The organism is Pseudomonas sp. TYF_14 (assembly GCF_043105275.1).
GTDB classification, from domain to species: domain Bacteria; phylum Pseudomonadota; class Gammaproteobacteria; order Pseudomonadales; family Pseudomonadaceae; genus Aquipseudomonas; species Aquipseudomonas alloputida.
On sequence record NZ_JBICLK010000081.1, the window covers coordinates 55,907 to 112,501 of the forward strand.

At 63.0% G+C, this 56,595-nt stretch carries 48 protein-coding genes and 1 tRNA gene (2 of these 49 only partly in view); 27 read left to right on the forward strand and 22 right to left on the reverse strand.

The window, feature by feature from the left end; genetic code table 11:
- Positions 1–751, forward strand: partial view of a L,D-transpeptidase family protein gene (locus tag ACF8O8_RS20735; RefSeq protein ID WP_019438671.1) — the 3' portion only. The gene continues 227 nt to the left of window position 1, outside the view; only the last 751 of its 978 coding nucleotides appear in the window; its start codon lies beyond the left edge, outside the window; the stop codon is at positions 749–751.
- A 132-nt stretch (positions 752–883) separates the two neighbouring features.
- Here ACF8O8_RS20735 and ACF8O8_RS20740 read toward each other — a convergent pair whose 3' ends face one another.
- On the reverse strand, positions 884–1,135 hold the full coding sequence (locus tag ACF8O8_RS20740) for an Lpp/OprI family alanine-zipper lipoprotein (RefSeq protein WP_003250288.1): 252 nt from the start codon (positions 1,133–1,135) through the stop codon (positions 884–886).
- Between the two features lie 507 nt (positions 1,136–1,642).
- Between ACF8O8_RS20740 and ACF8O8_RS20745 the strand changes: the two genes are divergently transcribed.
- Positions 1,643–1,924 (forward strand): GNAT family N-acetyltransferase, encoded by a 282-nt coding sequence (locus ACF8O8_RS20745; RefSeq protein ID WP_003250290.1) that lies wholly within the window; start codon positions 1,643–1,645, stop codon positions 1,922–1,924.
- Positions 1,925–1,993: 69 nt separating this feature from the next.
- On the opposite strand, the gene ACF8O8_RS20750 is transcribed toward ACF8O8_RS20745, so the two are convergent.
- On the reverse strand, positions 1,994–3,070 hold the full coding sequence (locus tag ACF8O8_RS20750) for a 3-deoxy-7-phosphoheptulonate synthase (protein ID WP_014591663.1): 1,077 nt from the start codon (positions 3,068–3,070) through the stop codon (positions 1,994–1,996).
- A 232-nt stretch (positions 3,071–3,302) separates the two neighbouring features.
- On the opposite strand from ACF8O8_RS20750, the gene ACF8O8_RS20755 reads away from it, so the two are divergent.
- The 3 genes from ACF8O8_RS20755 to cysB all read left to right on the forward strand — a co-directional run bounded on the left by ACF8O8_RS20755 (position 3,303) and on the right by cysB (position 5,975).
- Positions 3,303–4,250, forward strand: coding sequence for a putative 2-dehydropantoate 2-reductase (locus tag ACF8O8_RS20755; protein ID WP_350297629.1), 948 nt, complete (start codon positions 3,303–3,305; stop codon positions 4,248–4,250).
- 124 nt (positions 4,251–4,374) lie between these two features.
- Complete coding sequence (locus ACF8O8_RS20760) at positions 4,375–4,872, forward strand: universal stress protein (protein WP_003250295.1); 498 nt, start codon at positions 4,375–4,377, stop codon at positions 4,870–4,872.
- 128 nt (positions 4,873–5,000) lie between these two features.
- Entirely contained in the window at positions 5,001–5,975 is a 975-nt protein-coding gene (gene cysB / locus ACF8O8_RS20765; RefSeq protein ID WP_392510360.1) for an HTH-type transcriptional regulator CysB, read from the forward strand.
- Between the two features lie 169 nt (positions 5,976–6,144).
- On the opposite strand, the gene ACF8O8_RS20770 is transcribed toward cysB, so the two are convergent.
- The 5 genes from ACF8O8_RS20770 to ACF8O8_RS20790 form a co-directional block, all read right to left on the reverse strand.
- Positions 6,145–6,879, reverse strand: a complete 735-nt coding sequence (locus ACF8O8_RS20770) for a phosphoadenylyl-sulfate reductase (RefSeq protein ID WP_003250299.1) — start codon at positions 6,877–6,879, stop codon at positions 6,145–6,147.
- A gap of 80 nt (positions 6,880–6,959) precedes the next feature.
- Complete coding sequence (gene pabB / locus ACF8O8_RS20775; protein WP_010953294.1) at positions 6,960–8,300, reverse strand: aminodeoxychorismate synthase component I; 1,341 nt, start codon at positions 8,298–8,300, stop codon at positions 6,960–6,962.
- A gap of 208 nt (positions 8,301–8,508) precedes the next feature.
- Positions 8,509–9,489, reverse strand: a complete 981-nt coding sequence (locus ACF8O8_RS20780) for an alpha-L-glutamate ligase-like protein (RefSeq protein ID WP_010953295.1) — start codon at positions 9,487–9,489, stop codon at positions 8,509–8,511.
- Positions 9,489–11,024, reverse strand: a complete 1,536-nt coding sequence (locus ACF8O8_RS20785; protein WP_180689594.1) for an inactive transglutaminase family protein — start codon at positions 11,022–11,024, stop codon at positions 9,489–9,491. Before ACF8O8_RS20785 ends, ACF8O8_RS20780 begins: the two co-directional genes overlap by 1 nt.
- A 5-nt stretch (positions 11,025–11,029) precedes the next feature.
- Positions 11,030–11,566, reverse strand: coding sequence for an ATP-dependent zinc protease (locus ACF8O8_RS20790; protein WP_010953297.1), 537 nt, complete (start codon positions 11,564–11,566; stop codon positions 11,030–11,032).
- Between the two features lie 306 nt (positions 11,567–11,872).
- Here ACF8O8_RS20790 and ACF8O8_RS20795 point away from each other — a divergent pair, with 306 nt between their 5' ends.
- The 6 genes from ACF8O8_RS20795 to prpD all read left to right on the forward strand — a co-directional run bounded on the left by ACF8O8_RS20795 (position 11,873) and on the right by prpD (position 20,322).
- A complete protein-coding gene (locus ACF8O8_RS20795; RefSeq protein WP_003250308.1) occupies positions 11,873–12,589 on the forward strand; it encodes a GntR family transcriptional regulator in 717 nt (238 codons plus the stop codon).
- Positions 12,586–13,476 carry a methylisocitrate lyase gene (prpB, locus tag ACF8O8_RS20800; protein ID WP_392510361.1) on the forward strand — a complete coding sequence of 297 codons (891 nt, stop codon included), beginning with the start codon at positions 12,586–12,588 and terminating at the stop codon, positions 13,474–13,476. The genes ACF8O8_RS20795 and prpB overlap by 4 nt, the downstream gene beginning before the upstream one ends.
- A 60-nt stretch (positions 13,477–13,536) precedes the next feature.
- Positions 13,537–14,664 (forward strand): 2-methylcitrate synthase, encoded by a 1,128-nt coding sequence (gene prpC, locus ACF8O8_RS20805; RefSeq protein WP_003250313.1) that lies wholly within the window; start codon positions 13,537–13,539, stop codon positions 14,662–14,664.
- A 162-nt stretch (positions 14,665–14,826) separates the two neighbouring features.
- On the forward strand, positions 14,827–17,415 hold the full coding sequence (gene acnD / locus ACF8O8_RS20810) for a Fe/S-dependent 2-methylisocitrate dehydratase AcnD (RefSeq protein ID WP_010953299.1): 2,589 nt from the start codon (positions 14,827–14,829) through the stop codon (positions 17,413–17,415).
- A gap of 65 nt (positions 17,416–17,480) precedes the next feature.
- On the forward strand, positions 17,481–18,671 hold the full coding sequence (gene prpF, locus ACF8O8_RS20815) for a 2-methylaconitate cis-trans isomerase PrpF (RefSeq protein ID WP_104962135.1): 1,191 nt from the start codon (positions 17,481–17,483) through the stop codon (positions 18,669–18,671).
- A gap of 166 nt (positions 18,672–18,837) precedes the next feature.
- Positions 18,838–20,322 carry a 2-methylcitrate dehydratase gene (gene prpD, locus ACF8O8_RS20820; RefSeq protein ID WP_392510362.1) on the forward strand — a complete coding sequence of 495 codons (1,485 nt, stop codon included), beginning with the start codon at positions 18,838–18,840 and terminating at the stop codon, positions 20,320–20,322.
- A 74-nt stretch (positions 20,323–20,396) separates the two neighbouring features.
- Here the strand turns inward: prpD and acnB are convergent, their stop codons facing one another.
- Entirely contained in the window at positions 20,397–23,006 is a 2,610-nt protein-coding gene (acnB, locus tag ACF8O8_RS20825) for a bifunctional aconitate hydratase 2/2-methylisocitrate dehydratase (RefSeq protein ID WP_012053050.1), read from the reverse strand.
- 405 nt (positions 23,007–23,411) lie between these two features.
- On the opposite strand from acnB, the gene ACF8O8_RS20830 reads away from it, so the two are divergent.
- Complete coding sequence (locus tag ACF8O8_RS20830) at positions 23,412–23,894, forward strand: DUF1289 domain-containing protein (RefSeq protein WP_162490568.1); 483 nt, start codon at positions 23,412–23,414, stop codon at positions 23,892–23,894.
- 10 nt (positions 23,895–23,904) lie between these two features.
- Here the strand turns inward: ACF8O8_RS20830 and queD are convergent, their stop codons facing one another.
- Positions 23,905–24,261 carry a 6-carboxytetrahydropterin synthase QueD gene (queD, locus tag ACF8O8_RS20835; RefSeq protein WP_003250327.1) on the reverse strand — a complete coding sequence of 119 codons (357 nt, stop codon included), beginning with the start codon at positions 24,259–24,261 and terminating at the stop codon, positions 23,905–23,907.
- A gap of 53 nt (positions 24,262–24,314) precedes the next feature.
- Positions 24,315–25,394 carry a patatin-like phospholipase family protein gene (locus tag ACF8O8_RS20840; RefSeq protein WP_004573881.1) on the reverse strand — a complete coding sequence of 360 codons (1,080 nt, stop codon included), beginning with the start codon at positions 25,392–25,394 and terminating at the stop codon, positions 24,315–24,317.
- A gap of 237 nt (positions 25,395–25,631) precedes the next feature.
- Here ACF8O8_RS20840 and ACF8O8_RS20845 point away from each other — a divergent pair, with 237 nt between their 5' ends.
- The 5 genes from ACF8O8_RS20845 (at position 25,632) to ACF8O8_RS20865 (ending at position 29,674) form a co-directional block, all read left to right on the forward strand.
- Positions 25,632–25,940, forward strand: coding sequence for a PepSY domain-containing protein (locus tag ACF8O8_RS20845; protein ID WP_010953306.1), 309 nt, complete (start codon positions 25,632–25,634; stop codon positions 25,938–25,940).
- A complete protein-coding gene (locus ACF8O8_RS20850; RefSeq protein WP_003250344.1) occupies positions 25,940–26,254 on the forward strand; it encodes a PepSY domain-containing protein in 315 nt (104 codons plus the stop codon). Before ACF8O8_RS20845 ends, ACF8O8_RS20850 begins: the two co-directional genes overlap by 1 nt.
- A complete protein-coding gene (locus tag ACF8O8_RS20855; protein WP_010953307.1) occupies positions 26,255–26,923 on the forward strand; it encodes a response regulator transcription factor in 669 nt (222 codons plus the stop codon).
- A complete protein-coding gene (locus ACF8O8_RS20860; RefSeq protein ID WP_010953308.1) occupies positions 26,920–28,239 on the forward strand; it encodes a sensor histidine kinase in 1,320 nt (439 codons plus the stop codon). The genes ACF8O8_RS20855 and ACF8O8_RS20860 overlap by 4 nt, the downstream gene beginning before the upstream one ends.
- 280 nt (positions 28,240–28,519) lie before the next feature.
- Complete coding sequence (locus tag ACF8O8_RS20865; protein WP_010953309.1) at positions 28,520–29,674, forward strand: HPP family protein; 1,155 nt, start codon at positions 28,520–28,522, stop codon at positions 29,672–29,674.
- Here the strand turns inward: ACF8O8_RS20865 and ACF8O8_RS20870 are convergent.
- Entirely contained in the window at positions 29,648–30,514 is an 867-nt protein-coding gene (locus ACF8O8_RS20870) for a LysR family transcriptional regulator (RefSeq protein WP_010953310.1), read from the reverse strand. The two genes, ACF8O8_RS20865 and ACF8O8_RS20870, sit on opposite strands and share 27 nt — an antisense overlap.
- Positions 30,515–30,694: 180 nt before the next feature.
- Here ACF8O8_RS20870 and ACF8O8_RS20875 point away from each other — a divergent pair, with 180 nt between their 5' ends.
- Entirely contained in the window at positions 30,695–32,584 is a 1,890-nt protein-coding gene (locus ACF8O8_RS20875; protein WP_010953311.1) for a propionyl-CoA synthetase, read from the forward strand.
- Between the two features lie 112 nt (positions 32,585–32,696).
- On the opposite strand, the gene zapE is transcribed toward ACF8O8_RS20875, so the two are convergent.
- Together zapE and ACF8O8_RS20885 are read right to left on the reverse strand one after the other, a co-directional pair.
- Complete coding sequence (gene zapE / locus ACF8O8_RS20880; RefSeq protein ID WP_049587571.1) at positions 32,697–33,767, reverse strand: cell division protein ZapE; 1,071 nt, start codon at positions 33,765–33,767, stop codon at positions 32,697–32,699.
- A gap of 132 nt (positions 33,768–33,899) precedes the next feature.
- On the reverse strand, positions 33,900–34,142 hold the full coding sequence (locus tag ACF8O8_RS20885; protein ID WP_020193386.1) for a hypothetical protein: 243 nt from the start codon (positions 34,140–34,142) through the stop codon (positions 33,900–33,902).
- A gap of 259 nt (positions 34,143–34,401) precedes the next feature.
- Between ACF8O8_RS20885 and ACF8O8_RS20890 the strand changes: the two genes are divergently transcribed.
- Positions 34,402–34,476 (forward strand) — tRNA-Gln (locus ACF8O8_RS20890).
- A gap of 117 nt (positions 34,477–34,593) precedes the next feature.
- On the opposite strand, the gene ACF8O8_RS20895 is transcribed toward ACF8O8_RS20890, so the two are convergent.
- Genes ACF8O8_RS20895 through ACF8O8_RS20905 form a run of 3 tightly spaced genes read right to left on the reverse strand, consistent with a single transcriptional unit; the run spans position 34,594 to position 39,718 of the window.
- Positions 34,594–36,981 (reverse strand): response regulator, encoded by a 2,388-nt coding sequence (locus ACF8O8_RS20895; protein ID WP_392510363.1) that lies wholly within the window; start codon positions 36,979–36,981, stop codon positions 34,594–34,596.
- Positions 36,982–36,994: 13 nt separating this feature from the next.
- Positions 36,995–37,456: a response regulator gene (locus tag ACF8O8_RS20900; protein ID WP_003250360.1), complete on the reverse strand. Its 462-nt coding sequence runs from the start codon at positions 37,454–37,456 to the stop codon at positions 36,995–36,997.
- Positions 37,457–37,471: 15 nt separating this feature from the next.
- Positions 37,472–39,718 (reverse strand): ATP-binding protein, encoded by a 2,247-nt coding sequence (locus ACF8O8_RS20905; RefSeq protein ID WP_392510364.1) that lies wholly within the window; start codon positions 39,716–39,718, stop codon positions 37,472–37,474.
- A gap of 268 nt (positions 39,719–39,986) precedes the next feature.
- On the opposite strand from ACF8O8_RS20905, the gene ACF8O8_RS20910 reads away from it, so the two are divergent.
- From ACF8O8_RS20910 to ACF8O8_RS20940, 7 genes are all read left to right on the forward strand, one after another.
- Complete coding sequence (locus ACF8O8_RS20910; protein ID WP_350297632.1) at positions 39,987–40,514, forward strand: spore coat U domain-containing protein; 528 nt, start codon at positions 39,987–39,989, stop codon at positions 40,512–40,514.
- A 30-nt stretch (positions 40,515–40,544) separates the two neighbouring features.
- Positions 40,545–41,081: a spore coat U domain-containing protein gene (locus ACF8O8_RS20915; protein WP_010953317.1), complete on the forward strand. Its 537-nt coding sequence runs from the start codon at positions 40,545–40,547 to the stop codon at positions 41,079–41,081.
- Positions 41,082–41,099: 18 nt separating this feature from the next.
- A complete protein-coding gene (locus tag ACF8O8_RS20920; RefSeq protein ID WP_010953318.1) occupies positions 41,100–41,633 on the forward strand; it encodes a spore coat U domain-containing protein in 534 nt (177 codons plus the stop codon).
- Positions 41,634–41,636: 3 nt separating this feature from the next.
- Entirely contained in the window at positions 41,637–42,140 is a 504-nt protein-coding gene (locus ACF8O8_RS20925) for a spore coat U domain-containing protein (RefSeq protein WP_010953319.1), read from the forward strand.
- Positions 42,141–42,180: 40 nt separating this feature from the next.
- Complete coding sequence (locus tag ACF8O8_RS20930; protein ID WP_049587580.1) at positions 42,181–42,957, forward strand: molecular chaperone; 777 nt, start codon at positions 42,181–42,183, stop codon at positions 42,955–42,957.
- A 108-nt stretch (positions 42,958–43,065) separates the two neighbouring features.
- The gene (locus tag ACF8O8_RS20935) at positions 43,066–45,363 is read left to right on the forward strand and encodes a fimbria/pilus outer membrane usher protein (RefSeq protein WP_392510449.1); all 2,298 of its coding nucleotides are present in this window, start codon (positions 43,066–43,068) and stop codon (positions 45,361–45,363) included.
- Complete coding sequence (locus tag ACF8O8_RS20940; RefSeq protein WP_392510365.1) at positions 45,360–46,331, forward strand: spore coat protein U domain-containing protein; 972 nt, start codon at positions 45,360–45,362, stop codon at positions 46,329–46,331. The genes ACF8O8_RS20935 and ACF8O8_RS20940 overlap by 4 nt, the downstream gene beginning before the upstream one ends.
- 76 nt (positions 46,332–46,407) lie before the next feature.
- On the opposite strand, the gene ACF8O8_RS20945 is transcribed toward ACF8O8_RS20940, so the two are convergent.
- The 5 genes from ACF8O8_RS20945 to dkgB form a co-directional block, all read right to left on the reverse strand.
- Entirely contained in the window at positions 46,408–47,556 is a 1,149-nt protein-coding gene (locus tag ACF8O8_RS20945; RefSeq protein WP_010953323.1) for a M14-type cytosolic carboxypeptidase, read from the reverse strand.
- A gap of 141 nt (positions 47,557–47,697) precedes the next feature.
- Positions 47,698–48,471 carry a helix-turn-helix domain-containing protein gene (locus ACF8O8_RS20950; protein WP_010953324.1) on the reverse strand — a complete coding sequence of 258 codons (774 nt, stop codon included), beginning with the start codon at positions 48,469–48,471 and terminating at the stop codon, positions 47,698–47,700.
- 36 nt (positions 48,472–48,507) lie between these two features.
- Complete coding sequence (locus ACF8O8_RS20955) at positions 48,508–49,740, reverse strand: MFS transporter (RefSeq protein WP_392510366.1); 1,233 nt, start codon at positions 49,738–49,740, stop codon at positions 48,508–48,510.
- A gap of 162 nt (positions 49,741–49,902) precedes the next feature.
- The gene (locus tag ACF8O8_RS20960; protein WP_049587587.1) at positions 49,903–51,075 is read right to left on the reverse strand and encodes an MFS transporter; all 1,173 of its coding nucleotides are present in this window, start codon (positions 51,073–51,075) and stop codon (positions 49,903–49,905) included.
- A 20-nt stretch (positions 51,076–51,095) separates the two neighbouring features.
- The gene (dkgB, locus tag ACF8O8_RS20965; protein ID WP_010953327.1) at positions 51,096–51,899 is read right to left on the reverse strand and encodes a 2,5-didehydrogluconate reductase DkgB; all 804 of its coding nucleotides are present in this window, start codon (positions 51,897–51,899) and stop codon (positions 51,096–51,098) included.
- 204 nt (positions 51,900–52,103) lie between these two features.
- On the opposite strand from dkgB, the gene ACF8O8_RS20970 reads away from it, so the two are divergent.
- Positions 52,104–56,291: an NEL-type E3 ubiquitin ligase domain-containing protein gene (locus ACF8O8_RS20970; protein ID WP_392510367.1), complete on the forward strand. Its 4,188-nt coding sequence runs from the start codon at positions 52,104–52,106 to the stop codon at positions 56,289–56,291.
- Positions 56,292–56,337: 46 nt separating this feature from the next.
- Here ACF8O8_RS20970 and ACF8O8_RS20975 read toward each other — a convergent pair whose 3' ends face one another.
- On the reverse strand, positions 56,338–56,595 hold the 3' portion of the coding sequence (locus ACF8O8_RS20975) for a DUF934 domain-containing protein (protein ID WP_003250391.1). 237 nt of this gene lie beyond the right edge of the window; only the last 258 of its 495 coding nucleotides appear in the window; its start codon lies off the right edge, out of view; it ends in the stop codon at positions 56,338–56,340.

Sequence of the window (56,595 nt, forward strand, 5' to 3'; positions counted from 1 at the left end):
GCTGCCGGGCGCCGGCACCGAGATCATCCTGCCGACCCGTTTCGTCCTGCCGCCGGGCCCGCGCGAAGGCATCGTCATCAACCTGGCCGAGTACCGCATGTACTACTTCCCCAAGGGGGAGAGCGTGGTGTACACCTTCCCGCTGGGCATTGGTCGCGAGGGGTGGGGGTCGCCGATCGCCAACACCAGGATCACCGCCAAGACGCCCAACCCGACCTGGACGCCGCCCGCTTCGATTCGCAAAGAGCACGCCGAGGACGGTGACATCCTGCCGACTGTGGTGCCGGCTGGCCCGGACAACCCGCTGGGGCCGTTCAAGTTCACCTTGGGCGTACCGGGCTACCTGATCCATGGTTCGAACAAGAAGTTCGGCATTGGCATGCGCACCAGTCACGGTTGCTTCCGCATGTTCAACAACAACGTGCTTGAACTGTCGAAGATGGTGCCGGTGGGGACTCCGGTGCGCATCATCAACGAGCCTTACAAGTTCGGTATCAGCGCTGGCAAGGTCTATCTTGAGGCACACACGCCACTGGATGACCAGGGTAACCCGTCGGTTGTCGACAAACACACCGCAGTTATCAATGCCTTGCTCAAGCGTGAAGACCTGGCCAATAACCTACGCATGAACTGGGACATGGTACGTGACGTGGTGGCTGCAGAAGATGGCATGCCGGTAGAAATTGCCGTGCCGGTGGAAAACCAAGGGGCCGCACCGATGGTGTCGAGCATTCCGCCCGAACTGCAGTAAGGTGATTTCGACACACCCAGGCCTGCCTTAGTGCAGGCCTTTTTGTACCTGCTGGCCGCGTTTGTCGGATTCAAAGGCAATAAAAAAGCCGACCCACAAGTGGGTCGGCTTCTTAACAATCCGTGAGGATTATTACTTGCGGCTGGCTTTGTCCAGCATACGCAGAGCGCGCTCGTTGGCTTCGTCAGCGGTCTGCTGAGCCTTCTGAGCGGCTGCCATTGCGTCGTCAGCCTTACGGTAGGCTTCGTCAGCACGAGCTTGAGCGCGAGCTGCTGCGTCTTCAGTCGCAGTCAGACGAGCTTCGGTTTCTTTGGATACGCTGCTGCAACCGGTAGCCAGAACTGCGGCCAGAGCCAGAGCAGAGAATTTCAGAACGTTGTTCATCGTGTTCCCCTTCAAGGACTTTCTATTAAATAGCCATCTCTCAGGAAAGAGAAACTGGCCGGCGTACATAGTACCCATTACTTGTAGTAAGTAAACTGACAGAGCGCAAGAACTGCAAAAAAAATGTTGCTTGACTCCGCGCCGACAAGATTTGCGACGTGTCTGTGAAAAAAATCTGCAGGGTTCGCAAGCGGTTGTGGTACAGGAACTTTTTTGTTGAACTAAGGGTGACTTTAACTGTCGATCAGCGTCTTAAGCCCTAGTACATCCGGTGGCTGTTGGGCGGGCTTGGGAAAGTCGCCTAGGCGGCGGTTTAGCCTTTTTTAACCGCCAGCACCTTGAGCAATCCCGCTTGCGGTGCCTACTATCTTGTCAGTGCCAGACGATCCGAACGATTACAATCGTCCAATGGTCGAAGCGGCAACAGGTGGCGTAGAGGATTCTGTGCCGGATAAACCACCATCGGTTAAGGTAAGGGTCTGCCGAGAAGACCTGCGAGGAGTAGTGATGAGCGAAGCGCTGACCATCCACCATGACCAGGCCGGTCATCAGTTCGAGACCAACGTGGACGGTCATCGTGCCTACTTGACGTACATGGATCTGGGCAAGCAGACGCTGGACATCTATCGCACCTTCGTGCCCAACGCCCTGCGCGGCCGTGGGATCGCTGCCGCCCTGACCGAGCGGGCTCTGGAGTACGCCGAGCAGATGGGGTACACGGTGATCCCGTCTTGCTCATATGTGGAGCGTTACATGGAGCGCCAGCAGCGGCATTCGAGCAAGGCCTGAGCTGACGACAGGCACCAGACACAACAAAAAACGCCGGGCAGTGCCCGGCGTTTTTCATTCCCGCAATGTTCAGCCGCGCTTACGCTGCGGCAGCACATCCTTGAGCTTGGCATGCATGCTGCGCAGGGTTTTCTCGGTAGCCGACCAGTCGATGCAGGCGTCCGTGATCGACACGCCATACTGCAAATCGTCCAGGTTTTTCGGAATGGACTGACAGCCCCAGTTCAGGTGGCTTTCGACCATCAGGCCGATGATCGACTGGTTGCCTTCGAGGATCTGGTTGGCGACGTTCTCCATCACCAGCGGTTGCAGGGCCGGGTCCTTGTTGGAGTTGGCATGGCTGCAGTCGACCATGATGTTGGCCTTGATCTTGGCCTTGGCCAGGTCCTGTTCGCACAGGGCGACGCTGACCGAGTCGTAGTTCGGCTTGCCATTGCCGCCGCGCAGTACCACGTGGCCGTATGGGTTGCCCTTGGTGGTGACGATCGACACGCCGCCTTCCTGGTTGATGCCCAGGAAGCGGTGCGGCTTGGACACCGACTGCAGGGCATTGATGGCAACGGTCAGGCCGCCGTCGGTACCGTTCTTGAAACCCACCGCCGAGGACAGGCCCGAGGCCATCTCGCGGTGTGTTTGCGATTCGGTGGTGCGGGCACCGATGGCCGACCAGCTGATCAGGTCTTGCAGGTACTGCGGCGAAATCGGGTCGAGCGCTTCGGTGGCGGTCGGCAGGCCCATTTCGGCCAGGTCCAGCAGCAACTTGCGGCCGATGTGCAGGCCGTCCTGGATCTTGAACGAGTCATCCAGGTACGGATCGTTGATCAGGCCTTTCCAGCCGACGGTGGTGCGCGGCTTTTCGAAGTACACGCGCATGACCAGGTACAGCGTATCGGACACTTCTTCGGCCAGCACTTTCAGGCGCTCGGCGTATTCGTGGGCTGCCTTGATGTCGTGGATGGAGCAAGGGCCGACCACGACGAACAGGCGATGGTCCTTGCCGTCGAGAATATTGCGCACCACTTCACGGCCGGCAGTCACGGTCTGCAGGGCCTTGGCGCTGAGGGGGATTTCCTTCTTGAGCTGATCAGGGGTGATCAGGGTCTCGTTGGAGGCAACGTTCAAGTCATCGATCGGTAAATCAGCCATCGTGTTACTCGTCAGGTCACGGGTGCCGGCCGCCAACTATCCCCGTGCGGCCCAGCAGCAAGAATAATCGCAGCGGGGAGCCGAACCTTAGCGCGTTACAGATGGCACGACAATGGGCTGAACCCAGTCATTGTGGGGTTTTTACCTGAGCGAGGGTGTTGCGCGCTAATGGGCTGCCCAGCGCGACGTAACCTGTGTAAAAAGAGTGCTGACCCTTTACCTGGAGATTGGCATGCATTCGCACCCCCCTCGCATCGGCATCATCGGCAGTGGCGCCATCGGCGGCTTTTATGGGTTGATGCTGGCCCGGGCCGGTTTCGATGTGCATTTTCTGTTGCGCAGCGAGTACCAGGCCGTTTGTGAGCGCGGGCTGAGCCTGGACAGTGCCGTGCATGGCGCACTGCACATGCGGGTGCAGGCTTACGTCAGTGCCGCTGACATGCCGCCCTGTGACTGGCTCCTGATCGGGGCCAAGGCCACCAGCAACGAGCAGTTGGCACCGTTGATCGTCCAGGCTGCTGCGCCCGGCGCCAAGGTGGTGCTGTTGCAGAACGGCCTGGGTGTCGAGGAGCAGTTGCGTCCGGCCTTGCGCAGCGACATGCACCTGCTCGGCGGCCTGTGCTTCATCTGTGTCAACCGCCAGGCTCCAGGTGTAATCCGCCACCAGGCGCTGGGGGCGGTCAACCTGGGGTATCACAGTGGGCCGGCCTCCGATTGCGGTGTCGCGCTGGTGAATGAAGGCGCCGGGTTGTTCCAGGCTGCGGGGATCGACTCGCAGGCCATGCCGAACCTGGCCTTGGCGCGCTGGCAGAAGCTGGTGTGGAACGTGCCTTACAACGGGCTGTCGGTGCTGCTGGGGGCCAGCACTTCGCCACTGATGGCCGACAGCAATAGTCGCGAGCTGATACAGGCCTTGATGGCCGAGGTGGTGCAGGGGGCGGCAGCCTGTGGCCATGTACTGCCCGCGGGCTATGCCGAGCACTTGTTCCAGGTGACCGAGCGCATGCCCGACTACTGGCCGAGCATGTATCACGACCATGTCCACAAACGCCCGTTGGAGCTGGAGGCCATTTACGCCGAGCCGCTGGCACGCGCACGGGCGGCAGGCTGCAGCATGCCGCGCACTGAAATGCTGTACCAAGCGCTGAGTTTCATCGACTGCAGCGACCGGCCGGCCTGAGGGTGGCCGAGGCTTCGGCGGGGCCCTCCAGCCCACGGCAGCAGCGCGCCGGACGGCAAAGCGAGCGTCCGGCGCGCTGCTAAGCTGAAGCTTGCTCTGCCGCTGCGGCAGTCGAGGAGGTCGAATGATCCGCTCCATGCTGTACGCCACCGACCTCGGTGTCTACGCCCCTTTCGTGATGCAACATGCGCTGGCCCTGGCGCGCACGTTCGGTGCCGAGTTGTATGTGATCCACGCGGTCGAGCCGATGGGCCAGTTCGCCGAATCCCTCCTGCAAAGCTACCTCGATGAGCAGACGCTCGATCAATTGCACAGCCAGGGGGTGAACACGGTGATGGCGAACATAGAGCAGCGTGTACTGGAAAACTTTCGCGACGAGTTGGGCGAAGAGGCTGACCTGGCGGTGATCAAGGCCGTGCGTGTGCGGCAGGGCGACCCGGCGCAGGTGATTCTCGACCAGGCCCAGCGGCTAAGCGTCGACCTGTTGATATTTGGTAGCCACAGTGCCGGTGCCGGGGTGGATGTACCGCTGGGGCGCACGGCGGTGCGGCTGCTGCAGCTGTCGCCGGTGCCGGTGTACATGGTGCCCTTGGCGCAGCATCTGGGGCGTAGGAAAACGTGAAGATAGGTGCAGTCCATTTCCGCGGGCATGTAACAAAATAGTTCTAGATTTATTTCCAGAACCACTAATATAGTTATATATCGTCGCTGCCTGCTGCCGCGGACTCACCGCTGAACCGAGGGAAACCTATGAAGCTTCAACAACTGCGCTACATCTGGGAAGTGGCGCACCATGACCTCAACGTCTCCGCGACGGCGCAGAGCCTGTATACCTCCCAGCCAGGTATCAGCAAGCAGATCCGCCTGCTCGAAGACGAATTGGGTGTTGAAGTCTTTGCCCGCAGCGGCAAGCATCTGACCCGCGTTACCCCGGCCGGTGAGCGCATCATCAATACCGCAGGCGAAATCCTGCGCAAGGTCGAGAGCATCAAGCAGATTGCCCAGGAGTTCTCCAACGAGAAGAAGGGCACGCTGTCCATCGCCACCACCCACACCCAGGCGCGCTATGCGTTGCCGCCGGTTATCAGCAGCTTCATCAAGCAGTATCCGGAGGTGTCCCTGCACATGCATCAGGGTTCGCCCATGCAGATTGCCGAGATGGCTGCGGACGGTACGGTCGATTTCGCCATCGCCACCGAGGCGCTGGAGCTGTTCGGCGACCTGATCATGATGCCGTGCTACAAGTGGAACCGTTGCGTTGTGGTGCCGCAGGGGCACCCGCTGGCCAAGCTGCCGAAACTGACCCTGGAAGCCGTCGCCGAGTACCCGATCGTCACCTACGTGTTCGGTTTCACCGGGCGCTCAAAGCTGGATGAAGCTTTCAATCACCGTGGCCTCACGCCAAAAGTGGTCTTCACCGCGGCTGACGCCGACGTGATCAAGACGTATGTGCGCCTGGGGTTGGGCGTGGGTATCGTTGCCGGCATGGCTGTGGACGCCAAGCTCGACAGTGACTTGGTGGCGCTGGATGCCAGTGAGCTGTTTGAAGCCAGCATCACCAAGATCGGCTTCCGTCGTGGCACCTTCCTGCGCGGCTTCATGTGCGACTTCATCGAGAAGTTTGCCCCGCACCTGAGCCGTGAAGTGATGGCCAAGGCCATTCAGTGCCATAACAAGCAAGAGCTGGAAGAATTGTTCGAAGGCGTCGAACTGCCGGTGCACTGATTCGGGGGTGATGGGGCCGCTGTGGGAGTAACGGCCCTTGCTCAATGTCTAAAAGCTGGCGCGATCCCTGTGGGAGCGGGCTTGCCCGCGAACACGGGCGAAGCCCGTGCCATCCACCGCGGTGTCTTCTTCGCGGGTAAACCCGCTCCTACAGGCCGCCCTAGCTATCTCAAGCCTTGCTGATCAGGTTGCCCGCATGCAACCCGCATTCCTTCTGCGTCGACTCTTCCCACCACCAGCGCCCTTCACGCTCATGCTGGTTTGGCAGCACCGGGCGGGTGCATGGCTCGCAGCCAATGCTGATGAAGCCACGCTCGTGCAGGCTGTTGTACGGCAGCTCGAGCATGCGGATATAACCCCATACCTCTTCACTGCTCATCTGCGCCAGTGGGTTGAACTTGTACAGCGTGCGCTCAGGCGTGGAAAAGGCGCTGTCGATTTCCAGTGCCGCCACCTGGCTGCGGGTGCCCGGGCTTTGGTCGCGGCGCTGGCCGGTGGCCCAGGCGCTGACGGTGGCCAGCTTGCGTCGCAGCGGCTCGATCTTGCGAATGCCGCAGCACTCGCCATGGCCGTCCTTGTAGAAGCTGAACAGGCCCTTTTCCTTGACGAACGGGTCGAGCTTGGCGCGGTCGGGGCTGAGGATCTCGATGGGCAGGTTGTACTGTTCGCGTACCTGGTCGATGAACCGGTAGGTCTCCGGGTGCAGGCGCCCAGTGTCGAGGCTGAATACCTTTACCTGCTTGTTCAGCTTCCAGGCCATGTCGACCAGCACCACATCCTCGGCGCCGCTGAAGGAGATCCACAGGTCATCACCGAAGTGCTCGAAGGCAAGCTTGAGGATGTCCTGCGGGGACTTGTTGGCATAGGTCGCGGCCAGGGCGGCGACGTCGAAGGGTTGGCTCATCAGGCGGTTTCCATCTTGGCTGTGGCGCTGTGCGCTCGTAGTAGGGGGATGGTAACAAAAAAATCGTGGTCTAGATGGGCTCACAAGCCCTGCAGGGTCTGCATCAGCACCCGCACTTTGGCGATCGACTCTTCATACTCGGCCTGCCACTGCGAGTCGGCTACCACCGCGCCGCCGCCCCAGCAACTGACCTGGCCATCTTTGATCAGCAAGCTGCGAATGGCGATCGAACTGTCCATTTCGCCGCGCACATCCACATACAGCAGCGAGCCGCAGTACAGCGCGCGGCGCGCGGGCTCCAGTTCGTCGATGATCTGCATGGCGCGGATCTTCGGTGCGCCGGTGATCGAGCCGCCAGGGAAGCTGTCGCCGATCAGGTCCAGCGCATCCTTGTCGCTGGCCAGCTGGCCGGTGATGCTGCTGACCAGATGGTGCACGTTGGGGTAACTCTCCAGGCTGAACAGTTCCGGTACCTTCACTGAGCCAATCTCGCACGTGCGCCCCAGGTCGTTGCGCAGCAGGTCGACGATCATCAGGTTTTCCGAGCGGTCCTTCGGGCTGTGCAGCAGCTCCTGGGCATTACGCTGGTCTTGCGCCGGGTCACTGGCGCGTGGGCGGGTGCCCTTGATCGGCCGGGTTTCCACCTGGCCCTGGCTGACGCGGATGAAGCGCTCGGGCGAAAAGCTCAGCAGGGTACTGCCGTCGGCCAGTTGCTGGTAGCCGGAGAAGGGGGTCGGGCAGGCCTGGCGCAGGGCCTGGTAGGCCCGCCATGGATCGCCTTGGCAGGGTGCGCGAAAGCGTTGGGTGAGGTTGATCTGGTAGCAGTCACCGGCCTGGATGTAGCGTTGTACCTGGTCGAAAGCGGTTTTGTATTGCTCCGGCTCCAGGTCGCCGGCCATCGGCGCGAGCAGCCGGAAGTCGCCGGTGGTGGCGCTGGTGTCCTGGAACAGGCTGATCAGGCGTTCGCGCTCGTCGCCGGCCAGGCTAGGGTGGAACACCAGCTGGCTGGTGCCGAGCAAGTGATCGCTGACCAGTGCCCAGGCATACAGGCCCAGTTGTGCGTCTGGCAGGCCCAGGTCGTCCACGGCCAGGCTTGGCAGGTGTTCCAGGCGGCGGCCGAAGTCGTAGCTCAGGTAGCCGATCAGGCCCCCGGCGAAGGGCAACTCTACACCGTTGGGCAAGTCGGCGTGGCCCAGTTGTGCCAGGCCAGCGCGCAGGCGCTGGAGGAAGACGCGGCCATCTTCATCGGGCTGCGCCTGCAGTTGTTGCAGCGGCCAGGCGCTGAGCAGGTCGAAACGCCCGCGTTCGGCGCCGGGGCGAGCGCTGTCGAGCAGGATCGCACCGGGGGCCTGGCGCAGGTGGGCGAAATAGGCGGCAGGGTCGGGCTGGTAGGGCAGGGGGTGTAGCGTGCAGGTCGGCATCAGTATGGACGGCGATGTAAAAGCGAGGAGGGCGATTGTAGACCTGTGCAGGAAAAGCGCCTAGCGCTGGGTACGACATTCAACATTGTGTTTGGCCAATACGCAGCACAAGGCAGTTCCTGCAGGTCGAGCGAAGCGCTTGAATCAACTGCAGTGCTTGCAAGAGCAACCTTGTGCTGCGAATGGGCTGCAAGGCAGCCCCTGTATTTCAGCGGTTGGGCACATGCCCGAACAGACCCTGTGCTACCCGTACCCGCTGCTCGGCGTCTTCGGTCACACCCTCCTTGGCCAGTGCTTCGATGTGCGCCTCGATGGCATGGGTGCGCTGAGTCAGGCCGCAGTCGTTGGCAATCTGGATGTTCAGCCCCGGGCGGGCGTTGAGCTCCAGAATCAGCGGGCCCTTGTCCTGGTCAAGCACCATGTCCACGCCGATATAGCCCAGGCCGCACAGTTCATAGCAGCCAGCGGCCAGCTTCATGAAACCGTCCCAGTTCGGCAGTTGTACGCCGTCCACCGCGTTGGTGGTGTCCGGGTGCTTGCTGATGATGTTGTTCAGCCAGGTGCCGCGCAGGGTCACGCCGGTGGCCAGGTCGACACCCACACCGATGGCGCCCTGGTGCAGGTTGGCCTTGCCGCCGGACTGGCGAGTCGGCAGGCGCAGCATGGCCATCACCGGGTAGCCCATCAGCACGATGATGCGGATGTCCGGTACACCTTCGTAGCTGATGCTCTTGAATATCTGGTCCGGGGTCACGCGGTACTCGATCAGCGCGCGGTCGCGGTGCCCGCCGAGGGAGTACAGCCCAGTGAGGATGCTGGAAATCTGGTGCTCGATTTCCTCATGGCTGATGATCTTGCCCGACACTGTGCGGTAGCGATCCTCGAAGCGGTCGGCGATTACCAGGATGCCGTCACCGCCGGCGCCTTGCGCCGGCTTGATGACGAAATCGCTGCGACCGCCGATGATCTGGTCGAGCTTCTCGATCTCTTTTTCGGTCTCGATGATGCCGTACATTTCCGGCACATGGATGCCGGCCGCCAGTGCGCGCTCCTTGGTGATGATCTTGTCGTCGACGATCGGGTACAGGTTGCGCTTGTTGTACTTCAGCACATAGTCCGCGTTACGCCGGTTGATCCCCATGATGCCCCGGGCCTCCAGGGCTTTCCACGTCTTGATGAGGCCAAACATCAGGTGTCTGCCTTGTTCAGGAAGGCTTTGAAGCGCACGAGCTCGGTCAGGCGGTAGCCGCGATAACGGCCCATCGCCAGCATGAAGCCCACCAGGATCAGCAGCACCGCCGGGAAGGTGAACACGAAGTACACCAGCTCCGGCACCATCATCAGCAGGTGTGCCAGGGAGGCGGCGAACAGGGTGCCGATGGCCACTTTCATGGCATGGCCGCCACCACGCTCCTCCCAGGTGATCGACAGGCGTTCGATGGTCATGGTCAGGATCACCATCGGGAACAGCGCTACCGACAGCCCGCGTTCAAGGCCCAGCTTGTGGCTGAACAGGCTGATGGCGGCAATCAGCACCACGACGAAGGTCAATACCACCGACAGGCGTGGCAGCATCTGCAGCTTGAGGTGTTCCAGGTACGAGCGCAGCGACAGGCCCAGTGCTGTGATCACCGTGAACAGCATGATACCGAAGCCCAGCTGGGTTTCGCGGAACGCCAGGGCGATCAGCACCGGGGTGAATGTGCCCAGGGTCTGGATGCCGATCAGGTTGCGCAGCACCAGGATCACCAGCACGCCGATCGGGATCATGACCATGATCATGAAGGTTTGCTGGGTTTGCAGTGGCAGGCCGTACAGCGAGTATTCGAGGAAGTCGGCGTCGGTGTTCTCGTCGGTCAGCTTGGCCAGGCGGATGGCGTTCATCTCGCTGTTGTTCATGCTGAAGGTGACGGTGGCCTTCTTGCCGCCATCGACGGTGATCAGGTTGTCGTCACCGGTCCACCACAGCAGGCGGTCGCTCGGCAGGCCTTGCTCACCGGTGTCCGGGTTGAAGTACAGCCAGTCGTCGCCGTTGAAGCTGCGCAGCCACAGCTCCGGGGTTTGCGGGGTGTCGGCCAGCAGGCGGATGGTGTGCACCTTTTCCATCGGCACGTGGGCGATCGACAGCAGCAGGTCGATGACCTGGGCCTTCTTCATCGCCGAAGTGTCGCCAGCCAGCAGCAGCTTGACGTTGTCGTCGTTGAGGTTGTTGACCCGCTTGATGGTCTCGCTGACAAAGGTCTCGACGTCGGCCGAGTGCTGGCGTATAGGCGCCATCAGCGCTTCAGCGGCGATCTTCTCGGGGCCTTCGACGGCCAGGCTGTCACGGAAGGTCGGGCCTTTGATCTTGGTCTTCTCGTTGCTGTAGCGCTTGGTCAGTACCAGGCGGTAGTAGAGGGTCTGGTTGCCACTGGCGCGACGTGCCGACCAGGTAACCTTGCGGTTGCCGTCGGCACGGTTGATGCTGACCCCGTAGTTGTTGGAGATGAAGCTCTCGTTGAGGCTGACGTAGTCGCGGTTCAGCGGTGGCACGAACATCTGCACCTTGACCGGGTCCTTGCTGCTGGCCACGAACTCGACCTTGGCGTCGATGTTCCACAGGTCGTCGGTTTCATCCTCGGTCACCGGGATGCCGAGCACGAAGATCTGATAAGCCGTGACCGCCACGCCCAATAGCACCAGCACGGTGATCAGGACTTTCAGATGGAGGGTGAGAGAGCGCATCGGGATTACTCTGCTTTGGGAGCGTCGGTGGCACAGGCAGGTTTGCCGGCCGCATATTTAAGGCTTGGGTCAACCAGTGCGTCGAAGTGTTTGAGTGCCTCGGAACCGATCAGCAGCGGGAACTGGAACGCGCTGCGGTCGGTGAGGTTGACTTCGATGGTGCGCCTGGTCTGGCCCATGCAGATTTCGAGTTCGATGACCGGGCGGGCCGTGTAGGCCTTGCCCGATTCGGCATCATAGTCGCCGGCCCGGCGCTTGATCTTGCTGACGCGTGCCAGTGGGCGTTCGATCGGGTGCGAATGGGCCGCATCGATGGCGAGGTAGAAGCGTACCCAGCTTTCGCCATTGCGCTTGAACCTCTTGATGTCGCGGGCGCTGAGCGACGCGGTCTTGGCACCGGTGTCGAGCTTGGCGGCCACTTCCAGGTCCAGGTCGCCCAGATGTGCGTATTCGTTGAGACCATACACGGTCTTGCCCGCAGCCTGGCCAAGGGCCGGCAGCAGGGTGAGGCATAGCAGCAATAAAACGGGTGTAAGTCTCATATTCCTGGCGCGGTGCATTGCAAGGTTCTAGGCAAGGTTCAGGTCAAGGTGACTGGCAATTACTGCGCAAGCTTCCTCGTTTATCTGTCAACAGGCACGAATGCATGACAGACAGGCTATCCATACCCCATCGGAGGCGCGGCATTCTATCACGCCGACGTCTTGACGCCAGCGGTGCGCGATCTGACAGCATTGAAGTGGTGATAGTTCGCGATTAGACGATTGTCGACAATGTTCATTTTGTCTTTGACTTGCAGGTCTCATTTCGCTAGTTTCTGACGAAGAGTTTTAAAAGGTGTCGACAATATGCAGGACCTTTCCACCCCCGGCCCGGTGCTGACAGACGAAACGGAAACCCTCTCCGAAAACGTCTTCCGACGCATCCAGGCGGCCATTGTCAAGGGTGATATCGCCCCCGGCAGCAAGATTTCCGAGCCGGAGTTGGCGCGCACCTATGGCATCAGCCGCGGGCCGCTACGCGAGGCTATCCACCGCCTTGAAGGCCAGCGCCTGCTGGTGCGCGTGCCGCATGTGGGCGCGCGGGTGGTATCGCTCAACCACGCCGAGCTGATCGAGCTGTACGAAATCCGCGAGTCGCTGGAAGGCATGGCCTGTCGCCTGGCCGCCGAACGCATGAGCCAGGCCGACATCGACGAACTGCGCCGGGTGCTCGACACCCATGAGCGCGATGCCGCGTTCCAGGCCGGCCTGGGCTACTACCAGCAGGAAGGCGACTACGACTTCCATTACCGGATTATTCAGGGTAGCGGCAACCAGACCCTGGTCAAGATGCTCTGCGGCGAGCTGTACCAGCTGGTGCGCATGTACCGTATCCAGTTCTCTGCCACGCCTAACCGGCCACGCCAGGCCTTTGCCGAACACCATCGCATTCTTGATGCCATCGCCGACCGTGACGGCGAACTGGCCGAACTCCTGATGCGCCGCCACATCGGCGCGTCCAAGCGCAATATCGAGCGTCACTACCTGGACGCCCACAACAACAGCACACGAGGTGAGAAATGACAGTCAAGAGCACCCCCGGTCAGCGTTTCCGTGACGCCGTTGCCGCTGAGCATCCGCTGCAGGTGGTTGGCGCCATCAACGCCAACCATGCCCTGCTGGCCAAGCGCGCCGGCTTCAAGGCCATCTACCTGTCAGGTGGCGGCGTGGCTGCCGGCTCCCTGGGCCTGCCAGACCTGGGCATCACTGGCCTGGACGACGTGCTCACCGACGTGCGTCGCATCACCGACGTGTGCGACCTGCCGCTGCTGGTGGATGTCGACACCGGCTTCGGCGCTTCGGCTTTCAACGTTGCCCGTACCGTGCGCTCGATGAGCAAGTTCGGCGCTGCCGCCATCCATATCGAGGACCAGGTTGGCGCCAAGCGTTGTGGCCACCGCCCCAACAAGGAAATTGTCAGCCAGCAGGAAATGGTCGACCGTATCAAAGCTGCCGTCGACGCCCGCAGCGATGACGGCTTCGTGATCATGGCGCGTACCGATGCGCTGGCCGTCGAAGGCCTGAACGCCGCCCTGGACCGTGCCCAGGCGTGTGTCGAAGCTGGCGCCGACATGATCTTCCCGGAAGCCATCACCGAACTGCAGATGTACAAGACTTTCGCTGATCGGGTGAAGGCACCGATCCTGGCCAACATCACCGAGTTCGGTGCCACGCCGCTGTACACAACCGAAGAGCTGGCCTCGGTCGACGTGTCGTTGGTGCTGTACCCGCTGTCGGCGTTCCGCGCCATGAACAAAGCAGCCGAGAACGTGTATACCGCGCTGCGCCGTGACGGCACGCAAAAGAATGTGATCGACACCATGCAGACCCGCATGGAGCTTTACGATGCCATTGGTTATCACGCCTTCGAGCAGAGCCTCGATGCACTGTTTGCCCAGAAGAAGGGCTAAGCGCTAGCGCCCGAATTAGCCAGAAAGCATCCATAACAAATTCAAGAAAGGAGAAACACCATGGCCGAAGCAAAAGTACTCAGTGGCGCAGGCCTGCGTGGCCAGGTGGCCGGCCAGACTGCACTGTCGACCGTGGGCCAGGCCGGTGCCGGGCTGACCTACCGTGGTTATGATGTGCGTGACCTGGCCGCCGGTGCCGAGTTCGAAGAAGTCGCCTACCTGCTGCTGTACGGCGAGCTGCCAACCCAGGCCGAACTGGCCGACTACAAGCGCAAGCTCAAGGGCCTGCGTGACCTGCCGCAAGCCTTGAAGGAAGTGCTTGAGCGCATCCCGCGCGATGCCCACCCGATGGACGTCATGCGCACCGGTTGCTCGGTACTGGGCACCCTCGAACCAGAACTGACCTTCGAAGCCCAGCGCGACAAAACCGACCGCCTGCTGGCGCTGTTCCCGGCCGTGATGTGCTACTGGTACCGCTTCACCCACCATGGCGTACGCATCGACTGCACCACTGATGAAGACACCTTGGGTGGCCACTTCCTGCACCTGCTGCACGGCAAGAAGCCGAGCGAGCTGCACGTCAAGGTCATGAACGTGTCGCTGATTCTCTACGCTGAACACGAATTCAACGCCTCGACCTTCACTGCCCGCGTCTGCGCCTCGACCCTGTCTGACTTGTACTCCTGCGTTACCGCAGCCATCGGCTCGCTGCGTGGCCCGCTGCACGGCGGTGCCAATGAGGCTGCGATGGAACTGATCGAACGCTTCCAGAGCCCGCAGGAAGCCACCGCCGAACTGCTGCGCATGCTCGAGCGCAAAGACAAGATCATGGGCTTTGGCCATGCCATCTACAAAGAGTCCGACCCGCGCAACGAGGTGATCAAGGGCTGGTCGAAGCAGCTGGCTGACGAAGTGGGTGACAAGGTGCTGTACCCGGTGTCCGAAGCCATCGACAAGACCATGTGGGAGCAGAAGCGCCTGTTCCCCAACGCCGACTTCTACCATGCCTCGGCGTACCACTTCATGGGCATTCCGACCAAGCTGTTCACCCCGATCTTCGTCTGCTCGCGGCTGACCGGCTGGGCGGCGCACGTCTTCGAGCAGCGCGCCAACAACCGCATCATCCGCCCGAGCGCCGAGTATGTCGGCGTCGAACAGCGCCAGTTCGTGCCGATCGAGCAGCGCTGAATAGCTATAGAGAGGCAACCCGTTTCCCTTGAGGGAGCGGGCGTGCCCGCGAATGCACCCGGCCTTGTAACCACTGTGCACCTGCTGACGCATTCGCGGGCACGCCCGCTCCCACAGGTACGGTGAAACCTTCCGAATCCTGTGACCGAGCCTGATTCCATGATGAACACTGCATACCGCAAGCACCTGCCAGGCACCGACCTGGACTACTTCGACGCCCGCGCGGCGGTCGAGGCGATCAAGCCCGGCGCCTACGACGGCTTGCCATACACGTCCCGCGTGCTCGCCGAGAACCTGGTGCGCCGCTGCGACCCTGCTACGCTCGACGCCTCGCTGAGCCAGCTGATCGAGCGCAAGCGCGACCTCGACTTCCCGTGGTTCCCGGCCCGCGTGGTGTGCCATGACATCCTTGGCCAGACTGCGCTGGTCGACCTTGCCGGCCTGCGTGACGCCATTGCCGACAAAGGCGGCGACCCGGCCCAGGTCAACCCGGTGGTGCCGGTGCAACTGATCGTCGACCACTCGCTGGCCGTCGAGTGCGGTGGTTTCGACCCGCAGGCCTTCGAAAAGAACCGCGCCATCGAAGATCGCCGCAACGAAGACCGCTTCCACTTCATCAACTGGACCAAGAAGGCGTTCAAGAACGTCGACGTGATCCAGCCGGGCAACGGCATCATGCACCAGATCAACCTGGAGAAGATGTCACCGGTGGTCCACAGCGACCGCGGTGTCGCCTACCCGGACACCTGCGTCGGCACCGACAGCCACACGCCGCATGTCGATGCACTGGGTGTGATCGCCATCGGCGTAGGCGGCCTGGAAGCCGAAAACGTGATGCTCGGCCGCGCCTCCTGGATGCGTCTGCCGGAAATCGTCGGCGTCGAGCTGACTGGCAAGCTGGCCCCGAACATCACTGCCACCGACCTGGTACTGGCCTTGACCGAATTCCTGCGCAAGCAGAAAGTGGTCGGCGCTTACCTGGAGTTCCATGGCGAGGGTGCCCGCGCCCTGACCTTGGGCGACCGCGCCACCATTTCCAACATGGCCCCGGAATACGGCGCCACGGCGGCGATGTTCGCCATCGACCAGCAGACCATCGACTACCTGCGCCTGACCGGCCGTGAAGAGCAGCAGGTCAAGCTTGTGGAAACCTACGCCAAGGCCACCGGCCTGTGGGCTGACAGCCTGGGCGGCGCGGTCTACGAGCGTACCCTGAGCTTCGACCTGTCGAGCGTGGTACGCAACATGGCCGGCCCGTCCAACCCGCATGCCCGCGTCGCCACCAGCGACCTGGCGGCCAAAGGCATCGCCGGCAGCTGGGAAGAGGTGCCGGGGCAGATGCCGGACGGCGCGGTGATCATCGCTGCCATCACCAGTTGCACCAACACCAGCAACCCGCGCAACGTGATTGCCGCAGGCCTGATTGCGCGCAATGCCAACAAGCTGGGCCTGACCCGCAAGCCGTGGGTCAAGTCGTCGCTGGCTCCCGGCTCCAAGGCCGTGCAGCTGTACCTGGAGGAAGCAGGGCTGGAGAAGGAGTTGGAGCAACTTGGCTTTGGCATCGTCGCCTTTGCCTGCACCACCTGCAACGGTATGTCCGGCGCCCTGGACCCGGTGATCCAGCAAGAAATCATCGACCGCGACCTGTACGCCACTGCCGTGTTGTCGGGTAACCGCAACTTCGACGGGCGTATCCACCCGTACGCCAAGCAGGCCTTCCTGGCCTCGCCACCGCTGGTGGTGGCGTATGCCATTGCCGGTACCATTCGTTTCGACATCGAGAAGGATGTGCTGGGCGTGGTCGATGGCAAGGAAATCCGCCTCAAGGACATCTGGCCCAGCGACGAAGAAATCGATGCGGTGGTGCGTGCAGCGGTCAAGCCGGAGCAGTTCCGCAAGGTCTACATCCCGATGTTCGCCATCGAGGAAGACCGCGGGCCGAAAGTTGCGCCGCTGTATGATTGGCGCCCGATGAGCACCTACATCCGCCGCCCTCCCTACTGGGAAGGTGCCCTGGCCGGCGAGCGCACCCTGCGCGGCATGCGTCCCCTGGCGGTGCTGCCGGACAACATCACCACCGACCACCTGTCGCCGTCCAACGCCATCATGCTCGACAGCGCTGCGGGTGAGTACCTGGCGAAAATGGGCCTGCCGGAAGAAGACTTCAACTCCTACGCCACTCACCGGGGTGACCACCTGACGGCCCAGCGCGCCACCTTCGCCAACCCCAAGCTGTTCAACGAAATGGTGCGCAACGACGATGGCAGCGTGAAACAGGGCTCGCTGGCGCGTATCGAGCCGGAAGGCAAGGTTACCCGCATGTGGGAGGCGATCGAGACCTACATGCAGCGCAAGCAGCCGCTGATCATTGTCGCCGGTGCCGACTACGGTCAGGGTTCGTCCCGTGACTGGGCGGCCAAGGGCGTGCGTCTGGCCGGTGTCGAGGCGATCGTGGCCGAAGGCTTCGAGCGTATTCACCGCACCAACCTGGTAGGCATGGGCGTGCTGCCGCTGGAGTTCAAGCCGGGCACCGACCGCAAGACCCTGGGCCTGGATGGCAGCGAAACCTATGACGTGCTGGGTGCGCGTACGCCACGGGCGACCCTGACCCTGGTGGTTACCCGTGCCAATGGCGAGTGCCTGGAAGTACCGGTGACCTGCCGTCTGGACACCGCCGAGGAAGTGTCGATCTACGAAGCGGGCGGGGTGCTGCAGCGCTTTGCCCAGGACTTCCTCGAAGCGACCGCCTGAGCATGAATCGGGGGCCGCAAAGCGGCCCCAGGGTATTTCACCGGACTATCAGGATGCCCAAGAAAATGGCACATGTACCCCAGATCAAAATCCCCGCCACCTACATCCGCGGCGGCACCAGCAAAGGCGTGTTCTTCCGCCTGCAAGACCTGCCCGAGCAGGCGCAAATTCCAGGTCCCGCCCGCGATGCGCTGCTGCTGCGGGTAATCGGCAGCCCCGACCCTTACGGCAAGCAGATCGACGGCATGGGCGGCGCCACGTCGAGCACCAGCAAGACCGTGATCCTGTCGCAAAGCATCAAGCCCGAGCACGATGTCGACTACCTGTTCGGCCAGGTCAGCATCGACAAGGCCTTCGTCGACTGGAGCGGCAACTGCGGCAACCTGTCCGCTGCGGTCGGTTCGTTTGCCATCAGCAGTGGCCTGGTCGACCCGGCGCGTATTCCGCGCAACGGTATCGCCACCGTGCGTATCTGGCAGGCAAATATCGGCAAGACCATCATCGCCCACGTCCCGATCACTGAAGGTGAAGTGCAGGAAACCGGCGACTTCGAGCTGGACGGGGTCACCTTCCCGGCGGCCGAGGTGCAGCTGGAGTTTCTTGACCCTGCAGCCGATGAAGACGGCGGTGGCGGTGCCATGTTCCCCACCGGCAATCTGGTCGATGACCTGGAAGTGCCGGGGGTCGGTACGTTCAAGGCGACCTTGATCAATGCCGGTATCCCGACCATTTTTGTCAATGCTGCCGATATCGGCTACACCGGTACCGAACTGCAGGACGCCATCAACGGCGATCCGCAGGCGCTGCTGCGCTTCGAGACCATTCGCGCCTATGGCGCCGTGCGCATGGGGCTTATCGACAACGTCGACCAGGCTGCCGGGCGTCAGCACACGCCGAAAGTGGCGTTCGTCGCGCCGCCGAGCACCTACACTGCCTCCAGTGGCAAGGCGGTGCCGGCCGGTGAGATCGACCTGCTGGTGCGGGCCTTGTCGATGGGCAAGCTGCACCATGCCATGATGGGTACGGCTGCGGTGGCAATTGGCACTGCGGCGGCCATTCCGGGCACGCTGGTCAACCTCGCCGCTGGCGGAGGCGAGCGCAGCGCTGTGCGTTTCGGTCATCCTTCGGGCACCCTGCGGGTCGGGGCCGAAGCACGCCAGGTGAATGGTGAGTGGACGGTAACCAAGGCAATCATGAGCCGTAGTGCTCGCGTGCTGATGGAGGGCTGGGTTCGCGTGCCTGGCGATAGCTTCTAAAGCACCACTGGCGCTCGGCTTCAAGAGGGGCCGCTTTGCGGCCCTTCGCGGGCTTGCCCGCTCCCACAGGTAATCACAGGGTTTGAATGCTGTGATATCCCTGTGGGAGCGGGCAAGCCCGCGAAGGGCTGCACAGCAGCCCCGGCAATTCTGAAGGGAGCTGGATATGAGCGCCAACGTAGACCTCAACGATCGCCCGGATTACGACCGGGTGCTACAAACCCTGGCCGATTACGCCCTCGGCTACCGGGTCGATTCCCGCGAGGCCCTGGACACCGCGCGCAACTGCCTGATGGACACCCTCGGTTGCGGCCTTCTCGCCTTGCGCTTCCCTGAGTGCACCAAGCTCCTTGGCCCCCAGGTGGAAGGCACGCTGGTCCCCAATGGTGCTCGCGTCCCCGGCACCTCCTATCGCCTCGACCCGGTCAAGGCTGCCTGGGACATTGGCTGCACGGTGCGCTGGCTGGACTACAACGACACCTGGCTGGCCGCCGAATGGGCTCATCCCTCGGACAACCTTGGCGGCATCCTGGCAGTGGCTGACCACCTGTCACAGAAACGGGTTGCCGCGGGTGAAAAGCCACTGCTGATGCGTGATGTGCTCGAGGCCATGGTCATGGCGCATGAGATTCAGGGCGTGCTGGCGCTGGAAAACGCCTTCAACCGTGTCGGCCTCGATCACGTGATTCTGGTGAAGGTCGCGTCGACCGCCGTGTGCGCCAGGCTGATGGGGGCCAATCGTGAGCAGATGCTCTCGGCCTTGTCCCACGCCTTCGTCGACGGCCAGGCCCTTCGTACCTATCGCCATGCGCCCAACGCCGGTTCGCGCAAGTCCTGGGCTGCGGGTGACGCCTCCAGCCGAGGTGTGCGCCTGGCCGACATCGCCTTGCGTGGGGAAATGGGCGTGCCGGGCGTGCTCACGGCGTCGCAGTGGGGGTTCTACGATGTTTCGTTCAGCCATACCAACAAAGACCTGGCGCTCAAGCCCGCTGGGCAGTACGAGCTGCGCCTGCCCCAGGCGTTGGGCAGCTATGTGATGGAGAACGTGCTGTTCAAGGTCAGTTTCCCTGCCGAGTTCCACGCCCAGACCGCCTGTGAGGCAGCAGTAACCCTGCATCCACTTGTGCGTAACCGTCTGCATGAAGTCGACCGCATCGTCATCACCACCCAGGAATCAGCGATCCGCATCATCTCCAAGAGCGGCCCACTGGCCAATGCCGCCGACCGTGACCACTGTCTGCAGTACATGGTGGCCGTGCCGCTGATCTTTGGTCATCTGGTGGCGGAGCATTATGAGGACGCCTTCCATGCCAACCACCCCAGTATCGACCGCCTGCGCGAGAAGATGGAGGTGGTGGAAGACCCGCGCTTCAGTCGCGAGTACCTGGAGCCGGACAAGCGTTCGATCGCCAACGCGCTGCAGGTGTTCTTCAAGGATGGCAGCAGCACCGAGCAAGTGGTGGTGGAGTACCCGATCGGGCATCGTCGGCGGCGCGGGGAGGGGATACCGTTGCTGGAGGCCAAGTTCAGGGCCAACCTGGCGACCCGCTTTGCCCGGCAGCGGTGTCAGCAGGTTTTCGAACTGTGCAAGGACCAGCAGAAGCTGGAAGGCACGGCTGTGCACAGGTTCGTGGACTTGTTTGTGATATGAAGCGGCCGGCACAGGCCCAAACAACAAAGCCCCGGCATCGCTGCCGGGGCTTTGTTTACAACCTGTAACTCAGCTTACGCCTGAACCACCGGGATCTTGGCGTTGGCTGCCGCTTCGCGGAACTCGGCGATCTGGTCGAAGCTCAGGTAGCGGTAAACGTCGGCAGCCATGCTGTCGATGTCTTTCGCGTACTGCATGTACTCTTCGACGGTCGGCAGTTTGCCGATGATCGAAGCGACAGCGGCCAGCTCGGCCGATGCCAGGTACACGTTGGTCGCGTCGCCCAGACGGTTCGGGAAGTTACGGGTCGAGGTGGAGACCACGGTCGAACCGGTCTGCACGCGTGCCTGGTTGCCCATGCACAGCGAGCAGCCTGGCATTTCCATACGTGCACCGGCCTTGCCGTAGATGCCGTAGTAGCCTTCTTCGGTCAGCTGGTGAGCGTCCATCTTGGTTGGCGGAGCCAGCCACAGACGGGTCGGAATGCCACCCTTGACCTTCTCCAGCAGCTTGCCGGCAGCGCGGAAGTGACCGATGTTGGTCATGCACGAACCGATGAACACTTCGTCGATCTTCTCGCCTTGTACCGAGGACAGCAGGCGGGCATCGTCCGGGTCGTTCGGCGCGCAGAGCACAGGCTCTTTGACGTCGGCCAGGTCGATTTCGATGATTTCGGCGTATTCGGCATCGGCGTCGGCCGACAGCAGCTCAGGCTTGGCCAGCCAGGCTTCCATGGCCTGGGCACGGCGCTCCAGGGTGCGGGCATCGCCGTAGCCTTCGCCGATCATCCAGCGCAGCAGGGTGATGTTGGACTGCAGGTACTCGGCGATGGCCTTCTCCGGCAGCTTGATGGTGCAACCGGCAGCGGAACGCTCGGCCGAGGCGTCGGACAGCTCGAAGGCTTGCTCGACGGTCAGTTCGTCCAGGCCTTCGATTTCCAGGATGCGGCCGGAGAAGGCGTTTTTCTTGCCTTTCTTCTCGACGGTCAGCAGGCCCTTCTGGATGGCGTAGTAAGGGATGGCATGCACCAGGTCACGCAGGGTGATGCCTGGCTGCAGTTTGCCCTTGAAGCGCACCAGGATCGATTCTGGCATGTCCAGTGGCATGACGCCGGTGGCGGCAGCGAAGGCCACCAGGCCGGAACCGGCTGGGAACGAGATGCCGATCGGGAAGCGGGTGTGCGAGTCGCCACCGGTACCTACGGTGTCAGGCATCAGCATGCGGTTCAGCCAGCTGTGGATGATGCCGTCGCCTGGGCGCAGCGACACGCCGCCACGGGTTCGGATGAAGTCTGGCAGGGTGTGGTGGGTGGTGACGTCGATCGGCTTCGGATAGGCCGCGGTGTGGCAGAACGACTGCATGACCAGGTCAGCAGAGAAGCCCAGGCATGCCAGGTCTTTCAGCTCGTCGCGCGTCATCGGGCCCGTGGTGTCCTGGGAGCCGACGGTGGTCATTTTTGGCTCGCAGTAGGCGCCTGGGCGCACGCCCTGGCCTTCTGGCAGGCCACAGGCACGGCCGACCATTTTCTGCGCCAGGGTGAAGCCCTTGCCGGAATCGGCAGGCTGCTCTGGTTTCTTGAACAGGTCGGAAGCACCCAGGCCCAGCTCGGCACGGGCTTTTTCGGTCAGGCCGCGGCCGACGATCAGCGGGATACGGCCGCCAGCGCGGACTTCGTCCAGCAGCACTTCGGTTTTCAGCTCGAAGGTGGTGACCAGCTCGTCGCTGTCGTGACGGCGTACTTCACCTTTGTATGGGTAAACGTCGATGACGTCGCCCATGCCCAGGTTGGTGCAGTCGAATTCGATCGGCAGGGCGCCGGCGTCTTCCATGGTGTTGTAGAAGATCGGGGCGATCTTGGTGCCGAAGCAGAAGCCACCGGCGCGCTTGTTCGGCACGTAAGGAATGTCGTCGCCGAAGAACCACAGTACCGAGTTGGTAGCGGATTTACGCGAGGAACCGGTACCGACCACGTCGCCGACATAGGCAACCGGGAAGCCCTTGGCCTTGACGGCTTCGATCTGGGCCAGCGGGCCGACCGAACCAGGCTGCTGCGGTTCGATGCCGTCGCGGGCCATTTTCAGCATGGCCAGGGCGTGCAGCGGAATGTCAGGGCGCGACCAGGCGTCCGGGGCAGGCGACAGGTCGTCGGTGTTGGTTTCGCCAGGCACCTTGAACACGGTCAGGGTGTACTTGTCGGCGATGGCCGGACGCGAGGTGAACCACTCGCCGGCAGCCCAGGATTCCAGGACGGCCTTGGCGTGCGTGTTGCCGGCCTTGGCTTTTTCGGCCACGTCGTGGAAGGCATCGAACATCAGCAGGGTGTGCTTGAGCTGTTCGGCCGCGACGGCGCCCAGTTCGGCGTCATCCAGCAGTGCGACCAGCGTTTCGATGTTGTAGCCGCCCTGCATGGTGCCCAGCAGTTCGGTGGCGTGCTTGCGGTCGATCAGTGGCGACTTGGCTTCGCCCTTGGCGACGGCGGAGAGGAAAGCGGCCTTGACGTAGGCAGCTTCGTCGACCCCTGGCGGTACGCGGTTGGTGATCAGGTCTACGAGGAAGGCTTCTTCGCCGGCCGGCGGGTTTTTCAGCAGCTCGACCAGGCCTGCAGTTTGTTCGGCGTTCAGCGGCTGGGGAACGATACCCAGGGCGGCGCGCTCTTCGATGTGTTTGCGGTAGGCTTCAAGCACAGTTATTTCCCTCATCAGTGGTCCCTAAAGGGGGTCCGGGACGCTTATCCAGCATTCAATGCACCCATGCGCTGCCGCGGCTTTGTGGGCCGCCCAACCAGGGTCGCAAGGAATCCTTACAGAAGCTGCTTTCAAAGTTTTACGCCTGCAGAACGGGGACTGATGAGGGCTGGCGCGGGCATGCGAGGGATGCATGGCCCGGGCCAACGCCGTTCTACCGGATCAACTGTGCTCGTGACGCTTTGAAAACAGCTTCCAACGGACATTGTTGCCTTTGAAAAGGCCGGGTGATTCTACGGTAAAAAAAGCCTGAAGGTAAGGCGGTGTTCATGACTTTAACGAGTGACCCTGGTTAGACAAAGGGCTAACATGGGCCTGTGTTCCATCGCCAAGCTGTTGTTTTTCATGTCCAACAAGTCCATCAAAACCCCTTGCGTCGGCCTGTGCTCCACGGTGTACGGAGACACGGTGTGCCGTGGCTGCAAGCGTTTTCACCACGAAGTGATCAACTGGAACGGCTACGACGACACGCAGAAGCGCGCCGTGTGGTTGCGCCTTGAGCAACTGCTGGTGCAGGTGATGATGGCCAAGCTTGAGGTGTTCGACAAAGGCCTGCTGCGCCAGCAACTGGAGCAGCGCTCCATCCGCTTTGTCGAGCAGCAGTCGGCGTATTGCTGGGCTTACCAGCTGATTGCCCGCGGGGCGCGGATGATCCGTGACCTGGAGGCCTATGGCATGGTGTTGCTGCCGGAGTTCCGTGACTGGGAACTGCCCCAATTGCGCGATGCGATCGATCGCGAGTTCTTCCTGCTTTCAGAGGCGCACTACCAGCGCTATATCGCCCCCAGCTTCCTGCGCGATGCCATGGGCAGCGCGCAGGGCCAGTGAGCCGGGCGAATCAGTCGCCGGTGTATTCGCAACCGCTGGTGCAGGTTTCGTGGATGCGAACCTTGGACAGCTCCGGCATCAGCGGCTTGACCTGGTCCCAGATCCACTTGGCGATCACTTCGCTGGTGGGGTTTTCCAGCCCGGGGATGTCGTTCAGGTAGTTGTGGTCCAGCTGATCATAGATCGGCTTGAAGATCGCCTTGACCTCGGCGAAGTCGCGGATCCAGCCCGTGTGCGGGTCGAGCGGGCCGGTCAGGTGCAGGCCGACCTTGAACGAGTGGCCATGCAAACGGCCGCATTTGTGCCCTTCAGGGACGTGGGGCAGGCGGTGGGCCGATTCGAATGTGAATTCCTTGAAAATTTCCACGCTGTCATAACTCTGTGTGAATCAATAATGCGCGCAGTCTACCAGCATGGCCGCTACAAGGCTTGCAGGCGTTCATGCAGCCGCCCGGTGGCGGTCAGTTCCAGAAGTTCATCCCCCAGGCGCTGGCTTTCGGCAATGGCTTTGTACCAATAGCGCTTGCGCCCTGGCGCATCGCCCATGAAGCGCTTGAAGTCGTTGCGGTCGGGCAGTTTGCCGTAGGGCAGGGCGGCCAGGTATTGCGGCGAAGGCGTCATCAGCAGCACGTTTTGCAGGCGGGTGGCATCGCCCTTGCGCCAGGGCAGGGCCTTGTCGAACCAGCCGGGTACGACCTTGTCGGTGAAGTGCGGGTACAGCACCAGGTCGTCGCCGCGATAGGGCAGGTCGAGGTGATAGTCGAGCAGGCCGCCGTCGCGGTAGGTGCCGGCACCGGCACCGGGGATGTCTTTCACGCCCTGCATGACCATCGGTATCGACCCGGAAGCGAGCAGGGCGTGGCGCAGGTTGGTCAAGTCCAGCGGCAGGTAGCGTGAGGGGAAGTCGGTCAGCGTGTCGAGCGGAGGCGCGGCGCGCCCATCGTGCAGAATGATGCGCTCGAAGTGACGGGCCAGGCGCGAACGGCCCAAAAGGTTACTGGCAACCACCGAGCCCAGCCCCAGCCCCAGGCGGCCGCGATGGTCGTGAGCGAGCTGGCCATGGCTTTTCACCACCAGGATGTTCAGGCGGTAGTGCGGGTTGGCCAGCAGCTGGCCGTCGCGGCCCTCCAGCAGGTCATCGAGCATGCGTTGGCAGCTGCGGCTGATTTCGGCCGGGGTGACGCCCTTGGCGAAATCCTGCTCGGTGTATAGCTCGCCCAGGCGACGGATGCCGGCGACCGGGTCGTCGAGGCAGGCGCTGGCGAAGCGCCAGGCACCGATCGATGCGCCGATCAGGGCACGCTGACGGGGTGCCGAGGGTAGCCACTCGCCGAACAGCGCCAGGTCCAGGCCCTGGATGCCCAGCGGCTTCGGCCCACCCGCCGCGCCCGGCAATACCCCGACATCGGCCGCCTGCAGGCCACGCTCGCGGATGTGTCGCAAGGCACGCTGGCCGGCCTTGAAGGTGAGGGCGGGGTATTTGATGTGGATGGCGCTCATGGCGGGTCTCTTGGGCATAGGAGCAGCCTTGTGCTGCGTGGGGCCATTACAGATAACACACCTGTAGGTGGCTGTATTGGCCCTTTCGCAGCACAAGGCCGCACCTTGCACTGGGCCGAGTCGGGTTGGCGGCGTAACTGCGCTATCATGCCGCCAGCTGTTTTCAGGTTGAATTAAGGACCGCTGGTTAATCTTAACCCCGTAGACAACTTGCACAGTTCTCAGGAGAGAAGAACGATGAAAACCATGACTGCCCTGATCACCGCCGCTGCCCTCGCCCTGGGTGCCAATGCCGCCTTCGCCAAGGACGTTCAGCCTGACGAAGTGGTCAAACTGGTCAACGCCAAGACCATCAAGTCGCTGGACGAGCTCAAGGCCGCTGCCGTGGCCAAGCACCCAGGCGCCACCGTCACTGACTCGGAACTTGAAGACGAGTACGGCCGCTACATCTACAAGGTCGAGCTGCGTGATACGCAGAACGTCGAATGGGACGTCGACATGGATGCCAAGACCGGTGAGGTGCTCAAGGACGAACGAGACAGCTGATGATCCATGTATCCCGGACGGCACGTTACCTGGCGCTCTCGCTGCTTGCCGTCTGCTCCCTGGCTGTTGCTCGCGACCTGGACCAGGATGAAGCCCTGAAGCTCCGTCAGAAGGGCATCATCCTGCCGCTCGAACAGCTGCTCGAGACCGCCCTGGGGCGTCACCCCGGGGCGCGTCTGCTGGAAGCCGAGCTGGAAGAAGACGATGATCGCTACGAATATGAAGTCGAGTTGCTGACGACTGAAGGTGTGGTGCGCGAGATCAAGCTCGATGCCAGCACCGGCGCCCTGCTCAAAGACGAGGAAGATGACTGAATGCGCCTGTTGCTTGTCGAGGACAACGTACCGTTGGCCGATGAACTGACCGCCGGCCTGCAGCGCCAGGGTTATGCCGTGGACTGGCTGGCTGATGGCCGTGACGCGGTTTACCAGGGGCAAAGCGAGCCTTACGACCTGATCATCCTGGACCTCGGCCTGCCTGGCTTGCCCGGCCTGGATGTGCTGGCCCAGTGGCGTGCCGCCGGCCTGGCCACACCGGTATTGATTCTCACGGCCCGCGGCTCCTGGGCCGAGCGCATCGAAGGGCTGAAGGCCGGGGCTGACGATTACCTGAGCAAGCCGTTCCATCCCGAAGAGCTGCAACTGCGCATCCAGGCGTTGCTGCGCCGCGCCCGGGGCCTGGCCAATCAGCCGAAGCTGGAAGCGGCCGGCCTGCACCTTGACGAAAGCCGTCAGTGCGTGAGCCGCGACGGGGTGGATGTGCAACTGACCGCCGCCGAGTTCCGCCTGCTGCGCTACTTCATGCTGCACCCGCAGCAGATCCTGTCCAAAAGCCACCTGGCCGAGCACCTCTACGACGGTGAAACCGAGCGCGACTCGAACGTGCTGGAGGTCCACGTCAACCATTTGCGCCGCAAGCTGGGCCGCAGTGTGATCGAAACCCGTCGCGGGCAAGGCTACATCTATGCCGGGAGCGGCGAGTGAAGTCGATCCAGGCGCGCCTGAGCCTGGGCCTGGTGGCGGTACTGGTGGTGGTCGGCGTGGTGCTGGCGCAACTGACCTTGTGGCTGTTCGAGGCCGGCCTGCAACGTTATCTGGAAAACGGCCTGCGCAACGAAAGCGAGAACCTTCTGGTGGCATTGGTGCGCGGGCCCTCCGGCCTGCAGTTGGATGAGCGGCGCATCTCGGCTGCCTATCAGCGGCCGTTTTCCGGTTACTACTTCCGCATCGATTTCGACCAGGGTACCTGGAGGTCTCGTTCGCTGTGGGACCTGGACATGCCCAAGCCCGCAGCGCCCGGGCTTTCCGATAGCCATGAACTCGGCCCGGAAGGCCAGCAACTGCTGGCCCTGCGTGCCGACTACCGGCGCCTGGGCCAGGACATCTCGATCAGTGTGGCTCAGGACTATTCACCGGTGCGCGAAGGTTTCCGACGCTTGCAGCAGATCGGCCTGGGCATGGGCCTGGTGGCGCTGATCCTGATTCTGGTGTTGCAGCGCATCACGGTTACCCGCTCGCTGCGGCCGCTGGAGCGGGCGCGCCAGCAGATCGCCCAGCTGCAGCAGGGGCAGCGCTCGCAGCTGGATGCCGAGGTGCCCAGCGAGTTGGTACCGCTGGTGGGGCAGATCAACCACTTGCTTAGCCATACCGAAGACAGCCTGCGCCGCTCACGCAATGCCCTCGGTAACCTCGGCCATGCGCTGAAGACGCCGCTGGCGGTGTTGCTGAGCCTGGCTTCCAGTGACCGCCTGCAGGGTCTGCCGGAGGTGCGCGCGCAAATGCGTGAGCAGTTGCAGCAGATTCAGGAGCGCCTGGCGCGCGAGCTGAACCGTGCACGTTTGGCAGGGGATGCGCTGCCGGGTGCGCAGTTCGATTGTGATGCCGAACTGCCGGGGTTGCTCGGCACCTTGGGCATGATTCATGGCGAGGGCCTGCTGCTGGCAAGTGATGTGTCGCCCGGGCTGTTGTTGCCATGGGACCGCGAGGACGTGCTGGAACTGTTGGGTAATCTGCTGGACAACGCCTGCAAGTGGGCTGACAGCGAGGTGCGCGTGGGTATCGCGTCGAACGCCGAGGGCTACCGGCTGTGGGTCGATGACGATGGCCCGGGTATTGCGCAAGACCAGCGGCAGCAGGTGCTGGAGCGAGGTTCACGGCTGGACGAGCAGGTGGCTGGGCATGGGCTGGGGTTGGGCATCGTGCGCGATATCGTCGACGCATGGGGCGGGCGACTGGCCTTGCTGGAGAGCCCGCTGGGCGGGTTGCGGGTGAGCATCGACCTGCCGCGCAAGGCTCGTTGATGCCGGGGCCGCTGTGCGGCCCATCGCGACACAAGGCCGCTCCCACAGGTACGCAATACCCTTTGGCCCTATCAGTACTGCAAAAAAATTGCAGTACAGCCGCAGTTTTTTGAATTAGCCCAAATTTCCCCCTCCCGGCAAAATCCCCCCACGAAACCCTGCGGTTTCCATCTCTCCACGGACGGAGCCCCTTGTGGTATTGCATGCGCAATACGAGGCCCAGGCCAACTCGGCTGGGCTTTCTTTTTAAACAGAAAAACCAAAGATCCCGATTGCCCAAATGTCTGCCTCGCGTTCCGAAAGTCGTCTGCAGCGGCTGTTGCCGGCCTCCCTCAACATCCCCCCGAAAGAATGGTTGCGTGCCGGTATCGGTGCGCTGCTTGGCCTGTTCCTCGCGGGCTGGCTGACCAGCCTGGCCTATGGTCCCAGCATCGCCCTGCACTTGCTCGGCCCGCTGGCTGCTTCGGCGGTACTGGTGTTTGCGGTGCATTCCGGCCCCTTGGCCCAACCTTGGCCGGTGTTGGGCAGCTACGCCCTGGCGGGTGCAGTGGGGCTGGCCATGCGCGAAGGCTTCGGCCCCGAGCTGTGGGTGGCTGCTGCGGCGCTCGGCATCTCGATCCTGGTCATGTGCCTGTTGCGCTGCCTGCACCCGCCGGGTGGCGGTGTGGCAGTGAGTGCGGTGCTGGCCGACCCGGGGTTGACCGCCCTGGGCGATCACCTGCTGGAGCCGGTGCTGCTCAATGCGTTGATACTGGTGACAGTGGCAATCGCCTACAACCGTTTGACGGGGGTGCGCTACCCGAAAGGCGCGCTGCCACGCAAAGACCTGCACCACACCCATGACCCACTGCCCGGCGAGCGGGTCGGCATCCGCAGTGAAGACCTGGACCTGGCCCTGGAAGAGCTGGGCGAGTTCGTCGACGTCAGCCGTGACGAGCTGGAGCGCATCATCCTCGCCACTGAGCAGCACGCCCTGCAGCGCAGCCTTGGTGGTATCACCGCGGCCTCGGTGATGTCCCGCGATGTGCAGTTCGCCACGCCTGATACCACACTGGAGCAGGCCTGGAAAATGCTCGCCAGCCATCACCTGAAAACCCTGCCTGTCCTGCAGCACGGCAAGCTTGTGGGCATCGTCAGCCTCAGCGACCTGGTTGGCCCGGCGATGCAGCGTGGGCGTTTCAGCTGGCGCGGTCTGTTCGGCCGCCAGGCGGTGCGCATGGCACAAGTGATGAGCAGGCGGGTTGTCAGTGTCAGCAGCCAGCACCCGTTGGAACGCCTGCTGCCCTTGTTGTGCGAACAAGGCCTGCACTGCTTGCCGGTGCTTGATGGCGACAAGCTGGTGGGGGTGATCACCCAGACCGACCTGATCGCCGGCCTCAAGCGTCAGTTGCTCAGCAAGATCGAGGCTTCAGATAACCGGGTCCCAGCGTTGTGACCAGTCGCTGGCGCCGGCAGCTACCAGCCGGCGCAGGATCGCGAAGGCCTGTTGCAGGGCTTCGCTGTCGCGTTTGCGTGGGTACACCAGGAAGGTCGGGTAGGTGAACTCCGGTGCCTGCGGTACCCGCTCGAACACGCCGCTGTCCAGATAGGCCTGCACCACCCGCGTGCGGAAGTAGCCACTGCCACCTTGGTCGAGTATGAACTGCAGGGCCAACGGACCAAGGTTGAAGCTTAGCGCCGGGCGCGCGCAGTCGGGCAGGGCCGCATCATGCTGGCGGCGGAAGGCCTCGCCCCAGTCGATGTAGATGTACGGCTCGGGCCGCTCGACCCGGCGCACGCGAATCAGCTTCTCTTCCATCAACTGCTCCACCTGCAGGCCTGGACCGTAGGTCGGCTGGTAGACCAGCGCGGCGTCCAGCAAGCCCATCTCGACCTTGCGCAGCAGCGATTCTCCGTCGCTGACCTCGCTGCGGATGGCATGGCTGGGCAGTTCACGGTGCAGGGCACTTACCCAGTCGAGCATCATCGGGTTGCCCAGGCTCACCTCACCGCCCACATGCAGCACCTGCTGGCAACCTTCAGGCAACGGCAGGTCGCGGCGCGCGGCTTCCCAGGTTTGCACCAACTGGTTGGCATAACTGACGAACGCTTCGCCATCGCTGGTCAGGCTGGCGCCGCTGCGGCTACGCACGAACAGCTGGCAACCCAGTTGCTGTTCCAGGCGCTGCACGCGCGCGGTGATCGCGGTTTGTGACACGAACAGGCGCTCGGCCGCGGCGACCAGGCTGCCGCAACGCACAATTTCCAGGAAGGTACGGGCCTGCTCGATGTCCATGGGCTGCTCGGTGGTTGAAGGGGAGGCCTATTCTAGAGGCTTTGCACCGTTATGGGGCGTAATTGCGTTGTCTGCAAATTTGCAGGTCGGTTGTGACTTTAGTCCCATGGCGGCGTGGGTATAGCGGTCCATACTCAAGTTTCGCCCTTCAATAACAACAAGTACCGGGTTTCTAACGACATGAGCTACCAGCACAGCTACGCCCATTCCATTTCCGACCCTGCCGCTTTCTGGGCGGAACAGGCCGCACACCTGGCCTGGCACCGCAAGCCTGCCCTGACCCTGCAAGATAACGCCGACGGTACCCACCGCTGGTTCGCGGATGGCCGCCTGAACAGCTGTTACCTGGCCCTCGACCACCAGATCGAGCAGGGCCGCGGCGAGCAGTTGGCGCTGATCTACGATTCGCCAGTGACCGGCGTGCAGCAGACCTACACCTACAACCAATTGCGCGACGAGGTGGCACGCCTGGCCGGTTTGCTGCGCCAGCTGGGGGTGAACAAGGGCGATGGCGTGATCATCTACATGCCCATGGTGCCGCAAGCGGCCATGGCGATGCTGGCCTGCGCGCGGATCGGCGCGGTGCATTCGGTCGTGTTCGGTGGCTTTGCCGCCAACGAGTTGGCCCTGCGCATCGATGACGCCCGGCCCACCTTGTTGCTGACGGCATCGTGCGGGCTGGAGTTCGACCGGGTCATTGCATACAAACCGCTGGTTGACCGTGCCCTGCAACTGGCCCGGCACCAGCCGCGCAATGTGCTGGTGCTGCAGCGGCCACAGGCGCACGCTGAGCTGCTGCCAGGCCGCGACCTGGACTGGCAGGCGGCCTTGGCCGACGCCGAGCCGGTGGCGCCCGTCGAGCTGGATGCCGGCGACCCGCTGTACATCATGTATACCTCAGGCACCACCGGTAAGCCCAAGGGTATCGTCCGGGAAAACGGCGGCAATGCCGTGGCGCTGTGTTACGCCATGCGCCATATCTATGGCATGCAGGCCGGCGATGTGTGGTGGGGCATTTCCGACGTCGGTTGGGTGGTCGGCCACTCACTGATCGTCTACGGGCCGTTGATGAGCGGCTGTACCACGGTGTTCTACGAAGGCAAGCCAATCCGCACCCCGGATGCTTCGGCCTATTGGCGGGTGGTGGAGCAGTACCGGGTCAACGCACTGTTCTGTGCACCTACGGCCATGCGCGCCATCCGCAAGGAGGACCCGGAGGGCGACCTGATTCGCAAACATGACCTCAGCTCGCTGCGGCAACTGTTCCTGGCGGGGGAAAAGCTGGATTCCAGCACCCATGAATGGCTGGAACGGGTGAGTGGCAAGCCGGTGCACGACCACTGGTGGCAGACCGAGACCGGCTGGCCGGTCACCGCGCCTTGCGTCGGGCTGGAGGGCAGTGCGGCGAAGCCAGGATCGAGCAACCGGGCGGTGCCGGGTTACAACGTTCGCGTACTGGATGACGAAGGCCACTTGCTCGGGGCCAACCATCAGGGTTCGATCGTGATTGCCCTGCCATTGCCACCCGGTTGCAGTCAGACGCTGTGGGGGGATCACGAGCGCTACCTGCAGGCCTACCTGCGCACGTATCCGGGGTACTACCACACGGGCGATGGCGGCTATCTGGACGATGATGGTTTCGTCTACATCATGGGGCGCACCGATGATGTGATCAACGTTTCCGGTCATCGTTTGTCCACCGGTGAAATGGAAGACCTGGTCGCCCGCCACCCGGCGGTAGCGGAGTGTGCTGTGATCGGTGTGCATGACGAGATCAAGGGCCAGGTACCGTTGGCGCTGGTGGTACTCAAGGATGGCGAGGGCATTGCCGAGGCGCAGTTGCTGGTGGAGCTGGTGGGCAGCGTGCGCGAGGAAATTGGCCCGCTGGCCTGTTTCAACCGGGTACGGCTGGTGAAGCGCCTGCCCAAGACCCGTTCCGGCAAGATTCTGCGGGCGGTGCTGCGCAAGATTGCCGATGGGCAGGATTATGTGCCGCCGTCGACCCTGGATGACCCGGCAGTGCTAGGGGAGATCGAAGCGGTGCTGGCAGATTTGCCCAGGGCGGGTTGATGGTTTGACCTCGATGGCCCTTTCGCGGGCGGCACGCGCATCGGTGGTTCGGCAGAGGCCGTCGTGTAGGAGCGGGTTTACCCGCGAAAGGGCCATCTCAGGCACTGCAGGCTCAGGGGGCAATCTGGTGCAGTTGCCCCAACCGGCTGCGGGTACGCATCAGGTCGGCCAGCGGGCCGCCCAGGCTCTCTTCCAGCGGACGTTTACCTATGACAATCACCCGTCGATCCTGGTCATACAGCACATCCACCAGGTTGACGAAACGCTGCTGAGCCGCCAGCGAACACGCCGAGAGGTCATCCAGCCCATCGATCACCCACTCGTCATACTCCCTGGCCAGCACCAGGTAGTCGATGACCGCAGTGGCCTTCTCGCACAGATCGTCAAAGCCCAGCACCACCCGCCGGCCATCGATGGCCAGCGCTCGCAGCGGGCGCTTGTTCACGTCCAGTATCACCGGTTGTTCGTTCGGCACGTTCAGCGCCTGGCGCTGCGCCGCATCACCCGGCCAGACATAATGGCCCTGGGTAAAACGCTGATGCTCGCGGTTGGCTGGCAAACTGCGAAAATCCGTGTCGCCACCGACTTCGAGCACGTGCATCGAGCTGTTGATCAGGCGAATGACCGGCAGAAAACGTTCGTGATACAGCGGGTTGGGCAACAGCCCTTCGGGCGCGTAGTTAGAGGTCACCAGCAGGTACACGCCACGGGCGAACAAGGCGTTGAACAGCCGGGTGAGCAGCATGGCATCGCCTATGTCATGCACGTGGAATTCGTCGAAGCACAGCACCCGGCAACCACCCACCAGCTCGTCCAGCGTTGCGCCCAGCGCGTCGTCCAGCGCCCGGTGGCGGTGCATGCCCTGGTGCAGGCGTGCAAAGAAATCATGAAAATGCAGGCGCAGCTTGGCGGCTATCGGCACGGCCTGGAAAAAGCCATCGAGCAGCCAGCTTTTACCCCGGCCGACCGAGCCGTACAGGTACAGACTGCGCGGTTGACCTTGTTCAAGCTGCGTCAGTTGTTCGGCCATGCAGTGGATTACCCGCCGCTGGCCGTCACTCAGCTGATAACCGCGGCTGTGCGCCTTGTCCTCGAACCAGCCGAGCAGCTCGCTCTGTTGATTGGCGGTGCCGCGCAAGCGTTGGCCAAGCTGGCGCAGCGGGGTAGGGATCCAGGCAGACAAAAGCAACGCTCCTTGGGCGATGGCGGGGCAGCCTGCAGCTTGCCCGAGAGCGGCCATTTTGACTAATAGAGAAAGTGCCGGGCAATCATCACTTCTTGCGATAGGTCTGGCCGCCTCTTGTGCCTGTGCGGGCTATGCCTTTCGCTCCAGCTGGCGTTCGATCATGTACTTCACCGCCAGGCGACGTTCCTTGAGGTGGCGCAGGTCTTCGTCGACGAAGTTACCGGCCGATATCGATTCGGCAGCCAGCACCTGGTTGTCGATGTCCACGTACTCGTCCAGCAGGCGATCCAGCGCCTTGTCCTGCTGGCGGCGCTGCTGGACGATTTCACGCGGGTAGTGCAGGTCCTGGTAGAGGTCGTGAGAGACAGGCATGGGGTCCTCCTTGGTCAATGCAATGGGCTTATCTGATTGGAAGTGCGGAATGCGATTGTGTTGAAGCGAGGCGGGCGGAAACCGACGGACGGTCGCTGCACCAGCACCGAAATGACTAACTCGCTGTTTTTTGGCAATTTTTTTTATCAGGGGGGTTCACAGACCGAAAGTTTGTTGTTAAAGTGCCGCGCATTCCAAGACAACGACCCAGTTGTCACTCAGTTGGAATTGTCAGAGCAGCAAATGCTGCATCCGATACAGGGGCGTCGCCAAGCGGTAAGGCAGCAGGTTTTGATCCTGCCATGCGTTGGTTCGAATCCAGCCGCCCCTGCCATTTTTCAAGATTAATACGTATTCAACCCGGTGCCAGGAAAGATGAGCACTGGGTTTTCGCGTTTTTGTGATTTTGCGCGCCTCCGCGCCTCCTGAGCGCGGGTCGTGCCGTACCGGGTTACCCGGAAATCCCCAGCATTTCGTTCAGCGCCCTGGCCAGTTCATCAGCCTGCACCGGCTTCTGGATCACCAGGCTGCCCGGCAGTTCCAGCCCCTGCAACTCCGCATAACCGGTAAGAAACACCACCGGCAGGCGGGGATACCGTTCGCGGGCAGCCAGCGCCAGTTGTGCACCATTGAACTCGGGCATGGCGAAATCAGTCAGCAGCAGGTCAATGTCGTCATCCAGCAAGGCCAATGCCTGCTCGCCGCTGTGCGCCTGGCGCACCTGGTAGCCGTATTGGCGTAACACATCGCCTAGCATGTCGCGCACCAGGTGGTCGTCGTCCACCAGCAGTACCGTGCGGTTATGGCCGCTTTCGCTGATCGACTGACTGAGCACTGCTGGCACGGGTTCGTTCACCATCTCCTCTTTTACCGCCGGCAGGTATACCGCCACTTCGGTACCGCGACCGAGTGTGGTGTCGATGCGCACGCCGCCACCGGACTGCTTGGCGAAGCCGAACACCTGGGCCAGGCCAAGGCCCGAACCTTTGCCGATGTCCTTGGTGGTAAAGAAAGGCTCGAATACCTTGGCCAGCACCTCTTCGCTCATGCCGCAACCCGTATCGCGGATGCTTAGCATCACGTATTCGCCCGGGTCCGGGTCTTCCGGACGTTGCGGGCGCTTGTCGATAAGGGTGTTGCGCGTTGTCAGGGTCAGCTGGCCGGCGTCGGACATGGCATCGCGGGCATTGATCGCAAGGTTGAGGATGATCATCTCGGTCTGGGTGGGGTCGGTCAGTGCCTGCCACAGGGCCAGGTCAAGGTCCAGCCGTACCGAGATGTTGCCACCCAGCGTGCGGCGCAGCAGCTCTTCCAGGCCGGCCAGGGTACGGTTGAGGTTCAGCGGCACCGGCTCCAGACGCTGGCGGCGGGAGAAGGCCAGCAACTGCGAGGTCAGCTTGGCACCACGCTCGCCCGCTTCGCGGATATGGGTGAGGCGAGTGCGGGCCTTGTCCAGGTCGGCCTTGGCCAGATCGCGCTCCAGAAAGCTGGCACCGGTGAGTATCACCGTCAGCAGGTTATTGAAGTCATGCGCCACGCCAGCCGTTAGTTGCCCAACCGCTTCCAGCCGCTGCATCTGCTGCAGAGCGGCCTCGATGCGCTCGCGCTCGTTGATCTGTTCGCGCAGCCGCGCGTTGGCGTCTGCCAGGCTCAGGGCGGCTTCGCGCTCGCTGGTGATGTCGCGTGCCACCACGTACAGCAAGGTGTCCTCCGGCACCACCACCCACGACAGCCAGCGCTGTTGGCCGCCGGCATGCAGGATGCGACCGACGAAGCGTGCGCTGGTGCGGCCGTGGGCGAGGGCGGCCAGTTCGGTGAGTAACTGTTCCTGGTCGTGCTCAGGCAGCAGGTGCAGCAAGGAGGACTGGCTCAGGCGTTCGCGTGAGAAGCCCAGGCTGGCTTCCCAGGCGGGGTTCAGTGCGACCGGGGTCAGGTCTTTGTTCAGCACGGCCAGCAAATCTTGCGACAGCTCCCAGGCACGATCGCGTTCGCGGGTACGGCGCTCGACCCGCTCGCCAAGCATCTCGTTCAGCTGACGCAGCGCCTGGGTGGCCTGGCGTTGCGCGTGGATGTCCTGCAGTACGCCTGAGAAGCGAACGCACTGATCATCGACGAACTGGCTTTGGCCGCTGCTCAGCAACCAGCGGGGTTCCAGGCCATTGGGTTGCGCGATCCGAAACTCCACGCGGTAATGACCGTCACTTTCCGGGCGCATGGCATGTTCCACCGCCTCGCGCACCAGTGGCAGGTCGTCGGGGTAGATGCCGGCGTAGAACACTTCAAGGCTCATTTCGGTGCTGGTGGGCACGCCGAACAAGGTCTTGCAGCGGTCATCCCACAGCAACAGGCCCTCTTGCGGGCGCAGGTCCCAGGTGCCCATGCCGGCGGCGTCGATGGCGATGCGGGCACGTGCTTCGACGTCCGCCAAGGCCTCTTCGGCGCGGCGACGGCGCTGGCGTTCCTGTACTTCGCTCAGGGCCCGGCGCACGGCTTTGGGCAGCAGTGGCAGGTTCTTCTTCAGCACATAGTCGGTCGCGCCCAGGCGGATCATTTCCACCGCGTGCTCTTCGCCATAAATGCCGGATAGGAATATGAACGGGATGTCGGGTGCCAGGCGTTGGGCGATGGCCAGCACTTCTGTGCCGGACGAGCCTGGTAGCACGCAGTCACACAGGATCAGGTCGTAGCGGGCCTGGCGCAGGGCATGTTCGACACCCGCATGGTCGAACACCAGCTGCGACTGCACATGCAGCCCGCTGCGCTCCAGGCGCATCAGGGTAAGCTCAGCGTCCATCGAGCTGTCTTCGACCATCAGTAGTTTCAACGGCGTTTGCTGCATCGTTGCGGCGGCCTCAGTTGCTACCGCGACGGTTCAGTCGCAGTGAGCCGGGTGGCGGTTCGTTTAGCACTGCCCAGAATACCCCGAGGTCGGAGATGGCGGTGACGAATTCCTTGAACTCCACGGGTTTGACCACATAAGCGTTTACCCCCAGCTCGTAGGCACGCAACAGGTCGGGCTCTTCGCGCGACGAGGTGAGCATCACGGTGGGGATGCTGCGCAGCTCTGCGGTGGCGCGCACTTCCTTGAGCACTTCCAGGCCGTCGACCTTGGGCAGTTTCAGGTCGAGTAACAGCACGGCAGGGTTGCCGTCATCGCGCTCGGCATAGGCGTTGCGGCGCAGCAGATAGTCGAGCGCATCGGCGCCGTCACGCAGCACGATGACCTCGTTGGCCAACTGGCTGCGCTCCAGGGCCAGCAGGGTCAGCTCCAGGTCTCGGGGGTTGTCTTCGACCAGCAGAATGGGCTTGAGCATGATGGTTGCGGTGCCTCAGGTAACAATGTTACGGGGTAGGGTGAAGTGGAAGCTGGCGCCCTGGTCGACCTGGCCAGTGGCCCAGACTCGACCGTCGTGGCGCTCGATGATGCGGCGTACACTCGCCAGGCCAATGCCAGTGCCTTCGAAATCTTCCATGCGGTGCAGGCGCTGGAAGACGCCGAACAGCTTGTTGGCGTAGGCCATGTCGAAGCCCACGCCATTGTCGCGGATGCAGACCTCGGTTTCTTCAGGGTGCTGTACGGCACTGATCTCGATGCGAGCAGGCGTACGGCCGCGAGTGTACTTGATGGCATTGGCTATCAGGTTGTGCAAGGCCATGTTGATGAATGCCGGGTCGCCGATCACCTTGGGCAGCGGGGCGATGTCCCAAACGATTGCGCGACCTTCGTAATCGGGGGCCAGCTCGCTGCGAATGGCCTCGACCAGGGCGTTGAGGTCGACATCGGACAGGCGCAAGGCCGAGCGGCCCATCTGCGAGAAGTTGAGCAGGTTGTCGACCAGGCTGCCGGCAAAGTGCGCCGCCTCACCGATATGCTGGAGGAAGCGCTTGCCGCGTTCGCTCAAGCCTTGGCCTTCGATCTCGCCAAGCAGTTCGGTATAGCCGGCGATGTGCCGCAGCGGGGCGCGCAGGTCGTGGGAAACACTGTAGGAAAACGCTTCGAGCTCCTTGTTGGAACGGCGCAATTCGCCAGCCAGTTGTGCCAGTTCTTCGGCCTTGCGCAGGACAATGCCCAGTACCGCGGCGCGCAACTCTATCACGCCCTCGATCACCAGCGGGTCCCACGCCTGGCTATAGCCGCGCTGTTCTTCCTGCCAGCGTTCAAAACTGTGCCGCGGGTCGAGGTTGCCCTGTGGCCCGACCTGCTTGGTCGGCTGGCCGGCCCAGTTGACCGTGCGTATCTGCTCGGGGCGGAACCACAGCAGGTAGTGCGAGTGGATCTGCGAGATGGCCACCGCCAGCACCCCGCCAGCATGGTTTGCCAGCTCGGGCAGCTCAGTGATGTCGCGGCGCAGGTTGTCGCTATGGAATACCTTGTCTTCGTCACGTTGGCCTAGCCAGTGCACCAGCGCCGTCACCTGGGCTTCAGGCGGGGTCTGGCCGATCAGGTCACAGCGCTCGGCCGAGATCACTGCCGCGCCCTGCGCGTCGGCGAAGGCCAGCAGCACTTCAGGCAGGTCGCGCAAGCCGTCACTTACGCTGTCGTGGTCGGCCATGGACGAGATCATGCGTACGATGTGCTGGCGCAGCGTCAACAGCTTGCGCGTACTGGCATGGGACTCGCGGGACTCTATCTGCAACGACAGCACGCTGGCCAACAGCTCGCAGGCCGTGCGGGTGCGCAGGTCCACCGGGCGTGGCTGCTGATGGTGGCAGGAAATCAGCCCCCACAGCTGGCCGTCAACCACGATCGACAGCGACATCGAAGCCAGCGTGCCCATGTTGCGCATGTACTGCAGGTGCACGGGCGATACGCTACGCAGCGCAGCAAAACTCATGTCCAGCGGCTTGCCGGTGCGCGGGTTGGTAGCGGGCAGCAGTGGCGAGGGCTGATAGTTGGCATCTTCGATCACGCGGATACGGTTGACCCGGTACAGCTCGCGCGCCTGGCGCGGGATGTCTGCAGCCGGGAAACACAGGCCTGCGTAGCTGGGGTAGCCGGGGTCGACTACCTCGGCCAGCACCTGGCCATTGCCTTCGGCATCGAAACGGTAGGCTTTGACCCGCCCAAAGCCGGTGATCCGCTTGAGCTGCAACACCGTTTGCTGCAGCAGGTCTTCGATACTGCTGGCTATCTGCAAACTGGCAACAAAGCTGCGCACCAACGGGTAGTAGTCGCCTTGCCCGACCAGGTCTGCTGGCAGTCGGGGTGGTTCGAACTCGGCAATCAGTACCTGATCGTGGCAATGTACCAGCATGTGCAGCATGGCACTGATGGGTGCGCCCTGGCGCAAGCGCACGTCGCCAATGTGGAAGGGGAAGACTTCATCTTCGGGAAGCCGTGTCAGGTGCGCGTGCAGGTCAAAGCCCTCGTGAACCAGGTCGGCGAAGTGGCAACCGATCAGTTCGCGGGCTGGCAAGCCCAACCAGTGCTCGACATTTTCACTGGCCTGCAGCACACGCAGGTCGGTGGCATCCAGCACCAGCAGAAAGCCGTGAGGCTGGATGCTGCCCGGAACCTGGATCGGTTCCTGGGCACAGCGCTCCATGGCGTCTGCCAGTGAGTTGTCTGCAGTCATGATTGAAAAAGCTCCTGTCATGTCCGTCCGTGTACGGCACAGGTGTCTGGCGCGGGACGAATACGATTCACCCTAACAGAATCCCGGCAAATTTACCGGCTCCTGGCCATTGGAGGCACGGGGTGGCCACGGGTTCTGTGCGGTACAGGCTTTTTTTGATGCCACGGTATCGCTTTGTCGCTAATACAAAAAAAATGGCTTTATGCCACATCGGCTGCGCCGCCTCACTGCTACGCTCAGTTCAGGACGTTTCGATAAGGATAACAAGGTGACGGAGCGCATGCTGGCCGCGCTGTTCGGCCTGTTGTTCAGCGGCAGTACCGTGGCGGCGGATTTTCTCGTGGAAGTGCGGGTACTGGTGCAGCGTGGCTGCATGCTGGTCAACCAGACCCGCGATGCGGGAGCTCAGGCCCTGGGACGTATCGACCTAGGGGCGACGGCGCGCCTGGATGGCCCTGGCGCGCCCTTGAGTGGTGTGCTGCTGAGCCAGCGTCCGCCGCGCCTGGAGTGCAACCCGGATACGCCCTATCAGGTGCGCGTCGACGGTGGCCAGCATGGTGGCGTCGGCGAACTGCGCTACCTGGCCAGCGACGATCGCCAGGCGCGGCCCATTCCTTACCGCTTGTACCGTGACGCTGCCTGGCGTAAGCCGCTGGCGGTGGGGGTAGCCCAGTCGGCGCGTGTGCCGGGCAGCGGTTCGGTTGAATTGCCGCTATATGCACGTATCGACAAACTGGCCTGGGTGCCGGATGCAGGGGTTTATGCCGATCTGCTGAAAGTCACCGTCACCTGGTAAGGACGCCACCATGCACAAGGACGCCATGCCATGAGCCGCACTTCGATCCTGTTGCTCACCCTCGGCCCGCTGCTGGTCCCCGGCGGTGCCGTGCATGGCAGCACCACCGGTTTCATCCAGGCGCGACTGGTGATCAGCGCGTCTTGCCAGATCAGCAGCAACGAGACGCAACCGGCCGTGCTGGGTGACCCAGGCGTACTGGACTTTGGCGAGCGCGGTCCGAACTGGGACCAGCCGTTGCGCAGCCAGGTGGACGAAGTGGGCGGTCAGGGTAGCCTGCAGATCAGTTGCACGCCTGAGGTTCGGGCCTTCAACGTGCGTATCAATGGTGGCCTCAATGGCGACGATGGCATTCGCCGCCTGAGCAACGGCCGTGAGCTGATTCCTTATCAGCTGGCGGTCGACCCAGGCGGCAACAGCCGCTACGGCGTCGGCCAGGCACGGGCCTTCACCATTAGCAGCAGCCAGCAAGTACCGATTCCCATTTACGGTGTGGTCGTGGCGCAACCGCGTGCGCTGCCGGCCGGGCTTTACCGCGACACCCTCAGAGTGACCCTGGACTGGTAACCACGCAAGGAGACTCCGATGCGAACGAACCTTTCATATTGCGTCCTCGCAGGCCTGGGCCTGGCGTTGGCTTCCCAGGCCCAGGCGGCCACGGTGACAGGGAGTATCAGCTCGACCCTGACGCTGACTGCGGCCTGCCAGGTCAATGGCACGTCGGGCACGTCGGGGCTTGACTTCGGTGCCCTGGACTTCGGTACCGAGGATGCCTTGTTCGTCACCGCCGATGCCCAGGTGCTGGGAGGCGGGGGAGGCGCCATGAGCATCCTGTGCTCTGCAGGTACGGTACCTGTGATCAAAGTGAGTGCAGGCCTGCATGATGGCCAGTCGAGCGGTGGCACCCGTGCGCTCGCCGATGGTTCTGGCAACTTTGTACCGTACGACCTCTATACCGACGCGGGGCGTACGGCGCTGCTGGCGGTCGACGACACCATCACCCTGCCGACCAGTACCGGCGCCGCTCAGACGGTCAACCTTTATGGCAAGGCCGTCGGCAAGCCGGGCCTGCCCGCAGGGGTGTACAGCGACACGATCTCGGTCGAGCTGTCGTTCTGACCCATGCGCGGCTGGCTGGCAGGAGGCCTGACTGGCGTCAGCGTGTTGTTGGCCGCTCCTTTGGGGGCAGTGACTACCAGTACCTTCACTGTGACGGCGCAGGTTGTCGCCGGGTGCCTGGTGGTGGGGGGTGTCACCAGCTACGGCACGCTCGATTATGGCTCGCAGTCGGCGCTGTCCACGGGGCTGCTCAGCACATCGCTGGGTGGTTCTACCGTGACGTTCCAGTGCACCCCGGGCGTGGCCATGAGCATGAGCCTGGACGGCGGGCAAAACAGTGCCAGTGGCACACGCAACCTGAAGCGCACCAGTGGCACGCAAGTGCTGGCCTACCAGTTGTACCGGGACGCCGCCTATAGCCAGGCCTTGGGGATCGGTCAGAGCGTGGCGGTGAGCTATTCCGACCCGACGGCGATCAAGCTACCGGTGTACGGGCGGGTTCAGCTGACCGGCACGCAGCCGGCAGGGACCTACACCGATGTGGTGCAAGTGACGGTGACCTGGTAACGGCCAGCGCCACCCATGACAAGTGTCTAAGGAGAGCTGCATGCGGGCAGGCGCGAAGTGGACGCGTGGATTGACTGGATTATTGTCGCTGGCAAGCCTGCCGGCCTGGGCGGCCACTTCGGTGCTGATCTGGCCGATCGACCCGGTGCTGGAGGCCGACCAGAAGGCGGGTGCGTTGTGGCTGGAAAACCGCGGCACTGCGCCGGCAAACCTGCAGGTGCGGGTATTCGCCTGGCGCCAGGGTGATTACCAGGAGCAGTTCCAGGCGCAGCGCGAGATTATCGGCAGCCCGCCGGTCGCCAACATTGCACCCGGGCAGAAGCAACTGATCCGCCTGACCCGTACCGGCCCTTCACCCGCCGGCCAGGAGCAGGCCTACCGCATCATCATCGACGAGATTCCGCCCGCCATCCCGGTCGACAAGGCCGAGCCCGGCGCGACGGCGGCCATTCGATTGCAGATGCGCTATTCGGTGCCGCTGTTCGTCTATGGCGAAGGGCTGTGGGGCAAGGCCGACCCTGACGGCAGACGCAATGCCGAGGGCGTGGGCAAGCCGCAGCTCAGTTGGCGCCCGGTGACGGTGCAGGGCAAGCCCTACATTGAACTGCGTAACACGGGCCCGGTACATGCGCGGCTGACCGATGTGGTCGTGCAGCAAGGCAGCCAGAGCAAGCCACTGGCTGAAGGCCTGCTGGGTTATGTGCTGCCGGGGGCAAGCATGCGCTGGCCGGCTCCCGTGGCATCCGGCAACGGCAGCGTGCTCAAGGGCAGGGTCAATGGTCAACACTCGGCGGACGCCATCCGCCAAGGCCAATGAGCCAACGGCCGAATGAAGTGCAGGGGCCAGGGAGGACCCGGCAATGGTTGGAAACCGTGTGTGAAATGGCTCCCGGCGACGACGTGCCGCTGGTGCCTGGGGCTGGCCATGGTCAGCCCCGCGCTGGTACTGGCCGACGACTTGCCCCCACCGCCCACGGAGATGTCCGCCATCGCCGAGGCCACCCTTTACCTCGACCTGGTGGTGAACCAGATGCCCAGGGTTGACCTGATACCGGTGCAGCAGCGGGCCGGGCGGTTGTACCTGGACAGCGACGTATTGCGTGCAGCCGGCGTCTCGCTGCCGGGCAACCCCCAGGGGGAGGTGGCCCTGGACAGCATCGCGGGGCTGCACACCGACTACGACAGTCAGAACCAGCGCCTGCTGCTGCAGGTGCCGCCAGCCTGGTTGCCAGAACAGCAAGTGGGTGATCGCAACCTTTACCCGGCCAGCGATGCGCGCAGCAGTTTTGGCGCTTTGTTCAACTACGACCTGTATCTCAACGACACCGATGAAGGCGGTACCTACCTGGCCGCCTGGAACGAGCTGCGCCTGTTCGACAGCTGGGGTACCTTTTCCAGTACCGGGCAGTGGCGTCAGTCTTTCAATGGCGCACAGGCGGACGATACCCGCCGTGGCTTCATGCGTTACGACACCACCTGGCGCTTTACAGACGAGCAGCGCCTGCTGACCTACGAAGCCGGTGACTTCGTGACGGGCGCCTTGCCCTGGAGCAGTTCGGTGCGAGTGGGCGGGGTGCAGCTGTCACGCGACTTCGCGGCGCGTCCGGATCTTGTCACTTACCCGTTGCCTGCGTTCGCCGGCGAAGCGGCGGTGCCCACGTCGCTCGACCTGTTCATCAACGGTTTCAAGTCCAGCACCACCGAACTGCAGCCAGGCCCGTATACCCTCACCAACGTGCCGTTCATCAACGGTGCCGGGGAGGCGGTGGTGGTCACCACTGATGCCCTTGGCCGGCAGGTGTCGACCACCTTGCCGTTCTACGTCACCAGCAGCCTGCTGCAGAAGGGCCTGTCGGACTACTCGGTGGCCGCCGGCAGCCTGCGCCGTGATTACGGTGTACGCGATTTCAGCTATGGGCCGGGTATTGCCTCGGGCAGCCTGCGCTATGGGCTCAGTGACATGTTCACCCTGGAAACCCACGCCGAAACGGCGGAGTCGCTGATGCTGGGTGGGCTGGGCGGCAACATGCGCGTGGGCAACTTCGGCGTGCTCAACGCTGCCTTGGCGCAAAGCCGGTTCGAGGGCGACAAGGGCCACCAGGTCGCCCTTGGCTACCAATACAACAGCCAGCGCATCGGCTTCGGTTACCAACGCCTGCAACGCCATGGCGATTATGCCGACCTGAGCCGGGTGGGCTCCCCGGACATGCAACTGAGCAAAAGCAGCGAACAGGTCACCCTCAGTGTCAACCTGAACGAGTACGGCAGCATTGGCGCTGGCTACTTCGATGTGCGCGCCGGTGACGGTACGCGTACCCGGTTGATCAACCTGAGCTACAGCAAGCCGCTGTGGGGCAGCAGCAGTGTGTACCTCTCGGCCAACCGTGAAGTGGGGGACAGCCAGTGGGCGGTGCAGGCGCAGCTGGTGATCCCGTTCGACCTGCACGGCACCCTGGCGCTGAGCATGGAACGCAGCAATGAAGGCGAGACCCTGCAACGGGTCAACTACAGCCGTGCGGTGCCAGCCGGTGTCGGCGTCGGTTACAACCTGGGCTATGCCGCAGGCAGCGACCGTGATGCCTATCGCCAGGCCGACGTCACCTGGCGCCTGCAATCGGTGCAATTGCAGGCCGGTACGTATGGCAGCAGCGGCGAGATGACCCGCTGGGCCGACGCCAGTGGTTCTCTGGTGTGGATGGATGCCGGCGTGTTCGCCGCCAACCGTATCGATGATGCCTTCGTGGTGGTCAGCACCGCAGGTTACGCCGATGTACCGGTGCGTTATGAAAACCAGGAAATCGGCCGTACCGATGCCAAGGGGCACTTGCTGGTGCCTTACAGCAGCGGTTACTACCGGGGCAAGTACGAGATCGATCCGATGAACCTGCCACCGGATGTCCTCGCGCCGGACGTTGAGCAGCGTGTGGCGGTACGACGGGGCAGTGGCTACTTGCTGGAGTTCCCCCTCAAGCGCGTCATGGCGGCCAGTATCGAATTGGTGGATGGCAATCAGCAGGTGCTCAAACTGGGTAGCCGTGTTACCCACGCAGAGAGTGGCACCCAGGCGGTGGTGGGGTGGGACGGGTTGGTGTATCTGGAGAACCTGTCGTCGCATAACCGCCTTCAGGTGGCGCTTGAAGGGGGTGGGCATTGCGAAGTGGCGTTCGACCTGCCCGAGGCGCAAGGCTCGGTCCCTTTGATTGGTCCGTTGGTGTGCCGATGAATGCCTGGCGGCGGGGCCTGGTGGCGAGCGTGCTGCTGTTGCCGAGCGGCACGGCCTTGGCGCTTTGCTCGTCGGTGGCCACGTTGCCGGCAGCGTTTGGCAGCCTTAATTCAACGCAGGTTCGCAACACGGTACAGACGGCTTCCAGCCTCAACTCGGGGTTGCAGTGCACCGGTTCGCTGCTGACCTTGCTCAGCAGCGGTGATCATTTCTACGCCACGATCACGCCCGCCTCGGGTGGGCTGGTCGGCCCGACAGGCGATGTCATTCCCTACACGCTGTATGCCGACAACACCACCCGCTACCCGATTACCCGGGGTGTGGCCTACGACTTCGCCCGCAACGGCATCCTCGACTTGCTGGGGCTGCTCGGCGGTACCACGCCCAAGGCGGTGCCGATCTATATGCGCACCCAGATTGGCAGCAATGTCGCGGCCGGGTTGTATCAAGAGGCCCTGACCGTGGCCTGGAGCTGGGATTATTGTTCGGGGATTGGCGCGTTGGGGATATGCCTTGGGCGCGACATCGGCTCGGGTAGCCAGCTCTTGAACGTGAGCCTGACGGTGACCAACGATTGCCAGATCACCACGCCTGACATCAGCTTCGCCAGTGCGCCGGTGGTGGCGGGGTTCGGCACGGTGAGCCAGGGCATAAACGTGTCATGCACCAAGGGCAGCAGCTACACGGTAGGGCTGGGTGACGGGCAGAACGTGTCCGGTGGGCGGCGGCGGATGAAGTCTTCGGCCAACAACTACCTGGCCTATGACATTTTCAAAAGTGCCGGCACCGTGCGCTGGGGGGCGTCCGGGGCTGCCAGGCGTTCCAGTACGGATGCCGACATCAACCCCGGCGTAGGTACCGGCACGGGTAGCCAGGTGTTCAACTACAACGCCAAGGTCTATACCGATCAGGCGACACCTCCGGCTGCGAACTACACCGACAGTGTGATACTGGATGTGCAGTTCTGAACGGCGGTCAATACCCCCGAAGCAGCCGCCGCCTGTCGCGACGGGCTGCTCCCGCAGGGGCTGCGCAAGGCGAGGTTCAGCGCAAATCCCCAACCATGCTGGCCAAGGTCTCCAGCACCGCCCCGGCCAGTGCCTTGGAGCGCGCCCCCGACCACCCGGTGACGGCATCGGGCGCGTCGTCATGGTCCTTGAACGGCATTTCCAGCGTCAGTGACAGGCAGTCATGGGCCATGCCCACCGCATTGCAGGCCAGCGTCGTGTTCGCCTGTCCGGGCTCGTCACGGGTATAGCCATGCACCGTCTGGAAGTCGCGAGTCAGGCTGCACAAGGTGCTACGGAACTGCTCTTCGAGTTTGGCCAGCCGAGGGGTGTAACCCGGGTTGCCCTCGCATGCGGCCGTGAACACGTGGGGGATCTCTTCGTCACCGTGCACGTCGATGAAGGCATCCACACCGTACTGCTTCATCTGCGCCTGTGCAAAGAACACTTCCGGGCTGAATTCGACGCTGGCGTCCTGCCAGGCGCGGTTGAGGTCCTTGCCCTTGAAGTTGGTGCGCAGGTGGCCGAGGAAGGCGCCGTCGGGGTTCATGTTGGGGATCAGGTAAAGGTCGGCCTTGGCCAGCAATTGCTCGACCACCGTATCGTTGGCCTGCAGGCGGTCGATCACGCCTTCCATGAACCATTCGGCCATGTGCTCGCCCGGATGCTGCTGGGCAATCAGCCACAGCTTGCGCTTGCCTTCGGCACCGTCGCCTGCCCGCAGCAGGGGGATATCACGGCCCTGGACACTGCGGCCGCTGGCCAGCAACTCGACCCCCGGGAGTTGGCAGGCACGTTCGATCAGCTGGTTGTGGCGGGCACGCGGGTAGGGCTCGAAGTAGGCGAACCAGATCTGGTCCTGTTCAGCCTTCACCTCGAACGATAGCGCCGTACCGTCGAACTGGCTTGGCACACGGAACCAGCGCTGCTGGTCGTAGCTGGCCACAGCGTTGTAGCCGCTCCACGCATTCTTGTACGAGGAGCCAGAAGCGTTGTCCAGGCTGAAGCGATGGACCTGCCCCGGTGTGAGCCCGCTGACCTTGAAGTGGAACCACTGGTAGTGGCCGCTGTGGGTGTCCGGGCGAATGGCCAGGTGTACCTGGGCCGGGTTGCTGGCATCCAGTACCTGTATGTTGCCGGAGTCGAAATCGCAGTCGATCTGCAGGGGGGACAGCGTCACGGTCATGTGCCGGGCTCCTTTGCGGGCATTGTTGTAGGGGTACTGTATACGGCTTGGCGGGGATGCTGTGCAAGAACAGGCAGGGCGAGCCGTCAGCGGACAGCCCGTATGCGGCGGGCCAGTGCCGGCAAATGCGTGGACTTCAGGTTATCTGAAGAACTGACTGGGCGTGGTACCGAACTGGCGCTTGAACATGCTGGCGAAGGCACTTGGGCTGTCATAGCCCAAGGCCCCCGCCACATCGATGATTCGCTCGCCCAAGGCAATCCGCTCCAGTGCCTGCATCAGCCGCGCCTGCTGGCGCCACTGGCCGAAGGTCATGCCGGTTTCCTTGCGGAACAACCGCTGGATGGTCTTTTCGTCCACCCCCAGTCGCAGGCCCCAGTCGGCAACGGTGGCGTTATCCTCGGGCCGTTCATGCAATGCCGTGCAGATCACCCGCAGGCGCTGGTCGCTGGGCTGCGACAGCTTCAGCGGCAAGGTCGGCAGTACGCAGATTTCGTCGAGGATCAGGCGCATGACCCGGGCTTCGCGCGAGTCCTCGGCAAACGGTGCGGTGAACCCCACCGAGGCCTTGATCAGTTCGCTGAGCAAGGGCGAGATGCTGATGGCCTTGCTCTGCAGGGGCAGGCCGGTTGCCGCGTCGCTGCGCACGAACACACTGCGCATCTTCACGTCGCCGACACAGCGAATGGCATGCACCTGGCCGCAAGGCATCCACACACCTCGGCTGGGTGGCACCGTCCAGCATTCGTTTCCGGACTCGACGATCATCAGGCCTTTGATGGCATAGATCAGTTGATGCTTGGTGTGGCTATGGGGCTCGATGAACCAGTCGCTTGGGTAGTCGGTCGCACGGCTACCCACTTCCCAGGTCCACTCATCGACCTCCACCAGCAGTTCACGTTGCGGCTTTACCATCGTGACCTCGTATCGAAGCAGCCTGGCAGCGCCACTTTAGCAGCAACGGCCAGGGCGGGCCTGCGAGCGGGTGGCCGGTAGCAAGGCGGTGGCCAACCCGAGCAGCGGCAGGAACGCGATGGCTTGGTACACCCATTCGATGCCATGCCGGTCGGCCAGTGTGCCCAGGCCGGCTGCACCCACGCCGCTGATGCCGAACATCAGCCCGAACATCACCCCCGAAACCATGCCGACCCGGCCTGGCACCGCCTCCTGGGCATACACCACCAGGGCAGCGAATGCCGAGGACATCACCAGGCCGATGGCCACCGCCAGCACGGCTGTCCAGGCCAGGCTGGCATGGGGCAGGGCCAGGGCGAAGGGCGCCACACCGAGGAACGAGACCCAGATCACGGCCTTGCGCCCGATGCGATCACCCACCGGGCCACCGGCAAAGGTGCCCAGCGCAACGGCTGCGAGGAACACGAACAGGTACAGTTGGCTGTGCTGCACACTCAGGCCGAAATGCTCGATCAGGTAGAAGGTGAAGAAGTTGGTGAACGAAGCGATGTAGACGAACTTGGCGAACATCAGCACGGCGATCACCGCCACAGCGCGCCACATGGCACCCTGCGACAGGCCGGGGGCCTGTTGGCCCGCGAAGGTCTTGAGCCGGGCCTGGCCGTGGCGCACGCTCCAGCCCGTCACCCGCAGTAGCACCAGAACAGCCAGCGCAGCGGCCAGCATGAACCAGGCAATGGCCGGTTGGCCGTGCGGAATGATAATGGCAGCAGTGAGCAGCGGGCCGAGGGCCGAGCCGGTATTGCCGCCGACCTGGAAGGTGGATTGCGCGGTACCGAAGCGCCCGCCGGAAGCCATTCTGGCCACCCGTGAGGCCTCTGGGTGAAAGGTGGCCGAACCCACGCCGACCACGGCGGCGGCCACCAGCAGCATTTCATAGCTGCCGGCAAAGGCGAGCAGGGCGATGCCCACCAGCGTTACCAACATGCCGGCAGGCAGCAGGTAGGGTTGTGGGTGCTTGTCGGTGAACATGCCGACCCAGGGTTGCAGCAGGGAAGCGGTCACCTGATAGACCAAGGCGATCCAGCCGATCTGGGCGAAGCTCAGCGCGAAATCGCTTTTCAGCATGGGGTAGATCGACGGCAGTACGGCTTGAATCAGGTCATTGAGCAGGTGGGCGAATGCAGCAGCACCGACGATGCGCACGACAAAGCCCTGAGGCTGGTCGGCAGGCGTGGCGGCGGCTACGGAGGCGGCGGAGGTTGTCATGGGCAAGGTTCTTCTATGGCAAGGGAGCAAGGCGTCGCCGCAGCAGGTTATCCAGTGCCGAGGTTGCCTGTCTCACGCCGAACAGGCAGCCAATGTCGCGTTTCGGGCATCCGTGCCCACAGCCTGTCAGGAGAACGGAGGCGCTCCTGCAGATGATTGCCTTCAGGCCATATCGGCTGCGGTCTTGCCGGCGACCTTGTGGCGCCCGCCCAGCCATACCAGCAACAGCCCCGCAGCTGCCAGCACACCTCCGGCCATCGGCACGGCGGCGTAGCCCAGGTTCAGGCTGATAACCGCACCACCCAGCGCCGCGCCCACGGCGTTACCCAGGTTGAACGCACCCACGTTGATCGACGACGCCAGGCCTGGCGCCTCGATGGCGGCAGTCATGACGCGCATTTGCAGCGGCGGTACCACGGCGAAGGTGAACATGCCCCAGACCAGCAGGGCGATGGCAGCGCCGATGTGGCTACCCAGTACCAGGGGCATCGCCAGCATGATCAGCGCCAGCACGGCGAGGAAGATCTTCGCCGCGCCATCCAGCGACCAGTCGGCCAGGCGGCCACCCAGGCTGTTGCCAAGGGTGAAGCCAACCCCGATCAGTACCAGTCCCAAGGTTACGAAGCCGTCCGAGGCACCGGTCAGTTCGGCCAGCACCGGCGCCACGTAGGTGTACAAGGTGAACATGGCACCGGCACCGAGCACGGTGGTGGCCATTGCCAGCAGCACGCTGGGGCGGGCAATGACCGCCAGTTCCTTGCGCACATGCGGCACGCTGCCGCGTTCACCCTTGGGCAGGGCGTACCACAGTGCGGCCATGGCCAGCAGGCCGAGTACGGCGGTACCGGCAAATGCCATGCGCCAGCCAATCTGCTGGCCGATCCAGGTGGCAGCCGGCACGCCGCCGATGTTGGCGATCGTCAGGCCCATGAACATGGTGGCCACGGCGCTGGCCTGTTTCTCCTTGGGCACCACGCTGGCTGCCACCACGGCTCCCAGGCCGAAGAACGCACCATGGTTGAGGCTGGTGACCAGTCGCGAGGCGAGCAGGGTGTAGTAGTCCGGCGACAGTGACGACAGCAGGTTGCCAAGGGTGAAGATGGCCATCAGCGCCATCAGCGCAGCGCGCTTCCCAAAGCGGCTGAACAGCAGGGTCATGATCGGCGCGCCGACCATCACGCCAATGGCATAGGCGGTGATCAGCATGCCGGCGCTGGGGATGCTCACCTCCACGCCCTGGGCGATGACCGGCAGCAGCCCCATCGGGGTGAACTCGGTAGTGCCGATGCCAAAGGCACCAATGGCCAACGCGAAGAGCACGCGGCCGGGTCTCATTGTTTGAGCAGTCATCGGTGTCAGTCCCAGGTTGGCGCCAGGCCGTCAGGGCTGACCTCGCGGCCGTTGCGCTCCAGCTTGGCGATGCGTGCCATGTCGTCGGTGTCCAGCGTCAGGCCACGGGCAAGCAGGTTGCTGGCCAGGTTTTCACGCTTGGTCGACGACGGGATCACGGCATAGCCCAGTTGCAGGGCCCAGGCCAGGGCAACCTGGGCGACGGTAGCCTTGTGCTTGGCGGCGATCTGGGCCAGTACCGGGTCTTTTAGCACTTTGCCGTAGGCCAGGGTCATGTACGAGGTCACGGTGATCCCTTGTTCCTTGAGGAACGCGGTCAGCTTGCTGTTCTGCAGATAGGGGCTGAGCTCGATCTGGTTGGTGGCGATTTCCCCTTTGCCGACCACGGCAATGGCTTGCCTGGTCAGCTCGATGTTGAAGTTGGAAACGCCGATCTGGCGAGCCAGGCCTTGCTGCTTGGCGTCGGCCAGGGCCTTCATGTACTCGGGCAGTTCTACGCCGTTGCCCGGCGCTGGCCAGTGGATCAGCAGCAGGTCGACGTAGTCGGTGCGCAGTTTCTGCAAGCTGTCACGCAGGCTGGGGATCAGCTTGTCGGCGGCGTAGTTGTCGACCCAGATCTTGGTGGTGATGAACAGCTCGCTGCGCGGCACGCCGCTTTCGGCGATGGCCTGGCCGACTTCGGCTTCGTTCTTGTAGATCTGTGCGGTATCGATGACACGGTAGCCGACTGCCAGGGCAGACTTGACCGAGTCGATGACGGTTTGGCCGGTGAGGCGGAAGGTGCCGAGGCCGAAGGAAGGAACGCTCATGGGGTTGCTCCTGAATAGGGGGAGGATCATGTGGTGCCCAGTGTGCAGGTTTGAACGGCAGCGAATAAGCCGCTATGGCGCCAAAGTCATTTGACCTGTAGGCACAAATACATTTTCAAGTTGTGCATTCACTACATAAATAGGGCCAGAGGGGATTGGAACCTTGTTCAGCTAGCGCTTTTTTATCAAGCGTTGAGGCTGCCCATGACCCCTTCCGTAATACCTGCCGACTCCATCGATGCGCTGATTGCCCGTCAGTTGCCAGGCTGGCTCAAGCGCGCGTCTGCCCAAGAGCTGACAGAGCTGCGCGCCGCTGCTTTGCGCCAACAGCGGGCGCAGGACCAAGTAGACGCCTGGTTAGGGGCCATAACCCCCTTGGATGAGTTCGCCGAGTCGTTGCTCAAACGTGCGCCCGAGGCCCGTTCGATCAAGCAGGTAGACCTGCGCCAGGCTCAGCTCAGGTTGGTGACCCTCCAGCCAAAACCGTCGATATCGCCTGCTTTACCTAGCACGTCAACACGCATCGTCAGCACCCAGACGCTTCTCTCGGCGGCACTGCATAACTTCCACGAAAAGGAAATGCAGCCTGGCTGGTTCGCGGCCGGGTCGCAGTTGGTCACTGCCAGCGGGCACCTGCTGCCGCTAAGTGCGCAAGCCTTTGTCCGCCTTTGCAGAGACATTGATATTGGCAGGCGTTATCAAAGCCATTTGCAATCGAAGCTTGAAGGCGAGGGGGTGGCCGTCGAGAGCACCCTGGAGGAGGCGTTGAGGGCCAACCTGGCGCTTGCTGCAATCGCCGCAAGGATCAAGGATGAAATCGATGAGCAGACCTGTCAGTGGATCAACCAGGTGGTGGGCACAGGGTCTTTCCTGCCAGCCGACAACACCGTATTGAAGTGTCACACCCTGCGGCTGTTGGGGAAGGAGGTCATTGGCGCACTGGTGATCGAAGTGCGTCAGAACGCCCGCCTGCTTGGTGTTATCGCGTGGTTCCCTGAGGACCCGTATGCCCCGGTGAGTTGGCACACCAGCTGGGAGCTGCTGTACATGACGCTTGGCATACGCTTGCGTAATGAGGCCTATCGGCGCTACTTCCAGCGCTTCGTCGCAGAGCGTGATCGCATCGCCTTCTGCGCGGCCCTGAACGCACTGCTCAGCCACGGTAATACTGTTCTTCCGCTTGAGCTGGATGGCCGCTGTTTTGCGATCGAGGGCGACGTGTTCGTCGCGCTGCGCCAAGCCCGGATCGAAAAAATGCTGGATGACGCACGGGTATTGGCGGTTTCGACAGAGGATGAAGATGTCGCCGACCGTCGCGCACGTTTGCAGGGCTATCTGGATTTGGGGTTGAGCGTGGCAGGCCTGGCAGCGCTGTTTGTGCCTGTGTTGGGGCAGGCCCTGCTGGGGCTTACGGTGGTGCAACTGGCGGGTGAGGTGTACGAAGGCTACCAGGATTGGCAGTTGGGTGATCGCGACGCCGCATTGGGCCACTTGTTCAACGTGGCCGACACGGTCGTGATGGCGGCGGTGACGGCGGCCGGAGCGACGGCACTTGGCAAGCTGGCACAGCGAGTGGCGCGGGTGGATGCCATGGTGCCAGTAAGCCTGGGCGATGGCCAGTTGCGGCTGTGTGATCCGTCCTTGTCGGGCTATCAGCGTGAGGGCGTCGATCTGATGGTAGGCCAGGCCGTGAATGAAACTGGCCGTTCGCTGAGGCGCCTGCACGATGCTGTCTATGAGGTGAGCGAAGGGGACGATGGCGCATGGCGTATTCATCACCCATCAAGGCCAGGGGCGTATTCACCAGCACTTGAGCACAATGGTGCCGGGGGATGGGTGCATGAGTTCGAGCAACCGCAGCGCTGGCATGACCCCGCCTACATGGTGCGCCGCCTTGCCAGCCGCACGGCGCAGGTGCCCGATGAGGCGGTATCTGTAGCGCTGCAGACCACCGGTTTCGAGGCTGACTGCCTGCGCCGTTTGCTGTTGGAAAATGCGCCCGCGCCGGCACGCTTGCTCGATGCCATCGAACGCCAGCAATTGCACCGTGATTTCCCGATGTTGCGGGGGGACGCTTTCGAGGAGGTCTTCAACGAGCGACAGATCAGCCCGCAAGCAGCGGACCGCGTATTGATGCGGGACTTCCCAGGCCTTTCCCACCGCTGCGCACGGGAAATCGTCGAGGGGGCCAGCAGCATCGAGATGGAGAGCCTGACGGGTGCAGGCCGGGTACCCCTGGCCTTGGCGGAGCGTGCCCGCTGGGCAATACGCGACAGCCGGATAGACCGTGCCTGCGCAGGGTTGCGCCAGGCCGCCGCAGAAAATGACGATACCGGTAAGCTCGCGCTGGGCCTGATCGATGCAATCGCCCCTTGGTCGGCTGGGGTCAACGTTGAGCTGCCTGCCGCGGGCAGGGGTGGGTTGCTGCAGATGTTGAGACGGCAGCTGGACAGCCGCCAGCGACAGTTGCTTGGTATTAGCCAGATGACGGATGACGCACTGGGTGAGCGGCTTGGGCGTGAGGCACTCGCTGACCGTGAAGCGGCGGCCCGAATGATTGGGCTGGCCCGTGTGGGGCAGGGGATTCGCCCTCCTGTACGGTTGTTCGATGGGCGGATGGGCTACCCGCTCAGTGGCCACCTGACAGGGACTCGCCAGGCACTACGGCGCACGTTGAACCACGTGTATCCGGTGATGAGCAGTGAGCAGCTGGAGGCCTATCTGCAAGACCTGGCTTGGCGGGGAGTGGACCCCTGGAACCATGTGAGCCAACTGCTACAGGCCAAGGTCAGCCTCAAGCAGGCATTGCAAGCCTGGCGAAATGACGCAGGACTGAACATTGTTCGCCGCCTGCGTCGTTTCAAGGTTGCCAGGCGCATTACGGCAAGCTGGCAGCGCTTTACCCCAGGGGAGGTGGCGGGTGACTACCACCTGACCCTCGTGGGTGAGCGGGTGGGTGAGTTGCCGACCTTGCCTGACAATGTGAGTTTCGACCACATCACGCACCTGACCCTGCGCGATATGCAGGTGACGAGCCTTGATGCGGGCTTTCTTGGTCGCTTCAGCAAGGTACGCAACCTGGACTTGCGGAACAACCAGCTGACGCGCCTTCCCGCAGGTATCGAGCAACTGACCGAACTGAGGACCCTGCGCCTTGGCGGCAACCAGATCGTGCTTTCCAGCGAGGATAACCTGCGTTTGAGCCAGCTTGTGGAACTGCGCCGCCTGGAGCTCAACGGCAACCCGGTCGGTTTGCTGCCACCCTTGGCGTCTTTCCCCCTGCTGCGCCGGCTGTCCTTGCGCAACACCGGGCTGGGCGAACTGCCCGCTGATCTGGCCAGGCACGGTAATCTGGAGTTGCTGGACATGCGTGACAACCAGATCCAGACGCTGCCTGAAGCGTTGTCTTTAGTGCCGCTTCGCCTGTGGCGGGGCCTGGAGCTGCACGACAATCCACTCTCGGACGAAACCCTGCAGCGCTTGCAGTTGGCCAGGGCGTCGGCCGGGGCCGCTGAGCGGCGACGTGTAGCCCATGCCACTGCGATCCCGAATGCTGCAGCCCCTTGGTTGTCAGGATTCACGCCGGCCCAGCGCGAGGTGCGATTGGCGAGCTGGAACCGCTTGAACCAGGAAGCCGGGGCGCAGGATCTGTTCCGCTTTTTCTCTGATTTACGCGCCCTGCGTGAATACGACGCACAACCGCGCGACCTGCAGGCCCGGGTGTGGCATATCCTCGAGGCCTGCGAGCAGCACGCTGAAGTACGCGCGAGCCTGTTCGAGCAAGTTGCCCGGCCGCGCAGTTGCAGTGACGAGTTGCTGCTGACGCTCAGCGAGCTGGAGGTTGGCGCGCTGGTCGCCAAGGCCGGTACAGCCGGTACCGGGTTACAGAAGGAGCGGGCGCTGGTCAGGCTGGGGCGTTCGTTGTTCCGCCTGGACAAAGTCAACGCAATTGCCGCGCGGCATATTGCGGATTACTTCTCGAACGATCCCGTTGAGGTTTACCTGACCTATCGCGTCAGGCTGGCAGATAGTCTCGACCTTCCCGTGCAGCCCAGCCATCTTTCGTACGAGAGTTTCAGTGGAGTTGGCCGTGAAGACCTGGACGCCGCGCGCAGCGAGGTGCTGCGGCAGGAAACGCCACAAGCCTTGGCGCAGGCGCTGGCAGATCGAACCTTCTGGCAGGACTACCTGCAGGAGCAGCAGGCGGCGCGCTTCAGCCGCCTGGACGAGCCTTTTCAGCAGCGCCTGGATGCGTTGCTCGAACAATCGAAAACGCTGAGTGATGGCGACTATTTTGCCCAGGTCGAGCATATCTGCGCAGCGCGTGAGGTCGCGAAACGGCAGCTTTTGCTTGAGTTGAGCCGTGAGGCAATCCAGCGCCACGGCCTGTGAACGAAACAGCCCGCCGAGAGGCGGGCTGTTCGCTGGGGCGGGACGATCAGCGGCGGCGGAACAGCGGCAGCGGTTCGTCGGTGGCGGCCTGGTAGGTCACCGAGAAGTCCTTCAGGCTTTGCAGCGCGTCTTCCGGGTCCTTGTCGGCACGGATGGCGAATGCGTCGAAGCCGCAGCGGGCCATGAAGAACAGCTGGTCGCGCAGCACATCGCCGATGGCGCGCAGTTCGCCCTTGAACTTGTAGCGGTCACGCAGCAGACGCGCATTGGAGTAGCTGCGGCCGTCGGTGAATGCCGGGAAGTT

What these genes read in the sequence shown, in the direction of transcription:
- ACF8O8_RS20740 (WP_003250288.1), bottom strand. Translation starts at nt 1,135, where the DNA reads ATGAACAACGTTCTGAAATTCTCTGCTCTGGCTCTGGCCGCAGTTCTG.
- ACF8O8_RS20745 (WP_003250290.1), top strand. Translation starts at nt 1,643, where the DNA reads ATGAGCGAAGCGCTGACCATCCACCATGACCAGGCCGGTCATCAGTTC.
- ACF8O8_RS20750 (WP_014591663.1), bottom strand. Translation starts at nt 3,070, where the DNA reads ATGGCTGATTTACCGATCGATGACTTGAACGTTGCCTCCAACGAGACC.
- ACF8O8_RS20755 (WP_350297629.1), top strand. Translation starts at nt 3,303, where the DNA reads ATGCATTCGCACCCCCCTCGCATCGGCATCATCGGCAGTGGCGCCATC.
- ACF8O8_RS20760 (WP_003250295.1), top strand. Translation starts at nt 4,375, where the DNA reads ATGATCCGCTCCATGCTGTACGCCACCGACCTCGGTGTCTACGCCCCT.
- cysB (WP_392510360.1), top strand. Translation starts at nt 5,001, where the DNA reads ATGAAGCTTCAACAACTGCGCTACATCTGGGAAGTGGCGCACCATGAC.
- ACF8O8_RS20770 (WP_003250299.1), bottom strand. Translation starts at nt 6,879, where the DNA reads ATGAGCCAACCCTTCGACGTCGCCGCCCTGGCCGCGACCTATGCCAAC.
- pabB (WP_010953294.1), bottom strand. Translation starts at nt 8,300, where the DNA reads ATGCCGACCTGCACGCTACACCCCCTGCCCTACCAGCCCGACCCTGCC.
- ACF8O8_RS20780 (WP_010953295.1), bottom strand. Translation starts at nt 9,489, where the DNA reads ATGTTTGGCCTCATCAAGACGTGGAAAGCCCTGGAGGCCCGGGGCATC.
- ACF8O8_RS20785 (WP_180689594.1), bottom strand. Translation starts at nt 11,024, where the DNA reads ATGCGCTCTCTCACCCTCCATCTGAAAGTCCTGATCACCGTGCTGGTG.
- ACF8O8_RS20790 (WP_010953297.1), bottom strand. Translation starts at nt 11,566, where the DNA reads ATGAGACTTACACCCGTTTTATTGCTGCTATGCCTCACCCTGCTGCCG.
- ACF8O8_RS20795 (WP_003250308.1), top strand. Translation starts at nt 11,873, where the DNA reads ATGCAGGACCTTTCCACCCCCGGCCCGGTGCTGACAGACGAAACGGAA.
- prpB (WP_392510361.1), top strand. Translation starts at nt 12,586, where the DNA reads ATGACAGTCAAGAGCACCCCCGGTCAGCGTTTCCGTGACGCCGTTGCC.
- prpC (WP_003250313.1), top strand. Translation starts at nt 13,537, where the DNA reads ATGGCCGAAGCAAAAGTACTCAGTGGCGCAGGCCTGCGTGGCCAGGTG.
- acnD (WP_010953299.1), top strand. Translation starts at nt 14,827, where the DNA reads ATGAACACTGCATACCGCAAGCACCTGCCAGGCACCGACCTGGACTAC.
- prpF (WP_104962135.1), top strand. Translation starts at nt 17,481, where the DNA reads ATGGCACATGTACCCCAGATCAAAATCCCCGCCACCTACATCCGCGGC.
- prpD (WP_392510362.1), top strand. Translation starts at nt 18,838, where the DNA reads ATGAGCGCCAACGTAGACCTCAACGATCGCCCGGATTACGACCGGGTG.
- ACF8O8_RS20830 (WP_162490568.1), top strand. Translation starts at nt 23,412, where the DNA reads ATGTCCAACAAGTCCATCAAAACCCCTTGCGTCGGCCTGTGCTCCACG.
- ACF8O8_RS20840 (WP_004573881.1), bottom strand. Translation starts at nt 25,394, where the DNA reads ATGAGCGCCATCCACATCAAATACCCCGCCCTCACCTTCAAGGCCGGC.
- ACF8O8_RS20845 (WP_010953306.1), top strand. Translation starts at nt 25,632, where the DNA reads ATGAAAACCATGACTGCCCTGATCACCGCCGCTGCCCTCGCCCTGGGT.
- ACF8O8_RS20850 (WP_003250344.1), top strand. Translation starts at nt 25,940, where the DNA reads ATGATCCATGTATCCCGGACGGCACGTTACCTGGCGCTCTCGCTGCTT.
- ACF8O8_RS20855 (WP_010953307.1), top strand. Translation starts at nt 26,255, where the DNA reads ATGCGCCTGTTGCTTGTCGAGGACAACGTACCGTTGGCCGATGAACTG.
- ACF8O8_RS20865 (WP_010953309.1), top strand. Translation starts at nt 28,520, where the DNA reads ATGTCTGCCTCGCGTTCCGAAAGTCGTCTGCAGCGGCTGTTGCCGGCC.
- ACF8O8_RS20870 (WP_010953310.1), bottom strand. Translation starts at nt 30,514, where the DNA reads ATGGACATCGAGCAGGCCCGTACCTTCCTGGAAATTGTGCGTTGCGGC.
- ACF8O8_RS20875 (WP_010953311.1), top strand. Translation starts at nt 30,695, where the DNA reads ATGAGCTACCAGCACAGCTACGCCCATTCCATTTCCGACCCTGCCGCT.
- ACF8O8_RS20885 (WP_020193386.1), bottom strand. Translation starts at nt 34,142, where the DNA reads ATGCCTGTCTCTCACGACCTCTACCAGGACCTGCACTACCCGCGTGAA.
- ACF8O8_RS20895 (WP_392510363.1), bottom strand. Translation starts at nt 36,981, where the DNA reads ATGCAGCAAACGCCGTTGAAACTACTGATGGTCGAAGACAGCTCGATG.
- ACF8O8_RS20900 (WP_003250360.1), bottom strand. Translation starts at nt 37,456, where the DNA reads ATGCTCAAGCCCATTCTGCTGGTCGAAGACAACCCCCGAGACCTGGAG.
- ACF8O8_RS20905 (WP_392510364.1), bottom strand. Translation starts at nt 39,718, where the DNA reads ATGACTGCAGACAACTCACTGGCAGACGCCATGGAGCGCTGTGCCCAG.
- ACF8O8_RS20915 (WP_010953317.1), top strand. Translation starts at nt 40,545, where the DNA reads ATGAGCCGCACTTCGATCCTGTTGCTCACCCTCGGCCCGCTGCTGGTC.
- ACF8O8_RS20920 (WP_010953318.1), top strand. Translation starts at nt 41,100, where the DNA reads ATGCGAACGAACCTTTCATATTGCGTCCTCGCAGGCCTGGGCCTGGCG.
- ACF8O8_RS20925 (WP_010953319.1), top strand. Translation starts at nt 41,637, where the DNA reads ATGCGCGGCTGGCTGGCAGGAGGCCTGACTGGCGTCAGCGTGTTGTTG.
- ACF8O8_RS20930 (WP_049587580.1), top strand. Translation starts at nt 42,181, where the DNA reads ATGCGGGCAGGCGCGAAGTGGACGCGTGGATTGACTGGATTATTGTCG.
- ACF8O8_RS20935 (WP_392510449.1), top strand. Translation starts at nt 43,066, where the DNA reads ATGGTCAGCCCCGCGCTGGTACTGGCCGACGACTTGCCCCCACCGCCC.
- ACF8O8_RS20940 (WP_392510365.1), top strand. Translation starts at nt 45,360, where the DNA reads ATGAATGCCTGGCGGCGGGGCCTGGTGGCGAGCGTGCTGCTGTTGCCG.
- ACF8O8_RS20945 (WP_010953323.1), bottom strand. Translation starts at nt 47,556, where the DNA reads ATGACCGTGACGCTGTCCCCCCTGCAGATCGACTGCGATTTCGACTCC.
- ACF8O8_RS20950 (WP_010953324.1), bottom strand. Translation starts at nt 48,471, where the DNA reads ATGGTAAAGCCGCAACGTGAACTGCTGGTGGAGGTCGATGAGTGGACC.
- ACF8O8_RS20955 (WP_392510366.1), bottom strand. Translation starts at nt 49,740, where the DNA reads ATGACAACCTCCGCCGCCTCCGTAGCCGCCGCCACGCCTGCCGACCAG.
- ACF8O8_RS20960 (WP_049587587.1), bottom strand. Translation starts at nt 51,075, where the DNA reads ATGAGACCCGGCCGCGTGCTCTTCGCGTTGGCCATTGGTGCCTTTGGC.
- dkgB (WP_010953327.1), bottom strand. Translation starts at nt 51,899, where the DNA reads ATGAGCGTTCCTTCCTTCGGCCTCGGCACCTTCCGCCTCACCGGCCAA.
- ACF8O8_RS20970 (WP_392510367.1), top strand. Translation starts at nt 52,104, where the DNA reads ATGACCCCTTCCGTAATACCTGCCGACTCCATCGATGCGCTGATTGCC.